Origin of the sequence: Kushneria phyllosphaerae, assembly GCF_900312995.1 — a bacterium.
Classification (GTDB): domain Bacteria; phylum Pseudomonadota; class Gammaproteobacteria; order Pseudomonadales; family Halomonadaceae; genus Kushneria; species Kushneria phyllosphaerae.
On record NZ_ONZI01000003.1, the window covers coordinates 576,717 to 634,387 of the forward strand.

Consider the following 57,671-nt stretch of genomic DNA (forward strand, 5'->3'; position numbering starts at 1 on the left):
TCGGTATAGAGCTCGCCCAGAAAGAACAGCGACCCGGCCTTCGGATTGAGAATCATCGCATTCTTGCCAAACCAGCCGATGCCGGCCTTTTGGGCCAGCGCGCGCTCCATGACCGGCGCCGAGTCCACGAAGGCGCGAAAGCCGAAGTCACCGATCTCCTTTTGCAGCTTTTGCGCCAGCTGGGTCAGGCGCTTGCGGATCAGCTTGTGATAGTCACGCCCCAGCGCGTAACGTGCCACGTAGGCACGCTCGGGCTGAGCCAGCACGCGGGTGGTTTCGACCTCGGGCGGCAGGTAATCCATGCGCACACTGATAATGCGCAGCGTGCCGGGCTCCAGTTCGGCCGGACGGGTCCGTTTGGTCCCGTGACGCGCCATGTAGTCCATGTCGCCGTGATAGCCCGCCTCCAGCCATCGATTAAGCCTGGCTTCGTGGGCATCAAGGTCGGTATCGGTGATGCCCAGCTGCTGAAAGCCCAGTTCGCGTGCCCAGAGCTTCAGCTTCTCTGCCATTTCGGCAGGGTCGAGCGCCCGGCATGCATCAGCCGCTGGCGGCCCGGCATCATCGGGTCGGGCAGTATTGGAAGCCGCTGTGTTTGAAGCCGCGGTATCTGAAGAAACAGTATCTGAAGAAGCAGGGATCATGGCATTCGAGCCTCGAGGCTCGGTGTGACAGGGCATGAGCGGTAGCCCGTTTAATGAAAGCGACAGTATGACAGTGCAGATGCCTGCGGCCAAAGGCGCGACCTGTCGCATGAGCGCATGCTTACGATCGGAACCTGCCCGCGGCAACAGGGTCACAACACTGCCGGTCTGCCCGCGGTAGACGATATATTCAGATGGCCGGCTCGATAAGGCCGCCATCAATGACATGGATGGTCAGGAAGGAGAACGTCATGGCGGTGAACGCAAGACTTTACAGCGCCCAACAGGTACAGGCACTGGATCAACGCACCGTCGCACAGGGGGTGCCGGGCTTTACCCTGATGATGCAGGCCGGTCAGGCGGCCCTTGATGAGCTTCTCAAGCGCTGGCCCGAAACCCGGCGTCTGTGCATTCTTTGCGGCAGCGGCAACAACGCCGGAGACGGGTATGTGATCGCGGCGCTGGCGTATCAAAAGGGTCTGACAGTGAAGGTGTTGGCGCTGCGAACGCCCAACGAGTTGCAGGGGGAGGCGGCTTGCGCGGTGCATCTTGCCCGCGAAAGCGGCGTGACCATCGACGACTGGCACTCTGGCTTCGAGATCCCGTCTGAAACCGACGTGATAATTGATGCGCTGCTGGGCACCGGGACCCGCGGTGAAATACGCCCGCCGTTTGATAGCGCCATCGCTTGTATCAACGCCGCACCACAGCCGGTGGTGGCGCTGGATATCCCCTCCGGGCTGAATGCCGATACGGGGGCGCTGCTGGGCGAGACGGTCGAGGCAGATCTGACGGTGACGTTTATCGCGCGCAAATTCGGTCTTTATACCGGTCAGGCCCCCGATGTCACCGGTGAGATTGTGCTGGCACCGTTGAGTGTCTCCGAGGCAACGCTTTCAGACAGTGACCATACCGGCGAGCTACTGGTGCCCGAACGGCTTCAGGCCACGCTGCCCAGGCGTCGACCCACCACCCACAAGGGCGATTGTGGTCATCTGCTGGTGGTGGGTGGTCAGCCCGGTTTTGGCGGTTCGACCATCATGAGTGCTGAAACCGCCGCACGACTGGGCGCCGGGCTGGTGAGTCTGGCCACGGCGAGCGTGCACATCCCCCCGGCATTGACGCGCTGTCCGGAAATGATGGTCCATGAGGCTCGCAACGGTCTGGATATCGAGGCGCTGATCGACACGGCCACTGCCGTGCTGATCGGCCCGGGTCTGGGGCAGGGCGCCTGGGGGCAGGGATTGATGCAGGCCGTCATGAGCGCTTCTGGTCCTCGACTGGTAGATGCTGACGGCCTTCATCTGCTGGCGGCAGGATACGCCGGCGAGCGACGTGACAATTGGATACTGACGCCCCATCCGGGAGAGGCGGCCATGCTGCTGGGGTGCAGTGTTCCCGAGGTGCAGGCCGATCGCCATCAGGCGGCGCTGGCGCTGCAGCGTCGCTATGGCGGCGTGATTGTGCTCAAGGGGGCCGGCACTCTGGTGGTCGGCGGTGAAACACCTGCTGAATGCTTTATCAGCCCCTTCGGCAATCCGGGCATGGCTTCCGGTGGCATGGGCGACGTGCTGGGGGGCATGATTGCCTCGCTGCTGGTGCAGGGGCTCTCACCGCTGGAATCAGCGGCCAGCGGTGTCCTGATCCATGGGCTGGCCGCCGATGATGCGGTGCGTGACCAGGGAGAGCGTGGCCTGCTGGCAAGCGATCTGGCATGCTACGCGCGCCGTCGCGCTAATCCCGACAGGCGATAGAATGTCATCGACATGACGACCTGCCGATATCGTGGCAGGGCGCTGATCCGTTTAAAGTGGGACAACGTGAGCAAGACAACCATCATCCTTGAACCCGGCGATGAAGCCGCACAGGTGGCCATCGGCCGCTGTCTGGCCGAAGCACTGGCGTATCACGGCATCGTGTATCTCAATGGAGAGCTGGGTGCCGGCAAGACCACCCTGGCCCGCGGCGTGCTCCGCGCGCTGGGCCACGACGGCGCGGTCAAAAGCCCGACCTATACGCTGGTGGAGCCCTATGATCTGGAAACCGGTCGGGTGTATCACTTTGACCTTTATCGTTTGGGCGATCCCGAAGAGCTCGAGTTCTTGGGGGCGCGTGACATGCTGGCCGACAGGGCGCTGACGCTGGTGGAGTGGCCGGTGCGGGGTGAAGGCTGGCTGCCGGCTGCCGATGTTGTCATTACGCTGTCGCTGATGGGCCAGGGACGACGTCTGGTGCTCGAGGCCGGCAGCGATCATGGGGTGCAGGCCCTGCAACGACTGGCGGTATCGACACGGGACATTTCATGATGGCTTTTAGCCTCGTGTCGAAGATGTCCGCCATGAACACCAATACAGTGATAAGGCAGTGATGAAGTTTCCGGCAGCTTTTTTGACCCTTTTTGCCATGATCATGTTGAGTCTCATGGCCACCGCTGCTCAGGCCGCCCAGCTTGAGGGGCTTCGGCAGTGGACCGACAGTGACGGAACGCGCCTGGTCTTTGATCTTTCAAGCGAAGCCAAGGCCGATGTGTTCACTCTGGACAATCCGGCTCGTCTGGTCATCGATCTGACCAATACCACCCTGAACACGAATCTTGGCAGCGCCGTTGACGGACGCGGTCTGGTCAAGGACGTTCGCTCCGGCGTGCGCGATGGTTCAGACCTTCGCGTGGTCGTGGAGCTGGAGCGCCAGGCCACGCCCAATGCCTTCAAGCTCCCCCCCGGGGGTGGGCACGGCCATCGGCTGGTGGTCGATCTGGCGCCAGGCAAGGGCGGCAGCGCCTCGAAGGGGGCAAGCGATGGTGATGACCCCATCACGGCCATGATTCAACAGCAGGAGCAGGCCGCGCGCAGTAAGCTCGCCAGCAGCCGCCCCACGGAAAACCCGAAGGTGGCAGAGCAGGTCAGCAACGAGCCGACGGTCGAGTCACGCCAGAAGGCCAAGCCGCATCCGCGGCGCGATATCATCGTGGTGGTCGACCCCGGTCACGGCGGCAAGGACCCCGGTGCCTCCGGCCCCGGCGGCACTCATGAAAAGAATGTGGTGCTGCAGATCGGCCGGCGGGTCAAGGCCAAGCTTGATGCCATGCCCGGGTTCAAGGCCTACCTGACCCGCAGCGACGATACCTTTATTCCGCTTCGTGGCCGCACGCGTATTGCCCGCAAGCATCACGCCGATTTTTTTGTGTCGGTGCATGCCGATGCCGGCGGTTCCACGTCGCCCCGCGGCACGTCCGTTTATGCCCTTTCCCAGCACGGTGCGACGTCCGAGCGAGCCCGCTGGCTGGCACAGAGTGAAAACCGCTCCGATCTTATCGGGGGCGTGGATGGTGATTTGAACCTTGATGACAAGGATCAGGTGCTGCGTGGCGTGTTGCTGGATCTGAGCATGACCGCCACCGTCAATGATTCGCTGTCTGCCGGTACGGATGTGCTCGGTCGGGTGTCCAACTTCAACAAGCTGTTCCATTCGCGCGTCGAGCAGGCCGGGTTTGTGGTGCTCAAGTCGCCGGATATCCCCTCGCTGCTGGTCGAGACCGGCTTTTTGACCAACCCTTCCGAGGAACGTCTGCTCAAGTCTCCGGCGCATCAGGAAAAGCTGGCCAATGCGATCGCCCAGGGCATTCAACAGCACTTCCTGCGCAGCCCGCCACCCGACAGCCTGCTGGCGTGGCAGCGTGACCAGAACCGCGGTGGCGCGTCCAATGAGTATCGCGTTCGGGCCGGTGATACGCTGTCGGGAATCGCAGCACAGCAGAACGTGTCACTGGCGGCACTTCGGCAGGTCAACGGTCTGGATACCGATGTACTGCGGCTGGGTCAGGTGCTGACCATTCCCTGATGAGTCTCTTCATGGTGGCGTTCACAACATCGGAGATCGGCAATGAGTGACCTCACGGCCACCGGAATTCGTCGCATACAGGCGCTGGCCCCGCGCCTGGCCAACCAGATTGCGGCCGGCGAGGTGGTCGAGCGTCCGTCGTCGGTCGTCAAGGAGCTGGTCGAAAATGCCATCGATGCCGGCAGCTCGCGCATCGAGATCGAGCTTGAGTCCGGTGGCAGTCGTCTGATTCAGGTGCGCGATAACGGCTGCGGGATCGAGCACGATGATCTGGGTCTGGCGCTGTCCCGTCACGCGACCAGCAAGATTACGTCGCTGGATGACCTTGAAGGGGTGGCCAGTCTCGGGTTTCGCGGTGAAGCGCTGGCAGCCACCAGCGCCGTCTCGCGGCTCGAGCTTTATTCCAATACCAGCGATGACCCGGTCAATGGCTGGCGCGTGGTGGCGGAAGGACGCGAGATGGCACCGCGTCTGTCGCCGGCGCCACACCCGCGCGGCACGACCGTGGCGGTGCGCGATCTCTTTTTCAATACGCCGGCTCGACGCAAGTTCCTGCGTACCGAAAAGACCGAGTTCAACCATGTTGAAGAAGCCTTTCGTCGCCTGGCACTGTCGCGTCAGGACGTGGATCTGGTACTTAGGCACAATCAAAAAACCGTGCATCAGCTGATGGGCGGTAACAGCCAGGCCGCGATGGAAAAGCGCATTGCCCAGCTGCTGGGGCGCGGGTTTCTGGACAATGCCATCCATATCGACATGGCTGCGACCGGGCTGGCGCTAAAGGGCTGGGTGGGCCTGCCTTCTCATACCCGAAGTCAGGCCGACCAGCAGTATTTTTTCGTCAATGGCAGGGTCATTCGGGATCGACTCGTCGCGCACGCTGTACGCCAGGCCTATCGCGATGTGCTTTTTCACGGCCGTCATCCGGTGTTTGTGCTCTACTTGGATCTTGATGCCCACGGGGTGGATGTCAATGTGCATCCCACCAAGCACGAGGTGCGCTTTCGAGACGGGCGGCTGGTGCATGACTTTCTGTTCTCGAGCCTGCACAGGGCGCTGGCGGAGGTCCGGCCGAACGGGCATGGCGCCGCAGCGCCCGAGACGCCTTCAGCGCCGACAGCCCCGGCTCCGCGCTTTGACCAGCAGCGCATGGCGCTTAATGAGGCCCCCGGTGGGGCGACGGTCAGCGGTACCGGCGGTGGAGAGTCACAGAGCGGGCAATATCGCAGCAGTCGGCCGGGCGAGCAGCAGGTTCGCGAGTTCATGGAGGGCTACCGTGCGCTGCATCCGGACCATGAGGCTCGGCTGCTGACGTCCCGGGCGCCTGCAGAAGACGACCGGACAACGTCACCGGCGCCTGCAGGTGCCTCATTTCCTCGTGAGAACAGGGTTCAGCAGCAAACAGCTCCCGAGGGTGTGGTCGATGCGACCCGCGCACCGCCGCTGGGCTACGCCGTGGCGCAGCTTCATGGGGTTTATATTCTGTCGCAGACCGAGCGCGGCATGGTCGTCGTGGACATGCACGCTGCTCATGAGCGCATCACCTATGAGCGCATGAAAGCGCAGTATCTGGGAGACGGCATCGATACCCAGCCGCTTCTGGTGCCGGTGTCCATGTCGGTCAGTGAGGTGCAGGTTGAGCTTGCCGAGCGCGAGCAGACAACGATTGAGGCCATGGGCGTGACGCTTGAAGCCGCAGGGCCCGAGACGCTGCTGATTCGGGAAGTGCCGGCGCTTTTGAAAAACGGCAGCGTGGAGGCGCTGGTGCGCGAAATGCTTGAAGAACTCGAGCGTTATGGGCGCAGCCAGGTCGTCAAGGATCACCTGTTCGATCTGCTCTCTACCATGGCCTGTCATGGCAGCGTGCGCGCCAACCGGCGCCTGGAGATCGAAGAGATGAATGCCCTGCTGCGGGACATGGAGCGCACCGAGCGCAGCGGGCAGTGCAATCACGGCCGCCCCACCTGGACAGAGATGTCGATGCGCGACCTTGACCGTCTATTTCTGCGTGGCCAGTAGGATGAGTACTTCATGAACAGCACTGCATCGCCACCGCCGGTCATCATGTTGATGGGGCCCACGGCGGTCGGCAAGACCGATCTTGCCATCGAGCTGCATGAGCAGCTGGGCGTTGAGCTTGTCAGCGTCGATTCGGCCCTGGTCTACAAGGGGATGGATATCGGGACGGCCAAGCCTTCGGCGCAGGAGCTTTCCCGGGCCCCCCATCGACTGATCGATATTCGTGACCCCTCCGAGCCCTACTCGGGGGTGGCCTTTCGTGACGATGCGCTTAAGTGTATTGAAGACATCACTGCTCGTGGCCGTGTGCCACTGCTGGTCGGCGGGACCATGCTCTATTTCCGTCTGCTGACGGAAGGGGCCGCCGACATGCCTCAGGCAGATCCTGCCATTCGTCAGGCGCTGGGGGAGCTGCTCGAAAAGGGTGGCCCCCGGGCTCTGCATGATGAGCTGTCCCGAGTGGATCCTGACGCTGCTGCGCGACTTCATCACAATGATCCTCAGCGCCTGATGCGTGCCCTTGAGGTTTATCGGGCCAGTGGAGAGACACTGACCGCACACTGGGCGCGACAGTCTCCTGTAACACTGCCGTTTACGCCGCATCCGATTGCGCTGTTGCCGGGGGATCGCAAGCAGCTGCATGAGCGGATCGGTCAGCGTCTTGACAAAATGTTTGCTGATGGCTTCGTTGAAGAGGTAGAGCGGCTTCGCGCCCGCGGCGATTTAAGCCCGGATTTACCTTCGATGAAAAGTGTGGGCTATCGTCAGGTGTGGGAAGGACTTGATCGCGGTGACGATTGCCCCCAAATGGCGTTCAAGGCGCTGACGGCGACCCGCCAACTGGCCAAGCGCCAGATGACCTGGTTGCGTCGCTGGCCGGGCGCTCTGCAGCTTGACCCGCAGGATGCCGGGATTGTGCAACGGCTACTGAAAATCGTGCGCGACATCGGCACTTAGCGTAATATGATCGGTTACCAGTGAGCCTCACTTGAGCCTCCGGGACGTGGATCTTTCTTGCGCTTACAGCAAGTTAAAAACCGATAAACATACAGCAATTAATATTTTGGGAGAGCCACATGTCCAAAGGACAATCCCTTCAGGATCCGTATCTGAATATCCTGCGTAAGGAGCGTATCCCCGTCTCCATCTTTCTGGTCAACGGCATCAAGCTTCAGGGCCAGATCGAGTCCTTCGATCAATTTGTCATTTTGCTGCGCAATACCGTCAGTCAGATGGTGTACAAGCATGCCATCTCTACTGTCGTTCCGGCGCGTAACGTCCGTTTACCGGCGCAGGATGCTCCTGCTCCCGGTCAGGAAAGTGAATAGAGAGGCGCTGATTGTTTTTTGAACGCCCCGATTCGGGAGAAACCGCTGTCCTGGTGCATATCGATTTCCAGGACAGCACCGAGCGAGAAGACACTTCAGAGTTCATGGAGCTTGTCCGCAGCGCCGGTGCCGTACCGGCAGCGCTGCTGACAGGCAGTCGACGCTCTCCCAGTCCCAAGCTCATGATTGGTGACGGCAAGCTCGAAGAGCTGCGTGACATGATGACCACGCATCACGCCGAGCTTGTCATTTTCAACCATTCTCTCTCGCCCTCTCAGGAACGCAATCTTGAGCGGGCATTGCAGTGTCGCGTACTTGATCGTACCGGCCTGATTCTTGATATCTTCGCCCAGCGTGCGCGAACGCATGAAGGCAAGCTGCAGGTAGAACTTGCCCAGCTTGAATACATGTCGACCCGACTGGTTCGAGGCTGGACGCACCTTGAGCGCCAAAAGGGCGGGATCGGTCTGCGCGGGCCGGGTGAAACCCAGCTCGAAACTGACCGACGACTGCTGCGCGGTCGCATCAAGGCCATCCACAAGCGACTTGATCGGGTTCGCAGTCAGCGCGATCAGAACCGCCGCTCGCGTACCCGTGCAGAAATTCCCTCGGTGTCGCTGGTGGGCTATACCAATGCGGGCAAGTCAACGCTGTTCAATGCGCTGACCAACGCCGAGGTGTACGCGGCCGATCAGCTCTTTGCCACGCTGGACCCCACGCTCAGGCGTCTTGAAGTCAGTGACGTTGGCCCGATTGTGATGGCCGACACGGTAGGGTTCATTCGTCACCTGCCGCACAAGCTGGTCGAGGCCTTTCGCGCCACGCTTCAGGAAGCTGCCGAGGCCACTCTGCTGGTCCATGTCATTGATGCTGCCGACCCGCAGCGCGAGGCCCACATCGAGCAGGTTAATGCCGTTCTTGACGAGATCGGCGCCGGCGAAGTGCCAAGACTTCTTGTCATGAACAAGATCGATATGCTGGGTATGTCACCGCGACTGGAGCGAAACGGCGATGACGGTGTGTCCATCGTCTGGCTCTCGGCGCGCGACGGCACCGGCTTTGATCTGCTGGAGCAGGCCCTTTCCGAGCGTCTTGCCACGGATCTTGTCGAAACCACGGTCATGCTGGAGCCCTCACAGGGCTGGCTGCGTGCTCAGCTCTTTTCCCACGACGCCGTTCAGGAAGAGAGTTTTGATGACGAGGGCAGAACGCATTTGAAGATTCGGCTGCCGCGTCGTGATCTGCTTCGCCTCCTTTCTCATGCCGATGAAAATCCGGATGACTATCTCTCCCGGGCAGAGCAGGGCCGGGAACAGTGGCAGGAATAAAGGCCACGTTGTCATCCCAGGAAGAATTTCAGGTCTTTGGCATGACGACATGTTACAAATAGGGACGCTTCCGGCATTATCAGGATGATCGGATATTCAAGGCGCTACCGTAAGAATGGCGCGCAATGACGTTATGAGACTGGCGTTTCGCAACTCTTGCCCAGTGGAGAAGATGTATGGCCTGGAATGAGCCTGGTGGTGGCGGCAATAATAACCAGCAGGACCCCTGGAGTGGTGGTGATCGCCGCGGTGGTAATGGCGGCGGCAATAAGAACCAGGGTGGTGGACCTCCTGATATCGATGAAGTTATCAGGAAACTGCGCAACAAGCTCAATGGACTGCTGGGCCGTCGACAGCTTCGCTCGGTCAACAACGGCGATGACGACAAGGGCAGCAACCAGGGCGGTGGCCGCAGCGCGCTGTTGTTGCCCATCATTGTGCTGATCGTGGGCGTTGTGGTCTGGGCAGGATCAGGGTTCCATCTGATCGACCAGTCCGAGCGCGGCGTCGTGTTCCGCTTTGGCAAGTATACCAATACCATCGGCCCGGGCCTGCACTGGAACCCGCCGCTGATCGATCGGGTAGAAAGCGTCAACGTGACTCGAATCCGTTCTGCCAGCCAGACGGACTCAATGCTGACACGTGATGAAAACATCGTGCGTGTCAGTATTTCGTCGCAGTACGTGGTGTCGGATCCGCATGCGTTTCTGGTCAATGTTCGCGGCCCCGAAATGACGCTGCAAAATGCCATGGACAGCGCGCTTCGTCAGGAAGTGGGCAACATGGATCTGCAGCAGATTCTGACCACGGGTCGTGAAGAGCTGGCCGGCGATATCTACGATCGTCTGGCGTCCTATCTGGAAGCCTACGGCACTGGTATTCGACTGCAGACCGTCAATATGGAGTCCACCGCACCGCCGGATCAGGTGCAGGACGCTTTTGATGACGTCATCCGCGCCCGTGAAGAGCAGCAGCGCACCATCAACCGCGCCAACGCCTATCGCGATGCCATCCTGCCGGAAGCCGAAGGCCAGCGTCAGCGCATGATCGAGGAAGCCCAGGGGTACAAGGCGGCGGTCGTTGCTGATGCACAGGGTGATGCCAACCGCTTCATCTCACTGCTGGGTGAATACGAGAAGGCGCCGGGTGTCACGCGTCAGCGTCTGTATCTGGACACCATGACCGAGATTTTCTCGAAAACGCCCAAGGCGCTGGTCGATCTGGGTGAAGGCAACAATGCCGTCACGGTGCTGCCGCTCAATCAGATGGGACGCAGTGACAACAGCGGCAACCGCAACAGCGACAGCAGCCAGAGCAATGATGCAGAAGCGCGTCAGCTTGAGCAGCTCTCTCAGCAGGTCGTCGAGCACATGAAAAGCAATCAGAAGCAAAACAACGGTCGCAGCAGCCTGCGGGAGGGACGCTAATGTTCAATAATCGCGCCCTTGTCATCGTCATCGTCCTGGGCATTCTTGCCTGGGTGGGCAGTGCCAGCCTCTATACGGTTAACGAAACCGAGCGAGGCATCAAGCTGCGTTTCGGTGAAATCGTGGAGAACGATATTCAGCCGGGCCTTCATTTCAAGTGGCCCGTGCTCAATACGGTACGGCTGTTTGATACTCGGGTTCTGTCCGTTGATGCCAGTGCCACACGCTATCTCACCAGCGATTCCAAGGCGGTTATCGTGGATTCGTTCGTGAAGTGGCAGATCATCAATCCGGCGCAGTACTACGAAGCCACACGCGGCAGCGAACAGGCCGCCGAGCGGCTGATCGCCCCGCGTACCGATGAGGCCCTGCGTAACAAGTTCGGTCAGACGACGCTGACGCAGATTGTGCGCGAGCGTCCCGCGACGCAAAGCGACAATCAGGAAGTCGTCAAAAAGGTGCAGGAAGAAGGCAGCGATGTGGCCACCGAACGGGATGAGCTGATGGTGGATCCCATCTCTCAGCTTGATCAGGCCATGCGTCGTGAGCTTGGTGTGCGCATTCTCGATATTCGCGTCAAGCGTATCGAGCTTCCGAGTGAAGTGACTCAGGCGGTCTATGAGCGCATGAACTCACAGCGTGAGCAGGCGGCTCGCGGCTATCGTGCTGAAGGCACGCGTCAGGCTGAAGAGATTCGGGCCGATGCTGATCGCCAGCGTGAGGAGACGCTCGCCAGCGGTCGTCAGATCGCCGAGACCACCCGCGGTGAAGGCGATGCTTCAGCGGCAGCCATCTATTCGGCGGCCTATCAGCAAAATGCCGGCTTCTTTGATTTCTACCGCACGCTGCAGGCCTATCGTGAAAGCTTCAAGGGTCAAAATGATCTGATGGTGCTGAGCCCGTCGAGCAACCAGTTCCTGCAGCTTTTCAAGCAGGGCAATGGTGACGCTTCTTCTTTGGCGACGCCCTGACATCGGGGAAGATACCCGAGCGGGATTTCTCCGCTGACAAGTTGTGATAGTATTCTTCAACCGGGGGCTACCCCCGGTTTTTTTGTGGCTGTCGTTTGTCGATGGTCGTGATGTGGTGCCTGTTCCCATGCTGTTCGGGCCACCTTTTTTTACTTCTGCCAGGGCATGTTCGATGACCATTGCGGATCGCTGGCTGCTGCCGGACGGTATGGATGAAGTGCTGCCACCCCAGGCACTGCGCATGGAGTCGCTGCGTCGCGGCCTGATGGATCTCTACTATCGCTGGGGGTATGACCTGGTCATGCCGCCACCCGTAGAGTTTCTGGACTCGCTTTTGACCGGTGCCGGCACTGACCTTGATTTACAGACGTTCAAGCTGACCGATCAGCTGACCGGGCGTTTGATGGGCGCCAGTGCGGATGTGACGCCTCAGGTGGCCCGAATGGATGCTCACTCCCTGCGGCGTCAGGGACCGGTGCGGCTTTGCTACTGCGCGCACGTACTGCGCGCCAGAGCCGATGAACATCAGGGCGGGCGCAGCCCCGTTCAGGCGGGCCTTGAGCTTTTCGGCCATGCCGGCATCGAGGCCGACATCGAGATCGTGAAGCTGGCCCTTGCCAGTCTGTCGTTTGCCGGGGCGAGCGATGTTCATCTGGCCATCGGCCATATCGGTATCTATCGCGCCCTGGCCGAACAGGCGCAGCTGGAAAACGACGTGGAGTCACTGATTTTCGAGGCGCTGGAGCGCAAGGCGGTCTCGGAAGTCGATGCGCTGATCGAACAGCACATTGGGGATGCCGAGCTTGCCGCCATGTTCAAGCAGCTGCCGCGTCTACATGGCAGCGCTGATGTGCTCGAGCGTGCCCGGGGCATCTTTGCCAATGGTTCGCAGGCCATTATCGATGCCCTGGATCAGCTGACCTCGCTGCATGAGGTTCTGCGCGAGGCGCATGAGGACGTCACGCTCTATTTTGATCTGGCAGAACTGCGTGGCTATCAGTATCACACGGGGCTGGTGTTTGCCGCCTACGTCCCGGGCTACGGTCAGGCGCTGGTCAAGGGCGGTCGCTATGACGATACCGGCCGTGCGTTCGGGCGACCCCGTCCGGCGACCGGTTGCTCCATGGATCTCAAGCAGCTGGCAACGCTTTGCCAGCGCGCGCCGTCCCATGACGGTATCTGGGCGCCAGAGGAACAGGATGAGGCCCTGAGCCGACGCATCCATGAGCTGCGTGATGCCGGTGAGCGGGTCGTTCAGCAGTTGCCGGGGCAGTCTACTGATGCACTGGCCCACTTCTGTGACCGTCAGCTCATCCGTCGTGATGACGGCTGGCAGGTCGAGCCGCTCGCCAACTGAATTTGACACCCGGTGTCTGCCCCTTCCGGGCAGGCCTTTGAATCAGAGATGAAACAATGGGCAAGAATGTCGTAGTACTGGGCACGCAGTGGGGTGATGAAGGCAAGGGCAAGGTCGTCGATCTGCTCACGGAATCCGCCTCCGCCGTGGTTCGCTTTCAGGGTGGCCACAACGCCGGTCATACGCTGGTCATCGATGGCAAGAAGACCATCCTGCGCCTGATTCCATCAGGTATCCTGCGTCCGGAAGTCACCTGTGTCATCGGTAATGGCGTCGTGCTGTCGCCGGAAGCGCTGCTCAGCGAGATGGCCGAGCTTGAAGACAGCGGCGTGCCCGTGCGCGAAAGGCTGAGGCTGTCGCCTGCCTGCCCGCTGATCCTGCCCTATCACGTGGCCCTTGATGTGGCGCGTGAAAAGGCGCGTGGCGTGGCCAAGATCGGGACGACCGGTCGCGGTATCGGGCCGGCCTACGAAGACAAGGTTGCCCGTCGCGGGCTGCGACTCGGGGATATCCTCCATCGCGAGCGTTTTGCCAGCAAGCTGGGAGAAGTGCTCGACTATCACAACTTCGTGCTGACCCGCTATCACGGTGAGCCCGCCGTCGACTTCCAGGAAGTGCTGGATCATGCCATGGCCATGGCCGAAGAGCTGCGTCCGATGATCTGTGACACGGTCTCCTTTGTGCACAACCTGCGAAAGCAGGACAAGAACATCATGTTCGAGGGTGCTCAGGGGTCGCTTCTGGATATCGACCACGGTACCTATCCGTACGTGACCAGCTCCAACACCACGGCCGGCGGTACAGCGACCGGTTCCGGCGTAGGCCCGCTCTATCTTGATTACGTGCTGGGCATCACCAAGGCCTACACCACGCGTGTCGGCTCCGGGCCGTTCCCCACCGAACTTTTCGACGAGTTTGGTCGCCACCTGGCCGAGCATGGCCATGAATTTGGCTCCAACACCGGCCGTGCCCGCCGCTGTGGCTGGTTTGACGCCGTGGCGCTGCGCCATGCTGTGCAGATCAATTCGATCTCCGGAATCTGTCTGACCAAGCTTGACGTGCTGGACGGTCTTGAAAACATTCGTGTCTGCGTCGGTTATCGCACCAAGGATGGTGAGCTGATCGACAACCTGGTAGACAGTGAAGGCTATGAAGCGATCAGCCCGGAATATCACGATCTGCCGGGCTGGCGTGAATCCACGGTCGGGGCGCGCTCGCTGGATGCGCTGCCAGCCAACGCCCGGGCCTATATCAGTTTTCTTGAAGAACAGATCGGTACGCCCATCGATATTATTTCGACCGGGCCGGACCGCGTTGAAACCATCGTGTTGCGCAACCCCTTCGATAGCTGAGTTGTGACGGGCACTGCCTTCAAATCCCTGATGATTCATCAGGGATTTTTAGTGTTCCGGCATGGTGTCGGGGCTTTAGAGCCTGAAGCTATCATGCTGATTGGCAAGGAAGTGGGTTCACACCGTCTGTAATGAGGACTAAAATAGTACGCAATAAGTCAGGCAAGAGGCCGACATGCTGAAGCTGTCCAAAATGAGCGATTACGGAGCGGTAGTGATGGCGCAGATTTCGCGTCATCCGGACTGCTCGCATGCTGCTGCTGATATTGCCGATCGCGTCGGACTGCCCAGGCCCACCGTCAGCAAGACACTCAAGCTTTTATTGCGTGCCGGGCTTTTGACATCGCAGCGAGGTGTCAACGGCGGTTATCGACTGGCCCGCTCGGCCAGTGCCATCACGGTGCGCGATATCATCACCGCCATTGATGGTCCGGTGGCCATGACCGAATGCAGTCACGGCCATGGTGATTGTGACCTGATGTCCAGCTGTGGGGTGGCCAGCAACTGGCAGCGCGTGTCGCTGGCCGTACGCCAGCTGCTGGACAGTGTCACGCTGGCTGACCTGGCGCACGATGCGCCAATCAAATTGCCCGTACAGCTGCCCATACAGAGTGTGGCACTCGGTGAGGCGCGCAGGCTCTGACGGACCGCAGACGATATAACACGACGGTTCCGACCAACGACCGATGAGACGAACAGTACCCGTTTGAGGGGAGAGGATCATGGCTACCGAAGCAATGGAGCAGCTTGCTCGTCGCGAGTACAAGCAGGGGTTTGTGACCGATATCGAAAGCGATACGGTTCCCCCTGGACTCGACGAAAGCGTTATCGCCTTTATCTCGCAGAAGAAGGGCGAGCCGCAGTGGATGCTGGACTGGCGCCTTGAGGCCTATCATCAGTGGCTCAAGATGACGTCACCGTCCTGGGCGCATCTGGATTATCCGCCGATCGACTATCAGGCCATCTCGTATTTCAGCGCGCCCAAAAAGCCGGAGGATCGACCCCAGAGTCTGGACGAAGTCGATCCCAAGCTTCTGGAAACCTATGAGAAGCTCGGCATTCCCCTGCATGAGCGTGCAGCGCTGGCCGGTGTGGCTGTGGACGCCGTCTTTGACTCGGTTTCCGTGACTACCACCTTCCGAGAGAAGCTTGCCGAAGTCGGCGTCATTTTCTGCTCGATCTCCGAAGCCATCCGTGAGTATCCCGAGCTGGTACGCCAGCATCTGGGAACGGTCGTTCCTCAGGGCGACAACTACTTTGCGGCGCTCAATTCGGCGGTCTTCACCGATGGGTCGTTTGTCTACATCCCCGAGGGCGTCACCTGCCCAATGGAGCTGTCGACCTATTTCCGCATCAATGCCGCCAATACCGGACAGTTCGAGCGTACGCTGATCGTCTGTGACAAGCGCGCGCAGGTGTCTTATCTGGAAGGGTGCACCGCGCCGCAGCGTGACGAGAATCAGCTGCACGCAGCCGTTGTCGAACTGGTGGCGCTGGAAGATGCCTATATCAAGTATTCTACCGTCCAGAACTGGTACCCGGGCGATGAAGACGGCAAGGGCGGTATCTACAACTTCGTGACCAAGCGGGGCGACTGCCGCGGTGACCGGTCACGCATCAGCTGGACACAGGTCGAGACCGGTTCTGCCATCACCTGGAAGTATCCGTCCTGCCTGCTTCGCGGCAACGAGAGCAAGGGCGAGTTCTATTCGGTAGCGGTCACCAACGGTCGTCAGCAGGCCGATACCGGCACCAAGATGATCCATATCGGCAAGAATACGTCCTCGACGATCGTCTCGAAGGGGATTGCGGCCGGCAAAAGCAACCAGTCCTATCGGGGTCTGGTCAAGGTGTCGCCGCGTGCCACCGGCAGCCGTAACTTTACCCAGTGCGACTCGCTGTTGATTGGCGACAAGTGCGGCGCCCATACCTTTCCCTATCAGGAAATCGGTAACAGCCGCTCTACCATCGAGCACGAGGCGACCACCTCGAAAATCGGTGACGACCAGCTCTTTTACTGCAAAAGCCGCGGTATTTCGGAAGAAGACGCGGTCAGCATGATCGTCAACGGCTTTTGCAAGGACGTCTTCCAGGAGCTGCCGATGGAGTTTGCGGTAGAAGCCGAGGCGCTGCTGAGCGTCACGCTTGAAGGTTCGGTCGGCTAATAACAGTTGATGCGGGCAGCCCTGATGGCTGCCCGCGCTGGCAATTTTCGTGTAGCCGCCCGGCGGCGCATCATTACAGAATCAGGGTTACAACATGCTCGAGATCAAGGATCTTCACGCGACGGTAGAAGGCAACGAAATCCTCAAGGGAATCACGTTGTCCATCAAGCCCGGTGAAGTACACGCCATCATGGGCCCCAATGGTGCCGGCAAGTCGACACTGTCGGCCGTACTGGCCGGTCGTGATGGCTATGAGGTCACTCAGGGCACCATCACGTTTGATGGCAAGGATCTCATGGAAATGGAAGTGGAAGAGCGTGCGCAGGCAGGCCTTCTGATGGGCTTTCAGTATCCGGTCGAGATCCCGGGGGTCAAGAACATCTATCTGCTCAAGTCAGCGCTCAACGCGCAGCGTGCCGCGCACGGGCTTGACGAGATGCCGGCACCCGAATTCATGAAGCTGATCAAGGAAAAGATTGCTTTCATGAAGATGGATTCAAGCTTTCTGCATCGCGCCGTTAACGAAGGGTTTTCGGGCGGTGAGAAAAAGCGTAATGAAATCCTGCAGATGCTGGTGTTGCAGCCGAAGCTGGCCCTGCTTGACGAGATCGACTCCGGTCTTGATATCGACGCCATGAAGGTCGTGGCCGAAGGTGTCAATTCCCTGCGTGACGAAAACCGCGCCATTTTGATGGTGACGCACTATCAGCGCCTGCTTGATCACATCACACCGGATCAGGTCCACGTGCTGATTGACGGCCGTATCGCCAAGTCCGGTGATCGTCATCTGGCCGAAGAACTTGAAGCGCGCGGTTATGAATGGGTTATCGAGGAGCCGGCCGCATGAGTCTGCCTGAAACACTTGTGAAGCGCCTGCATGAAGCGCCTGTCGGTGAGCCCGAGTGGCTCGCCGAGAAGCGCCGTGCCGGAGCGTCGCACCTTGAAACGGTCGGCTTTCCCACACGTCGTGATGAGGCGTGGAAGTACACCGACATGTCCCGCTTCTCCAGTCTCGAGTTTGGTCAGGCCGACAGTGCAGAGCTCGATCAGGCCCGCCTTGATGCGCTCAAGCTGGATATCGATGCATGCCGACTGGTGTTTGTTGACGGTCTTTTCAATGCCGAGTTGTCCGATGCGGCAGCGAGCGTGGGGGTGACCGTGACTCCCTTGTCTCAGGCGCTGACAGGGGATCAGCATGGCCTCAGCGAACAGCTGGGACAGCTCACCGGTATCGATTTCTCGGCCTTCACGGCGCTGAACACGGCGCTGACCAAAGAAGGTGTGGTCGTGAACATCGGCAAGGGACAGGCCATCGAGACGCCGATTTATCTGCTGTTCATCTCGCGCAACAACGCAAGCCCGGTCATGAGCCATCCGCGTATTCTTGTGCACTGCGAGGCCGAAAGCGAAGCCACACTGATCGAGCATTATGTGGGCGAGCAGGGCGCTGCCAACCTGACCAATGTCGTCACCGAAATCCAGATGTCACCGGCGTCCAGGCTTTCGCACTACAAGCTTCAGGAAGCGAGCCAGAGTGAGTATCACGTGGCCAGCATCCAGGTGGATCAGCGTCGTGATACGAACTTCACCTCTCACAACCTGAATCTGGGTGGTGCGGTGGTGCGTAACGATATCGTTACCGATCTCAACGATGAAAACGCCACGGTGGACCTGCTGGGGCTGTTCTTCGGTCAGGATCGACAGCACATCGATAACCATACCAAGGTCAATCACAACGCGCCGCGCACGTATTCCAACGAGAACTACAAGGGTATTCTTGATGGCCGTGCCCGGGGTGTCTTCAATGGTCGGGTGTATATCAAGCGCGATGCTCAGCAGGTGCTGGGGTATCAAAGCAACGCCAACCTGCTGCTCTCCGATCGGGCCGAGATCGATACCAAGCCCGAACTCGAGATCTACGCAGACGACGTGCAGTGCTCTCACGGCACGACCACCGGTCAGCTCGATGAGAACGCCATCTTTGCCCTGCGCGCCCGAGGCATTGATGAGCAGATGGCCCGTGGACTTCTGACGCTGGCCTTTGCCAACGAAGTCATGCAGCGTATTCGTCATGGCGCGCTGACCGATCGTGTCGAACGTGCGGTAGCGGGCAAGCTGCCTGACCGCTTCAACCTCGAAAGCCTGGTAGAAGATACTTCGCTATGAGCATGACCGACGAACTCACGCTGGATGTTCAGGCCCTGCGCGCGGAATTCCCCGTTCTGGGCCGCAAGGTTCATGGGGGTAAGGCGCTGGTCTATTTTGACAATGCCGCCACGACCCAGACTCCGAAAGCCGTGCTGGATACCTGGGTGGATTATTTTGAGCGCTACAACGCCAATATCCACCGTGGGTTGCATCGTCTGGCCGATGAAGCCACACAGGCCTATGAGCACAGCCGCGACACCGTGCGCGAGTTCGTCAATGCTGAAGATGTTCGCGAGATCATCTTTACGCGCGGTACCACCGAGGCCATCAATCTGGTGGCCCAGAGCTGGGGTCGCAGTCAGCTTGTGGAAGGCGACGAGATTCTGATTTCACGGCTGGAGCACCACTCCAATATCGTGCCGTGGCAGATGCTGGCACAGGAGAAGGGCCTCACCATCCGGATCATTCCGGTGGATGAGCGTGGTGAGCTGGACATGGCGGCCTATCGGGCACTGTTCACGCCGAGAACCCGTCTGGTCTGTGTCGCGCATGTCTCCAACGCACTCGGAACGGTCAATCCTGTCTCCGAGATGGCGCGCATCGCACATGAGCACGATGCCCGTATTCTGGTCGATGGTGCTCAGGCGGTCGCGCATACGCGGGTCGATGTGCAGGCACTGGACGCTGACTTCTACGCCTTTTCAGGGCATAAGCTCTACGGGCCGACCGGGGTTGGCGTGCTGTATGGCCGTTTTTCCCTGCTCGAAGCGATGCCGCCCTGGCAGGGTGGTGGCGAGATGATCAAGACCGTCAGCCTTGAAGAAGGCACCCGTTTTGCCGAACCGCCTCACCGGTTTGAGGCGGGGACGCCGGCGATCGCCGAAGTGATCGCGCTGGAGCGGGCCATTCGCTGGGTCACCAATCTTCATTTTGAGCTTCTGGAAGACTGGGAGCAGCGCCTTTTGAAGCATGCTACCGAGCGCATGAAAGGCATTGACGGCATGCGCATCATTGGCGAGGCGCCGCACAAGGCTGCCGTGATCTCCTTTGTGGTCGATGGGGCGCATTCCCAGGATATTGGCCTGCTGGTCGATCAGTTCGGAGTGGCCATACGCACCGGTCATCACTGCGCGCAGCCCTTGATGCATCACTACGGGCTCGATGCCACCTGTCGGGCGTCGTTTGCTGCCTACAATACGCTTGAGGAAGTGGACTATTTTGTCGATGCCCTGCAGCGTGTCGTGACCATGGTTCGCGATTGAGCATGATCAGAGAGGGTTATTGATGAGCGCGATCACGTCCCTGCAAAAGGGGCACCAGCTACCGCTTCAGCGCAGTGTCGAGGCCATCTCGATTCCCTTTGGCAAGCCGGTCTGGCTTGATGAGGACGAGACGGTTCAGGTCATGCAGGCGCTTGGGACATCGGTGTCGGTGCTCTTTAAAGGCAACATGTATCTGATCGAAGGCTTTAATTTGGATGCCTTTGGCATGGAGCCGATGGAAAGGCCTCATCTCCCCGATGGCGCTACCGACCAGGAGCTTGAAGCCTTTGTCTGGCAACAGCTTCGCACCTGTTTTGACCCCGAGATACCGGTCGACATCGTTGAGCTGGGTCTGGTCTATGGCTGTAAAATCACCACGCTGATCGACGGGCAAAAGATGGCCCAGGTCAGGATGACACTGACGGCACCCGGTTGTGGCATGGGTGAAGTCATTGCCGAAGATGCCAGGCACAAGATTCTGGGTGCCGAGCAGATCAACCGGGTCAACGTCGAGCTGGTCTTTGATCCGCCCTGGTCACGGGAAATGATGAGCGATGAGGCAAGACTGGCGCTCAACATGTTTTGAAGGCTTGAAAGCTTCCTGTTCAACGCCCCGAAAGCTCAGGCTTCGGGGCGTTTTCGTATGGGTATTGCTCGTTTGGAGGTGGTCGCTTAAGCTGGCTGACGGTCTGTTTCGGTGATGTTCTGGCGAATGAAGAAATACATGGCAGGATTGCTCAAGGGCATGGCAATCGTGGGTGCCATGGCATTGGTGCTGATCGTGATTGTGACGGTGAGTGCCAATTACTGGGTATGGCGAAAAACCCATGCCAGCATCACACTTGATAGCCGTCAGTGTGTGCATGAGCCGGTGGGGCTGGTTTTTGGCACATCTTACGGGTTACGCGGCGGGGGAGAAAACCCGTGGTATCGGGCGAGACTGGATCTTGCCGCAAGTCTCTGGAAGTCAGGGCAGGTCGATCATCTACTGATTTCAGGGGATAACCACACGCGCTATTACAACGAGCCCGTGCGCATGTGGCGCGACCTTCGCCGAGAGCAGATACCGGATGCGGCCATGACGCTGGATTACGCAGGCTTTAGTACCTTTGATACCCTGGCGCGCAGCCGGGATGTTTTTGGCGTATCACGCGTTACGCTCATTTCACAGCGCTGGCATTTGCCACGGGCACTTTTCATTGCTCAATATCTGGGGCTCGAGGCCAAAGGGTGTGCTACCCGTGGCCGATCAGTGTTCGATGATCGCTGGATGTGGGCAAGAGAAGTACTGGCGCGCGTACAGGTCATTGCAGACCTTTATCTTTTTAATCGTCACCCCTATTTCCTGGGGCCGAGCATTGTATTGCCCACTGCCGCAGAAGCGCCCGGTAACATCATTCCTGTTTACCGGCGCGTACCCATGCCGATGCCTGTGGAACAGGCCTTGAGTGATCTGCGTACCCACCTTGATGTCCCGCAGCGTCAGGACCTGAAAAGCGTGCCCTGGCGCGTGCTTTAGACGGCCACTGTTCCTGGCAGGTTGGTATTTCGGGAATGGAGCAGTGCTCCGGGGCGATCAGCGTTTTTTCTGGTGCTGATACTGATGCAGGACACGGATGGTGGCGCGGCAGTTCTTCCAGAGCCGCTCCATGACGGGCTCGATCTCTTCCGGCAAGGCGTGGGTCATCATGGTGGATAGCGCCTGCATGATGATGCGTTCCTGCTCCAGCAGTTCATTGATCAACACATGTTCGTTGTTGACCACAAAGCTCTTGAGCCGGCTCCAGAGCCAGAGATAATCATCGCGCTCGACATCGGCGTCACGGGGCAGCAGATCAAGATGACGCCGTGCCTGTTGCTGTAACAAGCGCATATCATGACGGCGTTCTTCAAAGCAGGGATTTAGTGCCTCACGCATGTCATTACGCAGGCGGGCGACATTATCCTGATAGTAGTCAAGGCTATCGGCCAGAGCCTCGAGCAGGCCATCCATCGCCGCCTGGCGATTGTCGAGAAACATGAGGGACTATCTCCACTGATGCGAGAAGAATTGGGGGGAAGGTGGTGAAATTCTAACGCGCCCGAGGAATTTGTAACATCCATCAGCAGGGATTTATTAAAGAAAATGCCTGCTGATGGGAGAGTGCTCTTGTGGCGTAAGTCAGAGAGCCTGCGCGACCATCAGCCCTTCGGTCGGGGGGGAGCCTTTTTCACCGGAGCGGCATTGCGGGCAATATGGTCAATAATCATGCCGGCGACATCCTTTCCGGTGCTGGTCTCGATGCCCTGAAGCCCGGGAGAGGAGTTGACCTCCATGATCACCGGTCCGTGGTTGGAGCGCAAAAGATCGACGCCTGCTACCTGAAGCCCCATGGCCTTGGCAGCGCGAATGGCAGTGGAGCGCTCCTCGGGGGTGATCCGAATGCTGCTGGCGCTGCCGCCGCGGTGCAGATTGGAGCGAAATTCTCCTTCAGCGGCCTGACGCTTCATGGCCGCAACCACCTTGTCACCCACCACGAAACAGCGAAGATCCGCCCCGCGTGCTTCCTTGATGTATTCCTGCACCATGATATTGGCATTCAGGCCCATGAAGGCCTGGATGACGCTCTCTGCAGCCTGCTGGGTTTCTGCCAGTACCACGCCGATGCCCTGAGTCCCTTCCAGCAGCTTGATGACCAACGGTGCGCCCTTGACCATCTTGATCAGATCAGGAATGTCGTCAGGTGAATGGGCGAAACCGGTAATCGGCAGTCCCAGTCCCTTGCGAGACAGAAGCTGCAGCGAGCGCAGCTTGTCCCGAGAGCGAGTGATGCCCACCGAGTCGTTGAGCACATAGGTGCCCATCATTTCGAACTGGCGCAATACCGCCGTGCCATAGAACGTGACCGAAGCCCCGATACGCGGAATGACAGCGTCAAAGGGCTCAAGCTGTTCGCCCCGATAATGAATCGTGGGGTGATGAGAGGCGATGTTCATGTAGCAACGCAGGGTGTCGATAACGCGCACCGTGTGTCCACGTTGCTCGGCGGCCTCGATCAGTCGTTTGGTGGAATAAAGGTTACGATTGCGGGACAGCAGGGCGATATGCATGAAGATGTCCTTGTGAGCCGGGCTCAGGGTGTGCCGTGCAGGAAGGCAGTGCCGGGCGCGACCAGCACCCTTTTCATGGCACGACGTCCCAGCAGCATGGGGTGTTTCATGGCCGCGCGATCGACCAGGGTCAGGTCCAGCTCCTGGGTCAGTTCTCCCAGTTGCATGGTAGTGCGAATCACATATCGCCAGCTGGCATGGCCATTGGAGCTTCTGATCTTGCGCCGGTCACTGAGTGGCAGGGTGAATCGGCTGTCATTCTGAGTATCGTCACCGCCCCAGGTGTCAAAGCTGATCCACCACTGACCGTGCTGCTCAAAGGCATGAATGTTACGGGCGTGCAGAGCCGATGTTCGGGCGCCGGTATCTATCTTGCAGGCCAGACGCAGATCAAGCTCGGGCAGGGCCACCATCTCTCGACGGCCCACGATGGCTCTTGGTTTATAGGGTAGCTCATCCATGCTGTTCTCTCTGTATCGCGTCGATCTGTTGCCACAGGGCAGAACCGGGGCTTGCCTGCTTCATGGCCATGATCATGGGCAGACGAAGGCGCGGAATACGGGTCAGATCCTGCACCAGTACCCTGAAGTCATGCGCCTCAAGCTGCGAGATACTGACAAGATAGTCGATGCTGCGCTGTTCATGTTCAAGATGGTGCCAGCCACGTGCGGCAATGGTGGCCAGTGCCGTTGTCTCCAGCGAATGCTGTAACAGGTTATCCAGCCAGCTGCCGGCCTGCTCGAGCGGGCTGGCCAGTATGGCGCCCATGACCGGCTGATAACGCGGATGAGGTGTTGGCACGGCCTCATGTTGCGCCATCATGGCATCGAGCAGGGCTTCCTGCTGTATGGGCGCATGAACAAGACAATCACACAGGGCCACCAAGGCCTGATCGGGCAGCTGTGCCAATCGCCGGGCCAGACGTCTTTCGTCGTCATCCGTTTTGCGTACGACCAGATCGGCGATGCCCTGAAGCCCCAGTGCCTGCCAGGCCTGTGAGCTGTCATCATTTAAATAATAGGCGCGGGCATCGTCGTAATAGTGACTGGGTGGCAGCTCAAGGTCATGAGCAATGCGCGCATGCAGCAGCGCCCTGGTAAGGTCGTTGGGCTGCAGGGCAATGGCCACATCCTTGAGGGTTTCTGCGGCACTGTCGAGCGCCAGGCTGCCATCAGGCTGGCGTTGAAAGGTGCTCATCAGTTGTTCAAGAAAGCCGTCGCGCAGCGCCGGGACCAGCATGGACTGCTCATCCAGAGGCAGCGCCAAACACCAGATAATGGGCTCGCCTGTGGCGGCGGGTGTAAAGACCAGCGCTACCTGTGCCTGTGATTGCCAGGGCTGGGGCCATGCCATCTGCTGTGTTTCAAAGGCCCTGAAGTGCTCGATGGCACACGGCACTACCCGACGCCCGAGAGAATAGATTCGGGGCGTGATGTCGGCATGAGTAAAAAGATCGACAAGTGTGGGCGTTAACATCAGGGCGTTTCCAGAAGGGTTCATATCGGCGCGGCCGCGCAATGTATCGTGTTGATGGTCAGGGCGCCAGCCCCGCGCTGTGCAAAAAACAAACAATCTTGTGCAGCCTGCGAATCAACAGGGTCAGGCAAAACTATCCCGATCTTATCCACACGTTCGTTCAGTCTATCTGTGCAAAACACGATGGCCGGCCGATGGCAGGGTAGCATCAGGCTTTCATCATTTTATTCACTGCTCAGGGCACGCATAATGACCACAACATATCTTTTGATCAGGAACCACCATGACGCAATATGAATCGCTGAATGTTGCACTGACACGCCTTGAAGCCGCCATGCGTGCAGGTGATCTCTGGCAGAGTCAGGCTCTGCCAGAGCCTGCTGCCTTTGACAGCGAGCAGCCCTTTAATGCCGATACGATGTCTCTGGGCCAATGGCTGCGCTATGTCTTGATTCCGCGGCTTCGAAGCCTGATGGACGGCGAACATCCGCTGCCGTCCGATGCCAGCATTGCCCCGGCCGCTGAAGTCTATCTGCAGGAAAACAAAACCAGCGTCCGATTGCCCATTCTGGAAGCGCTGCGAGATGTGGATAACGTGCTCGTCAACGGGGAGCTGCGTTCACAGGAGGAGCAATGAGCGATCGTGGTACCTGCGAAAGTGACGTTGAGGTGCATTACTACTTTGCCTATGGCAGCAACATGAACGCGGCCAGAATGCAGGCGCGTATCGGGGATACCCGGCTTATGCAGTCTGCATGTCTTGTCGGCTGGCGGCTGTGCTTTGACAAGGCTTCTCGTGTGGATGGCGTCGCCCATGCCAATGTCAGAAAAGAAGAGGGGGAGCAGGTTGAGGGCGTGCTTTATGAGTTGACGCATCCTGCACAGATCCGGGATATGGACCCCTTTGAAAATCATCCTGATGAATACCGTCGTCAGGTCGAATGGGTCGATACCGCTGACGGACCTCTTGCGGCCTGGGTGTATGTGGCCCTGCCTGAAAAAACAGGATCCGGGCGACTGCCGGCACGTGAATACCTGGGGCACCTTCTGGCGGGCAGGGCATTTCTTAGCTCTGCCTATTTCGAGCGATTGAGTACCCAATGCTGTATAGACAGTCTTGGAGATGAGGCCCTGCGATCTCTGGGCATCTCGCGTACCACGCCGGGATAGGCGCTACATGGGCTCAGTGCGACAGACATGAAAAAGGCCACCCTTGAGGGTGGCCTTTTGTCTTCTGCAGTCATTTATGCAGAACCTGTCATGTCCGGCTTTTAGAAGCGGAAGGAAACGCCGCCGCCAACAGTCAGCGGATCCAGGTCACGATCACCGCTACCGGTGTAATCAGCCTTCAGGTCGGTGTACTGGACAAAACCGTTGAGCGCCCAGTTATCAGTGATCAGAAGATCAGTACCTACCTGTGCAGTCGGTGCCCACTGACGCTTTTCAAATCGATCAGCACCGCCATTGAGGCTTGAATCGTTGAAGGTAACGTAGCTGGCGCCCAGGCCGGCATAGGGCTGAACACGTGAATCGGTGCCGCCCAGCGGATAGTACTGAGCCATGATGTTGTACTGCTTCATCTTGAAGCTGTCACCATTGCTGCCGTTGTAGTCATTGCTGTTGCTGCCGCTGAGTTCAACGCCCAGCTTGTCAAACGGCATGACACCGATAGCGCCGTTCCAAGTGTTTTCGTCGTCGAACTTGCCGCTGGCAGTCATGTCTGATTTGACGACATCGGCGCGGGCATAGACATCACCCTGGCCATAAGCCATGGCAGACTGAGCAGCGAAAACGCTGGAGCCTACCAGAACAGAAGCTGCGAAGAGTTTGTTCAGAGTCATGATCTTCTCCTTGCTCGAAATGAAAGTGTTCATATCGATGGGGTTGTAGTTGGAAAACGCTGTTTCCTAATGCTTGGTACCAACTATAGAGAACACTGTTTTGTTTGTCACGTTATTTTTTTACAGTGTTTCTTATCGTTTTAATAATTGATGCCTATGGATCAATGGCGCGCTGACTCAAGCGTTTATGGCTGTCTGCCGACAAGGGATCACAGCCAGCTCGACAGCGTCACCACGCCAAAATAGTCAGCGCCATCCTGACGTTCGAACTCACGACTGCGCTTCATGGTTGTCAGACTTAAATTGTAGCGATCCCATGAAATTGCGCCACCAAATTCCAGGTCTCCAACCCATTGACGCTTGTCGACGCTGTGACTGTCTTCAAAGGTATTGCCATCCAGCAGCAGATTACGGGCCATGAAACGCCCCTGCGCGTTGGCAAAGACATACCAGTTAAAGTGCCGGTCACGGGAAAACATCATGTTCGAGGACGAGTAGGGGGCCATTCCGGGAGTGGTGTACTGATTGTTCAGTCGCCGGCCAAGACGGATCCCCACTCCTGCGGAGGCGTAGTCATAGAGATTGCCCAGGGCAAAACCGGCACTGGGGCCGTATTCCATGTCCAGACTGCCAAGGTGATCGCGATACCACCAGCTGCGCTGCATGGCCAGTGTGACAGTAGGCTCGTTGTGCAGCTGATGGTGCCAGCCTTTGGGGTCATCACTGTCGACCAGGTGATGAAAGTTCTTTTGCACTGTCTTGGCACCGGAACCCGGGCCAACAAGGCCAATATCCAGCGAGACGGCATCATTGACGCGCCATTGTGGCGTCAGATCGTGACGATACAGCGACACCCCGCCGTAGAGGTAGCCTGCATAAGGGCGGTCATCGGCAATCAGGTCGCGGCGTTTGGTGTCTTCGGGCGTATACATCTGCTGGCCGAAGCGATAGGAAGCGGCATCAACATCCTCTGCGGCCCAGCCCGGAATCCAGTCAGCCATCGAGCGGGTCCAGTGATCGCCTTGCGGCTCAAAGGTCCAGTTGGCTTCTAACCCGTTGGTATAATGGCCGTCATCGCTTTGAGCGGCAAAGAAGTCGTTGGAAAGCTTGAGGTTTAAAACGCCATCTGCCATGGCAGAAGCGGAAAGGAGCAGGCCGCTGCCTACCAGTATCGCGCGCCGGATCATGAAGAAGGTTCCCATTTTGATAATGCTATTTTAATGAACAGGCTTACTTTAGACGATGATAACGGATAGTGCTTTCTTCATGCCGAGTACATTAAAAAACCGCCACGAGGGCGGTTTTTCACAAGCGCTGCGAGGACCTGGCGCTGAAGGGTTTATTCAGGTGCGATGCTCATGCTATTGCCGGAGCCAATCAGCCTGACGCGCTGACCGGGCTGATAGGGCGTATCGGCTTTTTGCACCACCACGATGTCCTGCCCGCTGTCAGTGCGGACCTGAATTTCATAGGCGCTGACCTGATTGGCACGGTCTTCGACCTTATTGCCGGCGATGGCACCACCGATACCGCCTACCGCGGTGGTCAGAACACGGCCGGAACCACCACCGAGCTGATTGCCCAGCAGGCCACCCAGCACGGCACCGCCGATGCCGCCAAGCCCTGAGTTGTTCTCGTTGCCGGCCTGGATGGTGACAGGACGTACGCCAGTGACCGTGCCATAGGTCACGTTGCGAGCGGTCTTGGCCTGATTGCCGGTATAGGTATTACCGGAGTAGATATCGCTATTGGCGCACCCGCCAAGGGTCAGGACGCCAAGGGCTGCAACAGCAAGATAACGCTTCATGGGTAACTCCTGCGTCGGCCTGTGACACCGACAGACTGTTTGTTCTGGAACACCGTTTGACAATCAAGGGCGGCACAGGTTTCTACCGCCTCGGCACTATGATCAGGATCACCATCAGGCTGACGGCCGTAAGGCATGCCTGCAACACTGTAGCCTGCAGGCATAACGACTGCCAGCGGTGCCTGTTTCGTTCAGGCAAGCCCCAGCGTCATGTCACGATGCGGGATGCCCGCATCCATGTAAATGTCGCCATGAGCCTCAAATCCCAGACGTTCATAAAATCCGGTGGCCTGCGTCTGCGCGCTGAGAACGCAGTGCGTAAATTGCTGTGTTCGAGCATGGGCAATGACGTAATGCATCAATCTTGCGCCCAGCCCGAGGCCGCGATGGGACTCAACAATGGCGACGCGGCCGATATGACCATCAGGAAGCAGTCTTGCGGTACCACAGGGGATTTGACCCTCGCGCATCAGAAAGTGCTTGCACTCCGGGTCAAGGGCGTCAAGCTCCTCGCTTTCATCCACGCCCTGTTCCTGAATAAAGACGACACGTCGAATATGGCTACAGGCGTCACCCAACGTGGCCCAGTCGCCGGCTTCGATCGTGATGTCATCGTCATGCATGTTCAATCCTCTGTGACATCGTCGTCATCAGTATCATCGTCTTCTTCTTCTTCCACCCAGCGCAGACTGCCGCGATTGATCAGCGTGGCGAGCAGAGTGCCGGCACCTTCCAGCGCCAGAATTTCCTGGTCCAGGATGCGCGCACTGGAGAGTCGCTTTGCCAGTGCGGCACTACACGGATAGCCGTCACCATCTACAAAGAGCGTGGCCTGCTCGTCCTCTGGATGCCAGGCCAGACGTGACCCTGGCGCCGGTTCCAGTAGATCGCCTTCTTCAAGTGCGCTGCGCAGCGTTTCTTCGCGGGCTGGTGTTATGGGGGGCATGAGCTGGTCGGGATATTTGACCTGCGTCATGGTGCGCCCGAACCACTGTGCCATCTGTTCGGGATTGTCCAGAGCAGTGAGCATCTGCTGGCGGACGCGGGCAAGCGTGGTGTCATTGATCAGAGCGCTGTCCTGAGCCGCTTCAAGGTCCGGGTCGTGATAGCGTGATGATTCATCAAGCTGCTCACCGAGATAATCGGCCCAGGAGGTCACCATCTCATCCATGGACGGCGCGCGAAAGCCGACCGAAAAGGTCATGCAGTCTTCGCTCTGGCTGATGCCGTGATGCGCCACGCGTGGCGGCAGATACAGCATGTCGCCGGGTTCGAGCAGCCAGTCCTGATCGTTGGAGACCTGAAAGTCGGCAAGAATGCGCAGATCAATGCCATCAATGATGGGCGCATCCTCGGGCATCACATCACCCAGCTGCCAGCGCCGCTGGCCACTGGCCTGCAGAAGGAATACGTCGTAGTTATCGACATGCGCACCGACATTGCCGCCTGGTGGGGCGAAGCTGACCATGATGTCATCGAGGCGCCAGCGCGGGATGAAGGTGAAGTGTTCCAGCAGCTCGGCCACATCCGGCACATAGTGGTCGACGGCCTGAACCAGCAGCGACCAGTCCTTGCGTCCAAGGCGGGCAAAAGTCTCTTCATCGAAGGGGCCGTGAGAGACCTGCCAGGCCTTGTCCGGACCTTCCAGCTCGACCAGGCGTGCTTCGACATTTTCTTCACAGGCCAGCCCTGCCAGCTCGTCCGGCTCCAGCGGTGACTCGAAATCGGGAAAGGCACCCCGTATCAGCAGCGGTTTTTTCTGCCAGTAGTCACGCAGGAAGGTGTCGGCCGACATGCCTCCCAGCGGAAGGCGCGTATGTTCTGTCATGATGGATTCCTGCCCTTGGGCGCGCTTCAGGTGCGTGTAATGTCGTGTGCCTGCTCGGCCGCATTGCCGGTATAACTTGCCGGTGTCATGGCCTTGAGCCTTTCCTTGACGTCTTCCGGCAATGCCAGGGTGTCGATAAACTCGGCAAAGCCTTTCTGGTCGATCTGGCGTCCGCGTGTCAGGGCCTTGAGCTTTTCATAGGGCTTTTCGATGCCATAGCGGCGCATGACGGTCTGTACCGGTTCTGCCAGCACTTCCCAGCTCTGATCAAGATCGCCATCAAGCCGCGCCGGATTGCTCTCCAGCTTGCTGATGCCCTTGAGTGTGGCCTGGTAGGCGATCAGGCCATGGGCCAGACCCACGCCCAGGTTGCGCAGCACGGTCGAATCGGTCAGATCGCGCTGCCAGCGGGAAATCGGCAGCTTCTGGGCCAGGTGGCCCAGGATGGCGTTGGCCAGCCCCAGATTGCCCTCGGAGTTTTCAAAGTCGATCGGATTGACCTTGTGCGGCATGGTCGAAGAGCCGATTTCACCTTCGACGGTGCGCTGCTTGAAATACCCCAGCGAGATGTAGCCCCAGACATCACGGTCAAAATCGATCAGGATCGTATTGAAACGACAGACGCTGTCAAAGAACTCGGCAATATAGTCATGCGGTTCGATCTGAGTGGTATAGGGGTTGAAGCTCAAGCCCAGGCGCTCGATGAACGCGCGCGCGTTCTCTGCCCAGTCAATCTCGGGATAGGCGGCCAGGTGCGCGTTATAGTTGCCGACCGCACCGTTGATCTTGCCCAGCATCTCTATGGACTCGATCTGCTTGAGCTGGCGGCGCAGGCGATACACCACGTTGGCCATCTCCTTGCCCAGCGTGGTGGGGCTGGCGGTCTGGCCATGGGTGCGCGACAGCATGGGCTGCTCGGCATGGGCCTGGGACAGCGCCGTGACGGCCTCGACGATCTCGCGCATGGCGGGCAGCAGCACGTTGTCCAGCCCGGCACGTAGCATCAGGGCGTGAGACAGATTGTTGATGTCTTCACTGGTGCAGGCAAAGTGCACAAACTCGCTGATGGCTTCCAGTTCGCCGTGGCCTTCGAACGCTTCCTTGAGGAAGTATTCGATGGCCTTGACATCATGATTGGTGGTGCGCTCGATGGTCTTGACCCGCTCGGCCTGCTCAACGGAAAAATCGTTGATCAGCTGATCCAGAAACTGTCGTGCCTCACTCGACAGCGGCGGGACTTCCTCGATCTGCTCGTGTTCGGCCAGACGTTCCAGCCAGCGCACCTCGACAATGACACGGGCGCGAATCAGGCCGTATTCACTGAAGTGTTCACGCAGCGCCATTGTCTTGCTGCCATAGCGGCCGTCGACAGGAGAAAGAGCGGTCAGTGCAGAAAGTTCCATCGTGATTCCCGGGTCTGTACCCAATCGTTGTGAAAGTAAAGGACAGCCCGGCAAGGCACTGCCCGAAAAGCCGTTACTCGTCGAGTGACTTCAGCGCGCGTCGGATGCCGCTGCGACCGGCCACCAGTTTCCAGCGCCGCCCACCCTGTTGATGCCAGAGCAGGGCAAAGCGCACACCGGACAGCAATATCGCTCGAACCCTTTCGGGCATCTGTCGGCTCTGCAGCAGGGAAGGGTCACCCTGTACCACGATGCGGTAGCGAAAGGTGGACAGGGTGTCCTGATAGATTTCGCCAAGGCTTGCAATGACGTTCTCATGCAGCTCGCCGAAATGTTCGGCCTGTGCCTGAACCCTGCCCAGACGCTGGCCGAGCGTGTTCATCATCTCGGTGTTCTTGCGCAGACGATGCATGAGCAGAATCAGTGAAAAGCCGTAACGCATGACATTGGGGGAAACCTGCTGACGGGTCAGCACGCCATCCAGCGTCTCGATTCCCGGGCGCAGGTTGTTGATCTGGCCGCCGTAGATGTCCTCGAACGAGGCGGGATCGGTATCCAGCGTGGCCTTGATCAGCGTCGACCATGCCCGCTCGTGGGTATGTCCCGTGCGCGCAAGCTCATCGACCACACTCGCGGCCTGAAAAACGCCGGCCAGCGCCAGTGCCTGACGCGCCTCACTGTTCATGCTGCACTCTCCAGCGCCTGGCGAAACGTCGTGGCAATCACCGCGCCGCCCAGACAGACATTGCCTTCATAAATGACCGCGGACTGGCCCGGGGTGACGGCGCGCTGCGGCTCGTCAAAGATCAGGGTGACGCCTCGATCTTCATTGACAATGACCCGGCAGGGCTGGTCGCTCTGGCGATAGCGGATCTTGGCACTGGCACGAAAGTCGCGTCTGGCCGGAGGCTCACCGATCCAGTGCATGGCTTCGGTGGTCAGCGACTGTCGATAGAGCAGGTCGTGATGCTTGCCCTGTACTGCAATCAGCACATTGCGCTCCAGGTCCTTGTCCGCCACATACCAGGGCGCTTCGGGATAGCCGTTGATGCCGCCGATCCCCAGACCCTGGCGCTGACCCAGGGTGTAATACATCAACCCCATGTGTTCGCCGATATCTTCACCTTCGGGCGTTTCAATACGACCGGACTGTGCCGGCAGATACTGGCGCAAAAAATCGGCGAAGCGGCGCTCGCCGATAAAGCAGATGCCGGTGGAGTCCTTCTTGCGTGCCGTGGCCAGACCATGCTGCTCGGCCAGCGCCCGAACCTCGGACTTTTCCATTTCACCGATCGGGAACAGGGTGCGGCTCAGGGCCTGCTCACTGACGGCATGAAGGAAATAGCTCTGATCCTTGTTGCCATCGATGCCCTTGCACAGCAGGGTGCGTTCGCCGTGATCCTCGCGGCGGACGTAGTGGCCGGTAGCGATCAGCTCGGCGCCCAGCATTTCTGCGTAGTCGAGAAAGACCTTGAACTTGATTTCGCGATTGCAAAGGATGTCCGGATTGGGCGTTCGACCGGCGCGATACTCTTCAAGGAAATGCTCGAAGACGTTGTCCCAGTATTCAGCGGCAAAGTTGGCCGTGTGCAGACGAATGCCCAGCCGGTCACAAACGGCCTGGGCATCCGCCAGATCGGCCCTGGCCGTGCAGTATTCGGTTCCGTCATCTTCATCCCAGTTCTTCATGAAAAGACCCTCCACGTGGTAGCCCTGCTCGAGCAGCAAAAGCGCAGTCACGGAAGAGTCCACACCACCGGACATGCCGACGATGACCCTTGAAGGAGCAGAAGAAGAGGCTGTGTTGTTGACAGGGAAAGTCATGGCGTACCCGTCGTCAGAAATCATTTGGCCGGCATTATACGCCAGCCGCCCCCTGCCTTGACAGGCGAGAACCAATGATCCGGACACTGCAGCAATGTCGGAGACTCATGACATTGTTTCAGAGTGATCAGGAAGGGTGGTCAAGATCGCGGATCAGGGTCAGCGGATAGGGGCGTGCTGTCAGGGCGTCGTGAATACGCCTGGCCACCAGTGGGCTTCTGAGTCGCCCGTCGCGCTCAAGGGCCTCGATCTGCGTCAGACCATACCAGTCAGCCTGAATAATTCCTTCGTCAAGTGACTGGCTGATACGTTGCCCTGGGCGTGCCACGAAGGTGTGGCTGTGATAGACCACACCGTTGGGCGCCGTATTGATATAAAGGCCCAGATAACCTTCCAGCGTAATTTTCCAGCCGCTCTCTTCAAGTGTCTCGCGGTGTACAGCGTCGATCAGGGATTCATTGGCCTCCAGGTGACCGGCCGGCTGGTTGAACACCGTTGGTGCAGCGCCGATGGCCAGCCGGTCGCGCTCCTCGACCAGCAAAAAACGGTCACGGTCGACCACAACGGCGGCGACCGTCACGTGAGGTAGAAATCGGGTCATCGTGGTTTCCTGCGCGGCCTTTCGCGTGGCGGGCGAGTATTTTTCGATTGGGGGGCACGCGGCATATGAATGGTTTCCTGTCGCCATTCGCCGGGCAACAGCGCGCCCAGCGTCCATTGACCGATGGCGGTTCGAATCAGTCTCAGGGTGGGGTGGCCTACATGAGCGGTCATCCGGCGCACCTGGCGATTGCGTCCTTCGGTAATCGATATCTCAAGCCATGTGTCAACAATGTTGACACGCTGGCGTACCGGAGGCATTCGGTCAGGAACCTGCGGTGAGGCCACTCGCCGGACCCTGGCCGGTCGTGTCAGCCCGTCCTTTAGGGTCACTCCCTTTGACAGCGCCGTCAGGGCATTGTCATCAGGCTGACCTTCTACCAGCACAAGATAGGTCTTGGGCTGCTTGTGATCGGGATGCGTAATCCGGTGGGCCAGCATACCGTCATCGGTCAGCAGCAGCAGTCCTTCACTATCATAATCCAGCCGGCCGGCCGGGTAGATATTCGGGATATCGAGCCATTGGGCCAGCGTGTCACGACCCTGCGAGTCCGTGAACTGTGTAAGCACCTGAAAGGGCTTGTGAAAGAGATAAAGTAAACTCATAAGCACGACTTGATTGTCGACAACCTCTACGCAGTGACAGGTCCTTGATGCTACATTAGACCCCTCATTTCAGGACAGAATCTTTCGTCCTCATTACGTCGGAGTATCTCCATGTCCAGCGGCAATATCAGCATTCCCGACAGTGGCCAAATGATTACGATCAACGACGATGTCACGTTGTCGGTGCCGGACCATCCGATTATTCCGTTTATTGAAGGTGACGGTATCGGTGCCGATATTACACCTGCCATGCAGAAAGTGGTCGATGCCGCCGTCGCCCGTGCCTATGGCGGTCGTCGCGAAATTCAGTGGATGGAAGTGTATGCCGGTGAAAAGGCAACGCGTGTCTACGGTGAGGATGCCTGGCTGCCGCAGGAGACCCTCGAGGCCGTCAGGGATTACGTGGTCTCCATCAAGGGGCCGCTGACCACGCCGGTAGGGGGCGGCATGCGTTCACTGAATGTGACGCTTCGCCAGACGCTGGACCTTTATGTCTGTGAGCGCCCGGTGCGATGGTTCAAGGGCGTGCCCAGCCCGGTGCGTCAGCCCCAGAATGTCGACATGGTCATCTTCAGGGAAAACGCAGAAGATATTTATGCCGGCATTGAATGGCAGGCAGGGACACCGGAAAACCAGAAGCTGATCCGGTTTTTGCGCGAAGAGATGCAGGTTAACAATATTCGGTTTACCGAGCAGTGCGGTATCGGCATCAAGCCGGTCTCGGAGGAGGGCAGCAAGCGGCTGGTGCGCAAGGCGCTTCATTACGCCATTGATAACGGTCGAGAGTCGGTGACCCTGGTACACAAGGGGAACATCATGAAGTTCACCGAAGGGGCCTTCAAGCAGTGGGGCTATGAGGTGGCCCGTGATGAGTTCGGTGCGCAGCCGCTGGAGGGTGGGCCCTGGCTTTCCATGGAAAACCCGCATGACGGCAGTACCATCATCATCAAGGATGTTATTGCCGATGCCATGCTACAGGAAGTTCTGATTCACCCCGAGCAGTTCGATGTCATCGCCACGCTCAATCTCAACGGCGACTTTTTGTCCGATGCGCTGGCGGCACAGGTGGGTGGCATCGGCATTGCGCCCGGCGCCAATCGAGGTGACGCCGTGGCTATGTTTGAGGCCACTCATGGTACCGCGCCGAAACTGGCCGGCCATGACAGTGCCAACCCGGGCTCTTTAATACTCTCGGCGGAAATGATGCTGCGCTATCTCGGCTGGGATGAGGCTGCTGCACTGATCGTCAGCGCCATGGAAGCCACGATCCAGCGCGGTGAGGTGACCGGTGATTTCCATCAGGTCATGTCAGAGGCCACACTGTTGAGTACCTCGGCCTTTGCTGACGCTGTCGTGCGCAGCATGTCGGTCTGAGAGGTCCTGCGACAGCACGTCCAGTAGCATGCATGGTTGTGATCAAGCGCGATGACTGCCATGCATGACATGATGGGTAACCCTCGACGCTCGTGTCACCGTCATGGCATGAGATACTGTTTTTATTGCCGCACGCTTGCATCGTCGGCAGGGCAGCACCATCTTAAAGGGAACACTGAGGCTTGTTAGCGCTCAAACTGTTAGCTCGATGAGTGCATTCAATCATCTTTCCGCTTGTTTTCATCGATCCGGGCACATATGTTCAAGATAGATAGTGAAACACTTCACTACGATTTTCGTAATACGGTTACTCATGCCGGCATGACACCTCCCGATTCCAATCCTGATCATCAGGAGCAGGGCGATGTGGCCGAGCAGACGAGCGACCCAAAGCTTGAAGAGCCGCCAATGTACAAGGTGGTGCTTCACAATGACGACTACACGCCCATGGAGTTTGTCGTCGAAGTACTTCAAACCTTTTTTGCCATGGATCACGAGAAGTCGGTACAGATCATGCTGGCCGTACATACTCAGGGTAAGGCGACCTGTGGCATCTATACCCGTGATATTGCGGAAACAAGGAGCCAGCAGGTCAATCAATACGCTCGAGAATGCCAGCATCCACTGCTGTGCGATATCGACCGGGCAGACTGAGCTGTCTGCAGCGGCCAAGAGGGGACTGCCATGTTGAGCAAAGAACTTGAATTGACCCTGAACACCGCATTTACCGTGGCGCGTTCAAAGCGCCATGAGTTCATGACTGTGGAGCATCTTCTGCTGGCATTGCTGGATAATGCCTCGGCGGCGGACGTGTTGCGCGCCTGCGGGGCAAATCTCGACAAGCTTCGTACCGATCTGCAGGACTTCATCAATACGACTACCCCGCTGATTCCCGAGGATCAGGATGATCGCGAAACCCAGCCAACGCTGGGCTTTCAGCGTGTGTTGCAACGCGCGGTCTTCCATGTTCAGTCTTCCGGCAAGTCGGAAGTGACCGGCGCTAATGTGCTGGTGGCCATCTTCTCCGAGCAGGAAAGCCAGGCGGTCTATTTTCTCAAGCAGCAGAACGTAGCGCGTGTTGATGCGGTCAACTACATCGCCCACGGCATTGCGAAGGTGGCCGGGCATAATCAGCAGCAGGGCCAGCATAATAGCGGCGCTGAGTCCGAAGATGGCGAAGAGGCCTCCGGTGATTCAAGCTCGCATCCGCTGACCGGCTATGCCACCAACCTGAACGAGCAGGCGCGTATCGGTCGCATCGACCCGCTGGTCGGTCGTGACCATGAGCTTGAACGTGTGGTTCAGATTCTGGCACGTCGTCGCAAGAACAACCCCTTGCTGGTGGGCGAGGCCGGTGTCGGCAAGACCGCTATCGCAGAAGGGCTTGCCAAGCGCATCGTGGAAGAAGACGTCCCGGACGTTATCAAGGATGCCGTGGTGTATTCACTTGATATGGGCGCTCTGCTGGCAGGGACCAAATATCGGGGCGATTTCGAAAAGCGCCTGAAGGGTCTTCTCTCCGAGCTCAAGAAAGAGCCCAACTCGATTCTGTTCATCGACGAGATCCATACCATCATCGGTGCCGGTGCGGCATCCGGTGGCGTCATGGATGCCTCCAACCTGCTCAAGCCCATGCTGTCTTCGGGTGAGCTGCGCTGTATCGGGTCGACGACTTTCCAGGAATTCCGCGGCATTTTTGAGAAGGACCGTGCGCTGGCACGCCGCTTCCAGAAAGTGGATGTACTGGAACCGACCGTCGAGGATGCCATTCGTATTCTGAAAGGGCTGCGTGGTCGCTTTGAGGAGCATCACCAGCTCAAGTATACCGATGCCGCCATGGAAGCTGCCGTGCGCCTGGCCTCACGCTACATCAATGACCGTTATCTGCCCGACAAGGCAATCGATGTCATTGATGAGGCCGGTGCGCATCAGCGTCTGTTGCCGGTCGAGGCTCGTCTTTCGCAGATTGATGTCGAGCAGATCGAGTCGATCGTGGCTTCCATCGCCCGCATTCCGCCCAAGAGTGTCTCCAGTTCGGATCGCAAGCTGCTGGCCGATCTGGATCGCAATCTCAAGATGCTGGTCTTCGGGCAGGACGAGGCCATCGACAGCCTGTCCTCGGCCATCAAGCTGTCGCGTGCAGGACTTGGCTCACCCGACAAGCCGGTGGGCAACTTCTTGTTTGCCGGCCCGACCGGGGTGGGCAAAACCGAGGTGGCCCGACAGCTGGCCCAGATCATGGGTATCGAGCTGGTCCGCTTTGACATGTCCGAATACATGGAGCGTCACACTGTATCGCGACTGATCGGTGCACCTCCGGGCTATGTCGGCTATGACCAGGGCGGTCTTCTGACCGAAGCAGTCACCAAGAACCCACACTGTGTGCTGCTGCTCGATGAGATTGAAAAGGCGCATCCGGATGTCTTCAACCTGCTGCTGCAGGTGATGGATCACGGCAAGCTGACCGATAACAACGGTCGCGAAGCGGATTTTCGTAACGTGATTCTGGTCATGACGTCCAATGCCGGGGCAGAACTGGCCTCGCGTCGCTCCATCGGCTTCCAGACTCAGGACCATACCACTGACGCCATGGAAACCATCCGTCGTACGTTTACGCCAGAGTTTCGTAATCGACTGGACAGCATCATTCAGTTCCGTCATCTGGATCTGGAGATCGTGCGCAGTGTCGTCGACAAGTTCCTGGTGGAACTGCAGGCGCAGCTGGACGAAAAACGTGTGCAGCTTGACGTTGACGAGGATGCTCGTGGCTGGCTCGCAGAGCATGGCTATGATCCGCAGATGGGCGCACGTCCCATGGCACGTCTGATTCAGGAGAAACTCAAGAAGCCTCTGGCCGAGATGATTCTGTTTGGCGATCTGGCCGACCATGGTGGCACGGTGCATGTCACGCTGGAGGATGGAGAGATCCAGCTGTCAGTGGCTGCCGAACAGGTCGCCTGATCGGCACGCCATGCCAGTCGTTACTGACGCCCTGTCTTCGGACGGGGCGTTTTTTTACGCGCGAAACGGATGGCGGGTCAGACGCTATCCACTGGATAACAAACTGTCAGTCGGCCTGAAACAGTCAGGGCGTCATGAGGTGCTAAGACACATCAGGAGGGGGCGTGCAAAATAAGGACGCATGGCGTCCTTAGCGGGAGCGATAAACGATGCGGCCCTTGGACAGGTCGTAAGGCGTCAGCTCTACCTTGACCTTGTCGCCGGTCAGGATGCGGATGTAGTTCTTGCGCATTTTGCCGGAAATATGCGCGGTCACGACGTGGCCGTTTTCAAGCTCGACGCGAAACATGGTATTGGGAAGCGTATCGACAATCACGCCTTCCATTTCAATATGATCTTCTCTTGCCATATGATGTAGTCCCCGATAATCGTAATATGAGCACGCCATCAGGGCAGTCTTGCTGACCCAATGATCAGACAAGGTGAATGATGGCGGACTGAACGTGCGATATTTTGCCTGATACCTGCCTGAAGCGCAAAGCCGCTCGACGTTCCCGACACGTTAATGCTGCATCTGGGTCACCGGAATGCCTCGGCGCCAGCGATGTCCCTGCAGATACTCCAGCGGTTTGAAGCGCTGCTTGTAATCCATTTTCTGACTCTTGTGGATCCAGTAGCCGAGATAAACGTGATTGAGCCCCAGTGCCTGTGCTCGACGGATCTGCCAGATCACGGCCCAGCTTCCCAGTGATCTCGATCGAAAGGCATCATCGGGTTCAAAAAAGGTATAGATGGCGGAGAGCCCGTGGGTCAGAAAATCCACTGCGGCCACGGCCAGAAGACGCCCCTCGAGACGAAACTCGACCAGTCGTGAAAAATCATGCGCGGTGCTTAAAAAGGCACGGTACTGCTCGATGGCGGGAGGATACATCTCGCCATCGCTGTGTCGTGTCCGGATATAGCGCTCATAAAGCGCATAGTGCTCTTCATCAAACACGGCTGGCCGTTCGATGACAATCAGGTCCTGATTGTTGCGCTCGGTGCGCTTGAGAGAACGGTCAGGGGCAAAATCACTGACCGGCACGCGTACGGAGACACAGGCATTGCACTCTTGGCAGTGCGGCCGATAGAGATGTGTACCACTGCGTCTGAAGCCCATCAGGGTCAGAGCGCTGTACATTTCATGGTCCACGGGTGTATGCGGGTCCATGAACAGGGTAGTGGCCTCATGAGCCCCCAGATAACTGCAGTCATGTGGCTTTGTCAGGAAAAACCGTAAATCCTGAAGAGGTGAATGCATGCTTGAATTGTTCAACGGGCGCAACATCCAAAAGGGTGGTTCGGGGCTTGCGACATGAATGATCTGATAAGGATTATCGGCGCGGTATCGAGGCTTCTTGAAAGTCAGCCGGTATATGGCGCCCGAGCAGGGTTTTGAACTGATCGCGCGAGATATCCCGGGCGCCCAGGCTTGCCAGATGTGACGTGTGCATCTGACAGTCTATCAACGCCAGATCGTGATGCTCGGACAGCCACTCGACCAGTCGAACCAGCGCAATCTTGGAGCTGTCAGGGCGAATGGAGAACATGGATTCACCAAAAAATACGCGTCCCAGCAGGATGCCGTAAAGCCCCCCCACCAGCATGTCACCTTCCCATACTTCAACGCTATGCCCATGCCCCAGCTCATGCATGGCCACGTAAGCCTCAATGATGTCGGATGAAATCCACGTCCCTTCCTGTGCCTGTCGCTGCACGGCGCACTGCGTCATCACAGCCTCGAAGGCCTGATCAAACGTTACCGTCATGCCCGAGTTGCGAAGCCTTTTGGCCAGACTGCGACGCACGCGAAGCGCCTCGGGAAACAGCACCATTCTGGGGTCGGGTGACCACCAGAGGATGGGGTCATCCTCATTGAACCATGGAAAAACCCCGCGACTATAAGCCGCCAGAAGCCATTCCGGTGTGAGATCTCCTCCGGCGGCCAGCAGGCCGTTGGGCGTTTCCAGCGCGCACTCCAGAGGCGGGAAGCCAACAGGCCATGGGGCGAGCCAGTCAATCATGATGGGTTCCCGACCTCGGACAGCATGACACTTCGTTTTTGAAGGCCCGATAGAGCATTAAAGACCTCTTAAGTTTTGTCTGTGGTGGCCGACATTGAGTATCGGAAAGGTTTGCCAGGTCCTGGCCGCCGAAAAGACATGACACATTACTGGATATCTCCCATGGGAAACTTTTTTCGGCGCATGAGTATCGGGTCGCGCCTGGCGCTGATCATCGGTCTGGTGGCCATTGCAGCGTTTGTCGCCCTGAGCTGGGGGCTGTCGTCCTCGAGTGCCCGGGCGCTTCGCGAGCAGGCAACGAACAGCATGCAACAGCAGACGCAGCAGTTCACCGATTCGGTCACGCTTTTTGATCAAAGTCTACAGCAGCAGAGTGCGCGTTTTTTAAAGCTGTTTCAGACTGACGAGCTGGCGCCGCCGTTTGTGCTGAATATCGACCGTACCATGGAGATCAATGCTCGTCAGACACCGCTTTTAATGGACCAGCGCGGTGTGCTCAACATGGATACTCAGCGGGTGGATGACTTTACCCGCCGCACTGGAACGCCGGTCACCATTTTTGCCCGTACTGGCGATGACTTTGTGCGCGTGAATACATCACTGAAAAATGACCAGGGCGCACGAGCCGTGGGCACTCTGCTGGATCGCAGTGGGGCAAGCTATCGCGCTCTGATGGAAGATCGCGTCTACTCGGGGCTGGCCACACTTTTCGGCACGCCCTATATCACCCGCTACGAGCCCATCCATGACGCCCAGGGGCGCGTGATCGGTGCAAGCTTTATCGGGGTCGATATTACGGCAGATCTGAAAAATTTCGAGTCACGCGTTCGCTCACTCACCATCGGTGAAAACGGCTATTTCATGATCGTGGATGCCGACAACGGCAACGTGCTGGCCGGGGGAGAGAATGAGGGAGCATCGCTGCGCGACGTCTCGGATGTCGAAGGTACGCCTGCCTTTGCGCCGATCTTTCAGGGCCAGAAAGGGCTTTTTGAATATCAGCTGGCCAATACCGAGCATGCCCGTCGTACCACCTATTTCATGCAGTATCCCGACTGGCACTGGGTCGTGACCGCCACGGCCATTAATGCCGACATCGATGACCGGATTGCTGCGGCACGTAACCGGTTTTTGCTGATTGCACTCGGTTTGGCTCTGGCCGCGGCGCTGGGCGTTTATTTCATGATGCGTCGCAGCCTGAGCAGCCCTCTGGCTCGCGTGCAGGGAATGGCCGGGCATCTGGCCAATGGTGATCTCAGGCAGCGCCTGGACAGCCAGCGCAAGGATGAAATCGGCTCACTGGTAGGGGCCATGAATGGCATTGGTGATGGCCTGCGAGATATTGTCAGTCGCGTGCGCCAGTCCGTGGAAAGCATCGGTCACGCCTCAAGTGAAATTGCCAGTGGCAACATGGACCTGTCTCGTCGTACCGAAAGCCAGGCCGCAAGCCTTGAGCAAACCGCGGCCAGTATTGAAGAGCTCACCGCCACCGTGCGTCAAAATACCGAGCGTGCTCGTCAGGGCGACACCATGGCAGGAGAAGTGGTGGCCTCTGCACGAGAAGGGCAGCAGCGTCTGGGGCGGGCCATGACCACGCTGAAAGACCTTGATGCCACCGCCTCGAAGATGTCCGATATCATCGCCACCATCGACGGCATCGCCTTTCAGACCAACCTGCTGGCGCTCAACGCCTCGGTCGAGGCTGCGCGTGCCGGTGCACATGGCCGTGGGTTCACCGTAGTGGCCGACGAGGTGCGCCGACTGGCGATTCGATGCAGCGAAGCCTCTGCCGATATTGGTCACCTGATTCGACATACCATCGAGGAAGTCACTACCGGCAATGCCCACATGCAGCAAAGTGGTGCGCAGATCGAGGAAATCACTACGCGAATGGAAAGCCTGAGCGTCATCGTGACCGAGATCAGTCGCGCCAGCGAAGAGCAGCTCGAAGGTATCGAGCAGGTCAGTAGCGCACTGGCATCGCTGGATGAGACAACGCAGCATAATGCGGCGCTGGTCGAACAGTCGGCCGCGGCTTCAGGGCATCTGGACGAGCAGGCACGCAAGCTCAGCGAGGTTGTGCAGGTCTTTCATATGCCGGCCTGATATTTCCACAATTTCCCGGCTGCAATTGCCGGGTCTGTGCCGTACCATCATCTCCAGGTATGATACCTGCCTCTGGCAGGGTGTGACCCGATGTCATTACCCTGCCAATATGCCTTTATCAGGCCTTCGAATGCTTCATCAGAGTACAGCCATAACACTCGCATGAGTGCAGGGGGGATGGCCGTTGAGCGCCAGCAAGACCAGACAATCGCAGTCGCAGTCACAGGCCCGTCGCAGTAAAAGCGGCGCCAGCCCGCGTACAACGCGTAAAAGCGCTACCATGCAGCGCTCTCGACAGCGTGTGACCAAAGCCCGGGATAACGCCCGCCATTTCAGTGCCAGGCTTCAGGGTGCCGCCAAGGAAGGGGTCGCCATCGTCATGCTGGCGCTTTGTGCCTTCCTGCTGTTGGCCCTTTTCAGCTATATGCCGGCAGATCCCAGCTGGTCGCACAGCGGCCCGGATCAGGAGGTCACCAACTGGATGGGACCTGTTGGGGCGTGGCTTTCCGATGTTCTCTATTCCCTGTTCGGCGCCAGCGCGCTATGGGCCCCCGGTATGCTGGGGCTGGGTGCCTGGCGATTGATGCGTGCCAAAGAGGCCCATGTGGTCTGGGACCCCATGGCACTGGCCGTGCGCGGCGGCGGTCTGCTGCTGGTCATGGTGGCCACCTGTAATGTCGGGGCGCTGCATTTTCACGATGCCAGCAATGATCTGCCCTATGGTTCGGGCGGCATCGTGGGAGAGGGTGTTTCAGCGGCCCTTGCCTCGCTGGTGGGCAAGCACGGTACTACGCTGCTGTCGCTGGCGGCCTTTCTCTGCGGTATGCCACTGCTCACCGGCATGTCCTGGTTTTCCATCATTGACGAGGTGGGCAACGGTATCTGGCGCGGTGTGCGCTGGTGTGCCCGTCGTGTGGGCATGGCAGGCGCAAGCATTGGCAGCGCCGGCTCAAGGCTTCAGGAGCGTCGCCGTGAAATGGCCCAGGAGCGCCGCGAGGCCTATCTTGCCGCTCAGTCGGAAGATGAGTTTGACTTTGGCCATGACGACGATGATGACGCCGATGGCGGCCTGCGTGCGGAGGCCGAGGACGCCCGTCCCCGTCGCGAGCGCAGCAGCCTGCTGGCGCGCCTCATTCCGGGACGCCGCCGGGAAGTTCATGACGACGAAGCGTTTCTTGAGGACGAGGAGCCGGTAGACTCAACGCGCCATCGGCACGAAAGTGATGGCGTAGAGGCGCGTGAGCCCGTGTCCGGCATGCGTACAGGTGATGACGATATTCCCTGGGAGCAACCCTACGAGGCCCCGTCTCCGGCACATGATGCGCGTCATAACGATCATGCCCCCACTGAGCCGGTGCTTTCCACGACCGAGACAGAGCGTACTCGTGGAATTCGCGATACCGATAGACCAACGGTCTCCGCGCGACAGGCGGCAGGTCTCGAGCGTCGTGAATCCCATGGCGGTGCAGAGGGGGGTGCAGCATCTGCAGCAGTGTCTGCCGAGACAGTGTCCAGGCAAACGCGCTCTGATGATGACGTGGCTTCTTCCCGAGCGCCTTCCGCGGATGAGTCTTCGCTGCACGCCCCAGCGGACAGTGGCCCCGCTTCCGGCACTCCGGAAGGGGATGAGGGCCTTGATACGCGTCTGGACGAGCGTCCGGCACCGGTGCAGCCGCCTCAACAGCCGATGGAAACCTCCCGGACTAACGAGACTGCTGCAAGCGATGTGACCCGTCGTCGGATTCCTGAAGTCATTCCCGAGCCACGACTGGCTGAAGATGACGAGGACAACTTCGATGCGTCGCCCGTGCCGGCATTTGAGCGTTCCGAGCCGACACAACATCAACGTCAGACGCCGCCAACCGATACCCCTTCTGAGCATCGGGTACCTGCATCGGCACCGACGGCCTTCGTTGAGCCCGACTCAAGTGATGTGACGCTGGAGGCGATGGCGCCCTCCCATGAGCGTGACATGCCTCTGGTCGATGACATGTCTTTGGTCGATAACGTGCCTTTGGTCAATGACGTGCAGGACGATGATCGACCAGTGCTGAGCTGGGAAGACGATGAGCCCGAGTTCTCGACGCCGTTGAGCGCACGTGATGAAGCTGAGCCGCTGGTAAGCGCGCCGCCGGCTTCAGCGCTGACCTTCGAGGAAGAAGATGATACTCGGGACACTGTCGTACCAAGGCCGCCCATGCCGGAACGTCCTGCACAAACGGCTTCACCACAACCCGCGCAAGAGACCCCGGTGCCGGCATCGCCGTCGCATCCAGACGAGGCGAAGGCCGTTACACCGCCGCCGGCGCATTCTGATCATGCCCCGGCCGCCACTGAAACACCCGCGCCGCGCCCTGAACCCGAGGTCGACCCGGGAGACAACAGCAGCCCCACCCTCTGGACCGTACAGCAGATGCAGACCCAGCGGCCTGCGCACGAGTCCGACGGTGAGCCGCTGGGTAAACTGCCGTCGCTGTCGCTTCTGACGCCACCGTCGTCTCATGAGCCAACCTATACGCCCGAACAGCTTCAGGACATGGCAGAGCTTCTGGAGGTGCGCCTGCGTGAGTATGGCGTCAAGGCCGAGGTGGTCGACACCTGGCCGGGGCCTGTTATCACGCGTTTCGAGATCAAGCCGGCGCCCGGTGTAAAAGTCTCCAAGATCAGCAACCTGGCCAAGGATCTGGCGCGCTCGCTGATGGTCAAAAGCGTCCGTGTGGTCGAGATCATCCCGGGTCGTCCGACGGTCGGCATCGAGATTCCCAACCCCAATCGGGCCATGATCCGGCTGAGAGAGGTCTTTGACTCCGACGTCTATCAGGACGCCCGCTCGCCGGTGACGGTCGCGCTGGGTCAGGATATCGGTGGCAATCCGGTGGTGGCCAATCTCAACAAGATGCCGCACCTGCTGGTGGCCGGTACCACCGGCTCGGGCAAATCGGTCGGCGTCAACGCCATGCTGATCTCGATGCTTTTGAAGGCCACGCCGGATGAAGTGCGCATGATCATGGTGGATCCCAAGATGCTGGAGCTGTCGGTTTATGACGGCATTCCGCATCTGCTGGCGCCGGTGGTCACCGACATGAAAGAGGCCGCCAACGCCCTGCGCTGGTGCGTGGCCGAAATGGAACGTCGTTACAAGCTGATGGCGGCCATGGGGGTACGTAACCTGGCCGGCTTCAATGCGCGTGTTGATGAGGCCTCGCAGGCCGGCGCCCAGATTGCCGATCCGATGTGGGAACCGCAGCCCTGGGAGATGCACGAACAGCCGCCGGTGCTCGAAAAGCTGCCCTATATCGTGGTGGTGATCGACGAGTTCGCCGATATGTTCATGATCGTGGGCAAAAAGGTTGAAGAGCTGATTGCCCGTATTGCGCAGAAAGCGCGTGCGGCCGGCATTCACCTGATTCTGGCCACGCAGCGTCCGTCCGTGGATGTGGTGACCGGTCTGATCAAGGCCAATATTCCCACGCGTATGGCCTTCCAGGTGTCGTCGCGGATCGACTCGCGCACGATTCTGGATCAGGGCGGCGCCGAGCATCTTCTCGGACACGGCGACATGCTGTATCTCCCGGCCGGCGCCGGCATCCCCATGCGTGTGCATGGCGCTTTTGTCGACGATGACGAGGTGCATCGCGTGGTCGATGACTGGAAGCGTCGCGGTGAGCCCGAGTACATCGATGAGATTCTCTCCGGTGGGGTGTCTGCCGATGCGCTGGCAGGGCTTGAAGCCGAAGGCGAAGGCAGCGATGACCCGGAGCAGGACGCGCTTTATGACGAGGCCGTGGCCTATGTGACCGAGTCACGTCGGGCATCGATCTCCTCGGTCCAGCGTCGCTTCAAGATTGGCTACAATCGCGCCGCACGACTGGTCGAGGCGATGGAAATGGCCGGCGTGGTCTCCTCCATGGGCAGTAATGGTGCAAGAGAGGTGCTGGCGTCGCCGCCGGCACACTGACCCGAGGTGCAGGGCAACGTCTTGATATACCTCGACAAGTCTTAAGTTTCAGCAGGGATAAGCAGAGAACCTGTCACACGGTGGCAGGTCAAAGGAACACCACGGCACGCTCTCTGCCTAAAAGGACAGGATGTTTTGATGACACTGATGACTCATGGCCGCAAGGGCCTTGCTCGTACACTGGGGCTGGCAGGCGCTACTTTCATGGCGGCCTGCATGGCTCTGCCGGCGCAGGCAGCGTCCGAGGATGCCGAGCGACTGACGTCGCTGCTTGAGCCGCTTAAAACCTACTCTGCCGATTTCAACCAGCAGGTCGCCAGTGGCGGTGGCAGTCTGCAAAATGCCAGCGGCCACATGTGGCTGTCGCGCCCCGGTCGCTTTAACTGGGAAGTTTCCGATCCCTATCGCCAGACCGTGGTGTCCGACGGGCAGAAGATCTACCTCTATGATCCCGATCTGGAGCAGGTCAGCATTCGCCCGCTCGATCAGCGTGTGACCCATACGCCGGCGCTGTTGCTCTCCGGTCAGGCCAGTGAGCTGACCGAGAACTACAACGTGTCGCGCCGCCAGCAGGGGGCCACCGAGTTTTTCGCGCTGTCGCCGCGCTCCAACGATTCCCTGTTTCAGTCCCTGGAGCTGGTGTTCAACAACGAGCGCCTTTCCGGGATCGATCTGACCGACGGCACTGGCCAGAGCACGGAAATCTCGTTTCGCAATATCGAAGTCAATCCTGACATCAGTGCCTCGCACTTTCAGTTCAAGATCCCCGACGGGGCGGATGTGATGCGCGAAGGTAACTGATGGAGGCCGCGTAATCTGCCATGATGGAGGCATACTCCGCACAAGGGTGCCTTCCTCATGAGTGACCTGTTTGATCGTGACGCGCCGCCCGGGCAACCGCTGGCGGCGCGTCTGCGTCCTGCCCGGCTTGAAGACTATATCGGGCAGTCACACCTGTTGGGCCCGGATCGCCCACTGACGCGGGCGCTGGCGCGTGATCAACTCTACTCCATGATCCTCTGGGGCCCGCCCGGTGTCGGCAAGACCACGCTGGCACGTTTGATCGCCGGCTATACCCGCTCGCATTTTGCAACGCTTTCGGCAGTCTCCGCAGGCGTGAAGGAAATCCGTGCAGCGGCCTTTGAAGCGCAGCAGCGTGGCCAGAGCGGCCAGCGCACGCTCTTGTTTGTCGATGAGGTGCACCGATTCAACAAGGCGCAGCAGGATGCCTTTCTGCCCTGGGTCGAAGAGGGGGTGTTCACCTTTGTCGGCGCCACCACCGAAAATCCTTCCTTTGAACTCAACAATGCCCTGCTGTCGCGGGCGCGCGTGCACGTGCTCAAACCCTTGAGCGTGGAAGAGCTGCGTCAGGTGATCGACCGGGCGCTGATCGAACCGGCAGGGCTTGGCGAGGCTGGCATCGAGGCATCAGACAGCGTACGTGATCTTTTGGCACAGGCAGCTGACGGTGACGCACGGCGGGCGCTCAATCTGCTTGAAATTGCCGCTGACATGGCAGAGGCCGGTGGTGACGGGGCAGCGCCCGCGCTATCCCAGGCCGTGATTGAAGAGGTGCTGGGCGAAAGCACGCGGCGACTTGATCGCGGTGGCGATCTCTTTTATGACCAGATTTCGGCGCTGCACAAATCGGTTCGCGGCAGCGCCCCGGATGCCGCGCTCTACTGGTACTGTCGCATGCTCGATGGCGGGGCTGACCCGCTCTACATCGCTCGTCGCGTGGTGCGCATGGCCAGTGAAGAGGTTGGCAACGCAGACCCTCGTGCCCTGCGCCTTGCACTTGATGGCTGGGAGGTTCAGGAGCGCCTGGGTAGCCCTGAAGGTGAGCTGGCGGTGGCCCAGGCCATTCTCTATCTTGCCAGCGCGCCGAAGAGCAATGCCGCCTACGTGGCCTATAATCAGGCGCGCGCGCATGTGGCCTCGACCCCCGGGCATGATGTGCCGGTGCATCTGCGCAATGCACCAACATCTCTGATGAAGTCGCTGGGCCACGGGCATGACTATCGCTATGCCCACGATGAACCCAATGCCTACGCCGCCGGTGAAACCTATTTTCCCGATTCGCTGGTAGGCACCCGTTACTATCAGCCGGTCGATCGTGGCCTCGAAAAACGCATCGCTGAAAAGCTTGAGTGGCTGGAAGGGCTGGACCGGGCTGCGACGCATCGACGCAGTTCCGAACCATCATGAGAAAGGATGAGCAGGGCAGACACGTTGTCTCATGCCCGTCATGGCGGGAACATGGCCGCAACGCCCCTTGATGCGCCTGCTCAGGCTGTGGCGGGTATTAAATTTAATGAACCCTGCATGCGACCAAAGTAAGTGGCAGGTGAGGTCAAAAGACACAAGACTGGTAGCTCGTCAAATTTGCCGGAGACGCCGCCATGCTCAAGTTGACTCAGCTTCGCCAGGATCATGCGCACATGGCTCGACTGCTTCATGTGCTTTCGCTGCAGCATCGTTATCTTGTGACCGGAGAGCGCCCCAGCTTTCGTCTCATGCGTGAAGCCTGTGATTACATCATGGACTATATGAACGATTACATCGTGCCGCTGGAAACGCTTTGCGGCAATCGTCTGACCGAGCGCGGTGCACATTCCGGCCAGGAAGTCTGCGAGCTGGCCGGTGAGTATCGTGAGCTCAGGCAGCGTCTGAGACATCTGGAAGACGATCTCGACAACATCCTCATGGACGCCATCATGCCCATGACGCTTTTCGGTGAGCGTCTAAAGGCGTATCTGGATGCGCATCGCCATGTGCTGCGCATCGAGCGCGAACATCTGTTTCCGCTGCTCGATGCCGGTATGGACGAAAAAGAGTACGTCGAGCTGCGTGATACCCTGCCGCTTCAGGCCCGTACGCAGCTGGTGCGCCTGCAGCAGGAATATCCTGACCTCTATGCCGAGTTTCGTGACATTCGACCGGCGGTGGCCTGAGTGCCCGTTGCCCGGGCGTATCACTCCCGGCATTTCGAGCAGATGCCAGTACAGACATGAACGGGGCGGCATAAAGATGCCGCCCCGCTTTTTTGTTATAGGTACGCGCAAGCGTTACAAACGCTCGTAGGCGTACCCCTTGTTGCCGTAGATCGCCAGTGTGCTGAGTGCCGAGGGCGTAATGCCAATTTCCTGGTTGACGTCGGGGTTGGCTATTTTCCAGTGGCTGAGCACCTGGCCACAGACTTCAACTCGAACCCCTGCTTTTGTCAGGGCATGTACCAGTGGCTCATTAGGATTGTCGACGCCGAACCACTTGTCATACAGGCTGGAGGTCACAACGCTGCGGGTGGCATCCCCGTGAATGATGGCCACAAAGTCCAGATGCTCCAGCGGAACGCCTGCCTCGGCAAAGACATTGACGGCACGTGCTACGCGCATCAGGCCGGGATTGATGGCTCTCGGGTCATCGCTGCCACCGACCACATCAAAGATGACCTTGTAATGCTTGTTGGGGTCAGGCACATCCACGGTGTCATGGCGCTCGGCAATGCCGCCAAATTTCTCTATTGCCGGATAACGGGCATGGTCAATGCCGGCCGACGGTTTACGGGGAATGACCGCGGCAAAAAGCACCATGAGAACGGCTGCCAATATCAGCGCTGCCAGCATCCAGTGCCGCTTGAAAAGATTCAGCATATCGAGTCCCTGAAAGCCAAAGAAGTTGTGTTGGTCACCGGTCGGGGGCGTGACAGGACGTCCCTCGACGGGTAACGACCGTGGTATAGCCAATGAGGTGACGGGAGTCTACAGATTTTGCGTCAATGTCACAGTGCCATAGCGACGTTCCATGGCTGCGAGAGCGGCATCAATACTTGAGCTGCTATGGGCACGCGCTACACTGGCGGCCTCTTTCATCATGACCGTTATCACAACGGCCGGACCAGGTATTTTACATTGAGCGTACCCGTCGTTGCCCCCGACCAGTACTCCGCACAGCTTGACGCCAAGCGTCAGCGCATCGTTGACCAGTTTGCCCGCTTTGAAGCGCCGCCCCTTGAAGTCTTTGCCTCTCCGGCGAGTCATTACCGTATGCGATGCGAGTTTCGCCTCTGGCATGAGGGAGATGATCTTTTTCACGCCATGTTTGAAACGGATGCCGACGGTGTTAAACAGATTGTGCGAATGGATCAGTATCCGGTGGCGAGCCGCCGCATCAATGCGCTGATGACACAGCTGATGGACGCCATTCGTGATCGTCCCGAGCTGCGTCATCGGCTGTTTCAGGTGGAGTACCTCACGACCCGACAGGGCGAGGCGTTGATCACGCTGGTCTATCACCGACAGCTTGATGCGACGTGGGAGCAGGCCGCCCGCGAGCTCGAAACAACGCTGGAGGCGGCCATCATCGGTCGCGCGCGCAAGCAGCGCCGGGTACTGACCCGAGAGTCGGTCACCGAGCATCTTGAGGTGGCCGGGCGCGTATTCAGCTATCAGCAGGTCGAAAACAGCTTTACCCAGCCCAATGCTGACATTGCAGAAAGCATGCTCAACTGGGCCCGGGAAGTCACCCGAGGGGAAGATGGCCTGCGCCGTCCCACTGATCTGGTCGAGCTTTACTGCGGCAATGGCAACTTCACGATCGCGCTGGCGGACAATTTCCGACGAGTCGTGGCCACCGAAATTTCGCGCACCTCCGTGGCCTCGGCCCAACACAATCTGGCATTGAATGGGATCGACAACGTGCATGTGGCACGCATGTCGAGCGAGGAGTTTGCCCAGGCGCTATCAGGTGAAAAAGCGGGACGGCGTGTCAGCGAGATGCAGCTTGAAACGCATGACTTTTCGACCGTACTGGTAGACCCGCCGCGAGCAGGGCTTGACGCCGACAGCTGTGAGCAGATCGCCCGATTTGACAACATTGTCTATATCTCCTGTAACCCCGATACGCTTGAAGCCAACCTGGAACAGCTCGGCCGTACCCATGAAATGCATCGCTTCGCCCTTTTTGACCAGTTTCCTTATACCAATCACTGTGAGTGTGGCGTTTTGCTCAAACGCCGGTGCTAACCGACCGGTATGAGGCCTGTCCGACCCCGCCATGGCGGGGCCGATGCGTTTTGGGCGCAGCCATGCCGATTGCGGCATGGCTAGGGACGGCCCCATGCCGGTTGGTCATGGGGCATGATAAAAATGCGCATACAGTAGGGATAAAGCGTTTGCTGAACTAGGATGTCACGGTGGTCATCCCATCAGGATGCGTAGGCATTTGCGGTACGCGAGGAGAATCGATGCAGAGTACAGTGCCGGACAACAAGGAAGACTTTTTCAAAGCGCTTGAGACGCTGCTTGAAGAGCGCCTGGCGCCCGAGCAGGCACGCAACATCAGTGCCTTTGCTCGCCACTATTACGCCGGTGCCAGCCATGAGGACCTGCGAGAGCGCCATTTCGAAGACCTCTATGGTGCCACGCTCTCGACCTGGTTTTTCCTGCAACAGCGTGAGCCGGACAACCGGCCCAGGGTCCGTGTTTTCAATCCCGAATATGAAGAGCATGGCTGGCAGTCGACCCACACGGTGGTGGAAGTCGTCAGCCCGGACATGTCCTTTCTGGTTGATTCGGTGCGCATCGAACTCAATCGCTGCGGCTTCACCGTCCACTCCATCCTGAACACGGTCATCGCCAGCGAACGCGACGAGCAGCAGCGGCTGGTCCGCTTTACGCCGCCGCGCGCTGAAAATGCACCCTCAGCGCGTGAGTCGATCATCTATATCGAGGTGGACCGTCACTCGGATGCGGCCATGCTTGAGGAGCTCAGGGTCAACATCCTGGATGTGCTGACCGATGTCCGCTCGGCCGTCTCCGACTTTGACGCCATGCGTGCTCAGGCCCATGCCGCGCTTGAGGAGATGAATACGCATCCGCCGCGAGTCGTTGAAAAGCGTGATGTCGAAGAGGCACGTGATTTTCTGGCATGGCTGCTGGACGATCACTTCACGTTTCTGGGCTTTGAAGAGTATGAGTTTCAAACCCGGGACGGACAGCCGCAGCTGGTACGAACCGGTGGCAGCGAGCTTGGGGTACTGACCCTGAACAGCCCGCGCTATAGCGAGGAACCGCAGCGCTTTAGTGGCAGCGGCGAAGAGCAGGGCGAGTATGTTCTGATCCCCGAGCTCATTTCCTTTGCCAAGAGCGCCTGGCCTTCGCGTATTCACCGCCCGAGCTATCCGGACTACATCATTGTCGAGCGCCATAACGAACAGGGTGACGTCATTGGTGAGCGCCACTTTCTGGGACTTTATACGCTGTCCGTCTACAACGAGCGCCCGGTCAATATTCCCGTGCTGCGTCGCAAGATCGACACTGTGCTCAGTGCCTCAAACATCGACCCGACCGGGCACAACGGCAAGCAGCTCCAGCAGATTCTGGAGGTTTATCCCCGCGATGAACTGTTCCAGATGGGCACTGAAGATCTCTGCCGCACGGCCATGGGGATTCTGAGCATTCGAGAGCGTCGCCGCGTGCGGCTCTTTATTCGCGAGGATCGCTCCGGACGCTTTTACTCCTGTCTGGTGTATGTGCCGCGTGACGTTTTCTCGACCGACCTGAGGATGCGCATTCAGAACATGCTCTGTGAAGAGCTCGATGCCAGCTTTGGCGATTTCAATACCTATCTCTCCGAGTCGGTACTGGCCCGTATTCAGCTGATCCTGCGCTTTAATCACGACAAGCCGGTCGACTACGATGATCGCGCGCTGGAGAAAAAGGTCATCGCCATCGCGCGTGGCTGGCGTGATGACATGCACGAGGCGCTGATGGAAGGCTACGGCGAGGAGTCGGCCAACCGTCTGATGGAGCGCTACCGTGATGCTTTCCCGAGCAGCTATCGGGAAGATTTTACGCCGCGCACCGCCATCTATGACATTGGCCACATGGAGGGGCTTGATAACGAAAGCTCTATCGATCTGAGCCTTTATCGTCAGCTCGAGCATGAAAATGATGTCAATCTCAAGCTCTTTCATCGCGATCAGCCGGTACCGCTTTCCGATGCGCTGCCCATGCTCGAGCACATGGGGCTGCGCGTCATCAGTGAGCGCCCCTATGAGATCGAACGTGCCGACAGCGTGGTCTGGATCCACGATTTCAATCTGGAGACCTCGAGTCGCGAGCATGTCGATCTGCACGGCATGCGGCATAACTTCATTGATGCCTTTACGCGCATCTGGTCAGGCGCCGCCGAGAGTGACAGTTTCAATCGACTGATCATTTCAGCGAAGCTCGACTGGCGTGAAGTGGCAATGCTGCGAGCCTATGCGCGCTATCTCAAACAGATTCGCTTCGGGCTGTCCCAGGACTATATCGCCACCGCCCTGACCCAGCATGCCGACATCTCGCGGGAACTGGTGGCTCTGTTCAAATTACGATTTGACCCGCAGGGCACGCATGATGAAGACGCGCTTCAAAAGGTTCGTGAGCGCATCGAGGCCTATCTGGAAGAGGTCACCAGCCTCAACGATGACCGGCTGATTCGCCTCTATATGGATCTGATCGGTGCCACGCTGCGCACCAACTATTTCCAGCCGGGTGAAGACGGCGAGCCCAAATCCTATATCTCCTTCAAGCTCGCTCCGCGTCAGATCAATGATGTGCCGCGCCCGCGTCCGCTGTATGAGATCTTTGTCTACTCGCCGCGCATGGAAGGCGTGCATCTTCGTACCAGCAATATCGCTCGCGGTGGCATGCGCTGGTCGGATCGCTTCGAGGATTTTCGTACCGAAATCCTCGGGCTGGTCAAGGCACAGCACGTCAAGAACTCGGTTATCGTGCCCAGCGGTGCCAAGGGCGGGTTTATCTGCAAGCAGGCGCCAGTAGGCGGCAGTCGCGATGAGATCCAGAAAGAGGGCATCGCCTGCTATCAGACTCTGGTACGCGGCATGCTGGATATTACCGATAACCTGATCGACAAGCAGGTCGTGCCGCCCGAGCAGGTTGTGCGCCATGACGGGGATGACCCCTATCTGGTTGTGGCCGCCGACAAGGGCACGGCGACCTTCTCCGACATTGCCAACGCGCTGGCACGGGAATACAACTTCTGGATGGGCGATGCCTTCGCCTCCGGCGGCAAGAACGGCTACGACCACAAGGCCATGGCGATCACCGCCCGCGGTGCCTGGGAAGCGGTCAAGCGCCACTTCCGCGAGCTGGGTCTCAATACGCAGGAAGACGCCTTTACCGTTATCGGTGTCGGTGACATGGCCGGCGACGTGTTCGGCAACGGCATGCTGTTGTCTGAAAAGATTCAGCTGGTCGCGGCCTTCAACCATCGCCATATCTTTATCGATCCCGACCCTGACTGTGCGGCCTCCTTCAAGGAGCGCCAGCGCCTGTTTGGACTGGCGACCTCAAGCTGGGAGGATTACGACACTGCCTTGATCAGCGAGGGCGGCGGGGTATTCTCGCGCGATGCCAAGTCAATTGAGATCACAGAGGGCATGAAGTCACGCTTTGGCATCACGGCCTCGCGTCTATCTCCTGCCGAGCTGATCAATGCCCTCTTGAAATCGAAGGTCGATCTGCTCTGGAACGGCGGTATCGGCACCTACGTCAAGTCGAGCGAAGAAAGTCATGCCGATGTGGGTGACAAGGCCAACGACACGCTGCGCGTCAACGGCAATGAACTGGGCTGTCGCGTGGTCGGTGAAGGCGGCAATCTGGGGGTCACCCAGCTGGGTCGTCGTGAGGCCGCCCAGCATGGCGTGCGCATGAATACCGACTTTATCGATAATGCCGGTGGCGTGAACTGCTCGGACCATGAGGTCAATATCAAGATCCTGCTGGATGAGGTGGTCGCGCGTGGCGACATGACCGGCAAGCAGCGCAACGATCTGCTGGCACAGATGACCGAGGAAGTGGCCGATCTGGTCGTGGATGACAACTACCGCCAGACTCAGGCGCTTTCCCTGTCACGGTTGCTGTCAGCGGAAAACCTGGGGCCCTATCGGCGCTTCATTTTCGATCTGGAAGCGACCGGTCAGCTTGACCGGGAGCTGGAAGCCCTGCCGGATGATGCCACGCTGGCGGCCCGCGCCGAGCGCGGTGAAGGCCTGACCCATCCGGAGCTTTCCTCGCTGATCTCGCATGCCAAGATTGACCTCAAGGGCATGCTGGTGGAATCCGATGTGCCCAATGAACCGGGGATCGTCAATCACGCCGAACGTGCATTCCCCGCCACGCTGGTGGAGCGCTATGGCGAGGAGATTGCCAACCATCGGCTGCGTCACCAGATCGTGGCGACCAAGATTGCCGGCGATGTGGTCGATCATATGGGCATCCCGTTCGTGAGGCGGCTGATGGACATTACCGGCACCAGTGCCGGTGAGGTGGTCAAAGCCTACGTCATGGCCCGCGACAGCTTCGGACTGGCATCTGTGTGGCATGAGATCGAGGCGCTGGACGCCCGGGTCGATACTGCCATTCAGTACGACATGATGCTCTCGCTGGTGCGTCTCCTGCGCCGTGCAACGCGCTATTTCCTGCGCTATCACATGCAAAGTGACGCTGAATCGGTGGTCGGACAATACGCTCCTGATCTTGAGCGCCTGAGCAGCAACATCGGTGAACGGCTTCGAGGCGAGGCGCAGCGTCAGTGTCTGTCACTGCGAGACCGCTATATCGAGGCAGGCGCGCCCGAGGCGCTTGCCGAGCGTGTGGCGGCGACCGAAAGCCTGTATGCCGGGCTTGGCATCATCGATACAGCGGAACTCACCGGCGTATCGCTGGAGCGTGTGGCCGATACCTACTATCTCATCGGGGAGCAGCTGTCGCTGCCGTGGATGCTGGAGCAGGTCAATCGACTCGAGGTGAACGACAGCTGGCAGACGATCGCCCGTGAAACCCTTCGCGATGATATGGATCGCCAGCAGCTGATGCTGACCGCCAGCGTACTGCGGGGTGAAGAGTGCCAGGACGTCGATCAGTGCGTTGAGCATTGGATGACGCAGCACAAGGCGCCCGTTGAGCGCTGGTGTGCCCTGCTTGAAGAGGTGCACTCTACCGACGAGTTGGGCTATGCGCTCTTCACGGTAGCCGTGCGGGCCCTTGGAGAGCTTTCCGAGCGTCCCCCGTCCGGGAAATGATCAGGACGGTCCCTGCGCTATTGCGTATGACAGCAGGATCAAACGCCGCCCCATGGGGCGGCGTTTTTTTATGTTACATTGACCATCATCCGCTTCACCTACTGGATGACGTCTCATGGCCGCCTGCATCAGCTCACTGCATGTTTATCCCGTCAAGTCGCTGGCCGGCATCGATGTGCAACAGTCAGTACTGACCAGCGAGGGGTTGCATTACGACCGGCGCTGGGTCATTACCGATGACCAGGGTGATTTCATTACTCAGCGAAGCTGCGCGCGCATGGCCACCCTGGTGCCTGCCCTCGATGAACATCATCTGATCCTTCAGTCTCCCGACCGGCGTCATCTGTTTATATCGCTCACGCTGCCCGAGGTAGCACCTTCGCGCGTGCGTATTTTCGGTAGTGAATGTCAGGGCCTTGATGAAGGCGATGAAGCGGCCCGATGGCTGAGCGCCTTTCTTGAACGCCCCGTCAGGCTCAAGCGGGTACCCCGCGACAACCAGCGCCGCGTCAGCCCGGAGCGAATTGGCACGCATGTGGCCCATACCGGATTTGCCGATGGCTACCCGCTACTGATAGCTGCCACCTCGTCACTGACCGCACTCAATGACCGCCTGGTGGCGCGTGCCCTGCCGGCGCTGCCCATGTCCAGGTTTCGTCCCAACATTGTCATCGAGGGCACCTTCCCCTTTGCCGAGCATGACAGTACGACGCTTGAAGGGGAAAACCTGTCGCTGTGGCTGTGCAAGCCCTGTGAGCGCTGTCGTATTACCACCATCAATCAGTGCAGTGGCGACATTGCCG

50 protein-coding genes (2 of these 50 cut by a window edge) are annotated in these 57,671 nt (G+C 58.9%); 31 read left to right on the top strand and 19 right to left on the bottom strand.

Annotated elements, in window-relative coordinates:
- On the bottom strand, nt 1-512 hold the 5' end (the start) of the coding sequence (queG, locus tag KSP9073_RS12515; RefSeq protein WP_207771469.1) for a tRNA epoxyqueuosine(34) reductase QueG. 601 nt of this gene lie to the left of the window's left edge; 512 of the gene's 1,113 nt are visible here — the first part of the coding sequence; its start codon is at nt 510-512; the stop codon falls past the left edge of the window.
- Nucleotides 513-895: 383 nt separating this feature from the next.
- On the opposite strand from queG, the gene KSP9073_RS12520 reads away from it, so the two are divergent.
- The 18 genes from KSP9073_RS12520 (at nt 896) to KSP9073_RS12605 (ending at nt 21,360) form a co-directional block, all read left to right on the top strand.
- Entirely contained in the window at nt 896-2,398 is a 1,503-nt protein-coding gene (locus KSP9073_RS12520) for an NAD(P)H-hydrate dehydratase (protein ID WP_108843275.1), read from the top strand.
- Nucleotides 2,399-2,464: 66 nt separating this feature from the next.
- Complete coding sequence (gene tsaE / locus KSP9073_RS12525) at nt 2,465-2,950, top strand: tRNA (adenosine(37)-N6)-threonylcarbamoyltransferase complex ATPase subunit type 1 TsaE (RefSeq protein ID WP_243409233.1); 486 nt, start codon at nt 2,465-2,467, stop codon at nt 2,948-2,950.
- A gap of 61 nt (nt 2,951-3,011) precedes the next feature.
- The gene (locus KSP9073_RS12530; RefSeq protein ID WP_108843277.1) at nt 3,012-4,484 is read left to right on the top strand and encodes an N-acetylmuramoyl-L-alanine amidase; all 1,473 of its coding nucleotides are present in this window, start codon (nt 3,012-3,014) and stop codon (nt 4,482-4,484) included.
- A 42-nt stretch (nt 4,485-4,526) separates the two neighbouring features.
- A complete protein-coding gene (gene mutL / locus KSP9073_RS12535) occupies nt 4,527-6,503 on the top strand; it encodes a DNA mismatch repair endonuclease MutL (protein WP_108843278.1) in 1,977 nt (658 codons plus the stop codon).
- A 12-nt stretch (nt 6,504-6,515) separates the two neighbouring features.
- Nucleotides 6,516-7,460 (top strand): tRNA (adenosine(37)-N6)-dimethylallyltransferase MiaA, encoded by a 945-nt coding sequence (miaA, locus tag KSP9073_RS12540; protein WP_108843279.1) that lies wholly within the window; start codon nt 6,516-6,518, stop codon nt 7,458-7,460.
- A 119-nt stretch (nt 7,461-7,579) separates the two neighbouring features.
- Nucleotides 7,580-7,831, top strand: coding sequence for an RNA chaperone Hfq (hfq, locus tag KSP9073_RS12545; protein ID WP_108843280.1), 252 nt, complete (start codon nt 7,580-7,582; stop codon nt 7,829-7,831).
- A gap of 11 nt (nt 7,832-7,842) precedes the next feature.
- Complete coding sequence (gene hflX, locus KSP9073_RS12550; protein ID WP_108843281.1) at nt 7,843-9,159, top strand: ribosome rescue GTPase HflX; 1,317 nt, start codon at nt 7,843-7,845, stop codon at nt 9,157-9,159.
- A 176-nt stretch (nt 9,160-9,335) separates the two neighbouring features.
- Nucleotides 9,336-10,586 carry an FtsH protease activity modulator HflK gene (gene hflK / locus KSP9073_RS12555; protein ID WP_108843282.1) on the top strand — a complete coding sequence of 417 codons (1,251 nt, stop codon included), beginning with the start codon at nt 9,336-9,338 and terminating at the stop codon, nt 10,584-10,586.
- Nucleotides 10,586-11,557: a protease modulator HflC gene (hflC, locus tag KSP9073_RS12560; protein ID WP_108843283.1), complete on the top strand. Its 972-nt coding sequence runs from the start codon at nt 10,586-10,588 to the stop codon at nt 11,555-11,557. The genes hflK and hflC overlap by 1 nt, the downstream gene beginning before the upstream one ends.
- Before the next feature lie 172 nt (nt 11,558-11,729).
- A complete protein-coding gene (locus KSP9073_RS12565) occupies nt 11,730-12,914 on the top strand; it encodes an ATP phosphoribosyltransferase regulatory subunit (RefSeq protein WP_108843284.1) in 1,185 nt (394 codons plus the stop codon).
- 56 nt (nt 12,915-12,970) lie between these two features.
- Nucleotides 12,971-14,266: an adenylosuccinate synthase gene (locus tag KSP9073_RS12570; protein ID WP_108843285.1), complete on the top strand. Its 1,296-nt coding sequence runs from the start codon at nt 12,971-12,973 to the stop codon at nt 14,264-14,266.
- 175 nt (nt 14,267-14,441) lie between these two features.
- Nucleotides 14,442-14,909, top strand: coding sequence for an SUF system Fe-S cluster assembly regulator (locus KSP9073_RS12575; RefSeq protein ID WP_108843286.1), 468 nt, complete (start codon nt 14,442-14,444; stop codon nt 14,907-14,909).
- A 79-nt stretch (nt 14,910-14,988) separates the two neighbouring features.
- The gene (gene sufB / locus KSP9073_RS12580; protein ID WP_108843287.1) at nt 14,989-16,431 is read left to right on the top strand and encodes a Fe-S cluster assembly protein SufB; all 1,443 of its coding nucleotides are present in this window, start codon (nt 14,989-14,991) and stop codon (nt 16,429-16,431) included.
- Between the two features lie 94 nt (nt 16,432-16,525).
- Nucleotides 16,526-17,278: a Fe-S cluster assembly ATPase SufC gene (gene sufC / locus KSP9073_RS12585; RefSeq protein WP_108843288.1), complete on the top strand. Its 753-nt coding sequence runs from the start codon at nt 16,526-16,528 to the stop codon at nt 17,276-17,278.
- Nucleotides 17,275-18,597, top strand: coding sequence for a Fe-S cluster assembly protein SufD (gene sufD / locus KSP9073_RS12590; protein WP_108843289.1), 1,323 nt, complete (start codon nt 17,275-17,277; stop codon nt 18,595-18,597). Before sufC ends, sufD begins: the two co-directional genes overlap by 4 nt.
- Entirely contained in the window at nt 18,594-19,841 is a 1,248-nt protein-coding gene (locus tag KSP9073_RS12595; protein WP_108843290.1) for an aminotransferase class V-fold PLP-dependent enzyme, read from the top strand. Before sufD ends, KSP9073_RS12595 begins: the two co-directional genes overlap by 4 nt.
- A gap of 22 nt (nt 19,842-19,863) precedes the next feature.
- Nucleotides 19,864-20,427 carry a putative Fe-S cluster assembly protein SufT gene (gene sufT / locus KSP9073_RS12600; protein WP_108843291.1) on the top strand — a complete coding sequence of 188 codons (564 nt, stop codon included), beginning with the start codon at nt 19,864-19,866 and terminating at the stop codon, nt 20,425-20,427.
- Between the two features lie 138 nt (nt 20,428-20,565).
- Nucleotides 20,566-21,360, top strand: coding sequence for a SanA/YdcF family protein (locus KSP9073_RS12605; protein ID WP_243409234.1), 795 nt, complete (start codon nt 20,566-20,568; stop codon nt 21,358-21,360).
- A 57-nt stretch (nt 21,361-21,417) separates the two neighbouring features.
- On the opposite strand, the gene KSP9073_RS12610 is transcribed toward KSP9073_RS12605, so the two are convergent.
- The 4 genes from KSP9073_RS12610 to KSP9073_RS12625 all read right to left on the bottom strand — a co-directional run bounded on the left by KSP9073_RS12610 (nt 21,418) and on the right by KSP9073_RS12625 (nt 24,407).
- Entirely contained in the window at nt 21,418-21,861 is a 444-nt protein-coding gene (locus tag KSP9073_RS12610; RefSeq protein ID WP_086901217.1) for a hypothetical protein, read from the bottom strand.
- Nucleotides 21,862-22,022: 161 nt separating this feature from the next.
- Nucleotides 22,023-22,931 (bottom strand): 30S ribosomal protein S6--L-glutamate ligase, encoded by a 909-nt coding sequence (gene rimK, locus KSP9073_RS12615; protein WP_108843292.1) that lies wholly within the window; start codon nt 22,929-22,931, stop codon nt 22,023-22,025.
- Nucleotides 22,932-22,954: 23 nt separating this feature from the next.
- Entirely contained in the window at nt 22,955-23,392 is a 438-nt protein-coding gene (locus KSP9073_RS12620) for an ATP-dependent zinc protease family protein (RefSeq protein WP_108843293.1), read from the bottom strand.
- Nucleotides 23,385-24,407 carry a DUF3549 family protein gene (locus tag KSP9073_RS12625; RefSeq protein ID WP_165814248.1) on the bottom strand — a complete coding sequence of 341 codons (1,023 nt, stop codon included), beginning with the start codon at nt 24,405-24,407 and terminating at the stop codon, nt 23,385-23,387. Before KSP9073_RS12625 ends, KSP9073_RS12620 begins: the two co-directional genes overlap by 8 nt.
- A gap of 283 nt (nt 24,408-24,690) precedes the next feature.
- Between KSP9073_RS12625 and KSP9073_RS12630 the strand changes: the two genes are divergently transcribed.
- Together KSP9073_RS12630 and KSP9073_RS12635 are read left to right on the top strand one after the other, a co-directional pair.
- The gene (locus tag KSP9073_RS12630; protein WP_108843295.1) at nt 24,691-25,044 is read left to right on the top strand and encodes a YqcC family protein; all 354 of its coding nucleotides are present in this window, start codon (nt 24,691-24,693) and stop codon (nt 25,042-25,044) included.
- Nucleotides 25,041-25,577 carry a gamma-glutamylcyclotransferase family protein gene (locus tag KSP9073_RS12635; protein ID WP_243409235.1) on the top strand — a complete coding sequence of 179 codons (537 nt, stop codon included), beginning with the start codon at nt 25,041-25,043 and terminating at the stop codon, nt 25,575-25,577. The genes KSP9073_RS12630 and KSP9073_RS12635 overlap by 4 nt, the downstream gene beginning before the upstream one ends.
- 101 nt (nt 25,578-25,678) lie before the next feature.
- On the opposite strand, the gene KSP9073_RS12640 is transcribed toward KSP9073_RS12635, so the two are convergent.
- From KSP9073_RS12640 to KSP9073_RS12685, 10 genes are all read right to left on the bottom strand, one after another.
- Entirely contained in the window at nt 25,679-26,248 is a 570-nt protein-coding gene (locus tag KSP9073_RS12640; RefSeq protein ID WP_165814249.1) for an OmpW/AlkL family protein, read from the bottom strand.
- Nucleotides 26,249-26,457: 209 nt separating this feature from the next.
- A complete protein-coding gene (locus KSP9073_RS12645) occupies nt 26,458-27,435 on the bottom strand; it encodes a lipid A deacylase LpxR family protein (RefSeq protein WP_108843297.1) in 978 nt (325 codons plus the stop codon).
- Nucleotides 27,436-27,587: 152 nt separating this feature from the next.
- Nucleotides 27,588-28,055: an outer membrane lipoprotein gene (locus KSP9073_RS12650; RefSeq protein ID WP_108843298.1), complete on the bottom strand. Its 468-nt coding sequence runs from the start codon at nt 28,053-28,055 to the stop codon at nt 27,588-27,590.
- 191 nt (nt 28,056-28,246) lie between these two features.
- Complete coding sequence (locus KSP9073_RS12655) at nt 28,247-28,678, bottom strand: GNAT family N-acetyltransferase (RefSeq protein ID WP_108843299.1); 432 nt, start codon at nt 28,676-28,678, stop codon at nt 28,247-28,249.
- Nucleotides 28,679-28,680: 2 nt separating this feature from the next.
- Nucleotides 28,681-29,883: a cupin domain-containing protein gene (locus tag KSP9073_RS12660; protein WP_108843300.1), complete on the bottom strand. Its 1,203-nt coding sequence runs from the start codon at nt 29,881-29,883 to the stop codon at nt 28,681-28,683.
- A 26-nt stretch (nt 29,884-29,909) separates the two neighbouring features.
- Nucleotides 29,910-31,286 (bottom strand): adenylosuccinate lyase, encoded by a 1,377-nt coding sequence (purB, locus tag KSP9073_RS12665; protein WP_108843301.1) that lies wholly within the window; start codon nt 31,284-31,286, stop codon nt 29,910-29,912.
- 73 nt (nt 31,287-31,359) lie between these two features.
- Entirely contained in the window at nt 31,360-31,971 is a 612-nt protein-coding gene (gene hflD, locus KSP9073_RS12670) for a high frequency lysogenization protein HflD (RefSeq protein ID WP_108843302.1), read from the bottom strand.
- On the bottom strand, nt 31,968-33,110 hold the full coding sequence (gene mnmA / locus KSP9073_RS12675) for a tRNA 2-thiouridine(34) synthase MnmA (RefSeq protein ID WP_108843430.1): 1,143 nt from the start codon (nt 33,108-33,110) through the stop codon (nt 31,968-31,970). Before mnmA ends, hflD begins: the two co-directional genes overlap by 4 nt.
- A gap of 127 nt (nt 33,111-33,237) precedes the next feature.
- Nucleotides 33,238-33,711 carry an NUDIX domain-containing protein gene (locus KSP9073_RS12680; protein ID WP_108843303.1) on the bottom strand — a complete coding sequence of 158 codons (474 nt, stop codon included), beginning with the start codon at nt 33,709-33,711 and terminating at the stop codon, nt 33,238-33,240.
- On the bottom strand, nt 33,708-34,316 hold the full coding sequence (locus KSP9073_RS12685; protein ID WP_108843304.1) for a pseudouridine synthase: 609 nt from the start codon (nt 34,314-34,316) through the stop codon (nt 33,708-33,710). Before KSP9073_RS12685 ends, KSP9073_RS12680 begins: the two co-directional genes overlap by 4 nt.
- Before the next feature lie 111 nt (nt 34,317-34,427).
- Between KSP9073_RS12685 and icd the strand changes: the two genes are divergently transcribed.
- From icd to clpA, 3 genes are all read left to right on the top strand, one after another.
- A complete protein-coding gene (gene icd, locus KSP9073_RS12690; protein WP_108843305.1) occupies nt 34,428-35,690 on the top strand; it encodes an NADP-dependent isocitrate dehydrogenase in 1,263 nt (420 codons plus the stop codon).
- A 258-nt stretch (nt 35,691-35,948) separates the two neighbouring features.
- The gene (gene clpS, locus KSP9073_RS12695) at nt 35,949-36,344 is read left to right on the top strand and encodes an ATP-dependent Clp protease adapter ClpS (protein WP_108843306.1); all 396 of its coding nucleotides are present in this window, start codon (nt 35,949-35,951) and stop codon (nt 36,342-36,344) included.
- A gap of 30 nt (nt 36,345-36,374) precedes the next feature.
- Nucleotides 36,375-38,651 carry an ATP-dependent Clp protease ATP-binding subunit ClpA gene (gene clpA / locus KSP9073_RS12700; RefSeq protein ID WP_108843307.1) on the top strand — a complete coding sequence of 759 codons (2,277 nt, stop codon included), beginning with the start codon at nt 36,375-36,377 and terminating at the stop codon, nt 38,649-38,651.
- A 190-nt stretch (nt 38,652-38,841) separates the two neighbouring features.
- On the opposite strand, the gene infA is transcribed toward clpA, so the two are convergent.
- The 3 genes from infA to aat form a co-directional block, all read right to left on the bottom strand.
- Nucleotides 38,842-39,060 (bottom strand): translation initiation factor IF-1, encoded by a 219-nt coding sequence (gene infA / locus KSP9073_RS12705; protein WP_007111068.1) that lies wholly within the window; start codon nt 39,058-39,060, stop codon nt 38,842-38,844.
- A 153-nt stretch (nt 39,061-39,213) separates the two neighbouring features.
- On the bottom strand, nt 39,214-39,951 hold the full coding sequence (locus tag KSP9073_RS12710) for an arginyltransferase (protein ID WP_108843308.1): 738 nt from the start codon (nt 39,949-39,951) through the stop codon (nt 39,214-39,216).
- A gap of 73 nt (nt 39,952-40,024) precedes the next feature.
- A complete protein-coding gene (gene aat, locus KSP9073_RS12715; RefSeq protein WP_108843309.1) occupies nt 40,025-40,714 on the bottom strand; it encodes a leucyl/phenylalanyl-tRNA--protein transferase in 690 nt (229 codons plus the stop codon).
- A 162-nt stretch (nt 40,715-40,876) separates the two neighbouring features.
- On the opposite strand from aat, the gene KSP9073_RS12720 reads away from it, so the two are divergent.
- The 5 genes from KSP9073_RS12720 to KSP9073_RS12740 all read left to right on the top strand — a co-directional run bounded on the left by KSP9073_RS12720 (nt 40,877) and on the right by KSP9073_RS12740 (nt 49,732).
- Complete coding sequence (locus KSP9073_RS12720) at nt 40,877-42,820, top strand: methyl-accepting chemotaxis protein (protein ID WP_165814250.1); 1,944 nt, start codon at nt 40,877-40,879, stop codon at nt 42,818-42,820.
- 280 nt (nt 42,821-43,100) lie between these two features.
- Nucleotides 43,101-46,778: a DNA translocase FtsK gene (locus KSP9073_RS12725; RefSeq protein ID WP_133241025.1), complete on the top strand. Its 3,678-nt coding sequence runs from the start codon at nt 43,101-43,103 to the stop codon at nt 46,776-46,778.
- A 138-nt stretch (nt 46,779-46,916) separates the two neighbouring features.
- Entirely contained in the window at nt 46,917-47,579 is a 663-nt protein-coding gene (gene lolA / locus KSP9073_RS12730) for an outer membrane lipoprotein periplasmic chaperone LolA (RefSeq protein WP_108843312.1), read from the top strand.
- 57 nt (nt 47,580-47,636) lie between these two features.
- Complete coding sequence (locus KSP9073_RS12735) at nt 47,637-48,986, top strand: replication-associated recombination protein A (RefSeq protein WP_108843313.1); 1,350 nt, start codon at nt 47,637-47,639, stop codon at nt 48,984-48,986.
- Between the two features lie 194 nt (nt 48,987-49,180).
- Nucleotides 49,181-49,732 carry a hemerythrin domain-containing protein gene (locus KSP9073_RS12740; protein ID WP_108843314.1) on the top strand — a complete coding sequence of 184 codons (552 nt, stop codon included), beginning with the start codon at nt 49,181-49,183 and terminating at the stop codon, nt 49,730-49,732.
- A 114-nt stretch (nt 49,733-49,846) separates the two neighbouring features.
- Here KSP9073_RS12740 and KSP9073_RS12745 read toward each other — a convergent pair whose 3' ends face one another.
- Nucleotides 49,847-50,431: a DsrE family protein gene (locus KSP9073_RS12745; protein WP_108843315.1), complete on the bottom strand. Its 585-nt coding sequence runs from the start codon at nt 50,429-50,431 to the stop codon at nt 49,847-49,849.
- Between the two features lie 258 nt (nt 50,432-50,689).
- On the opposite strand from KSP9073_RS12745, the gene trmA reads away from it, so the two are divergent.
- The 3 genes from trmA to KSP9073_RS12760 form a co-directional block, all read left to right on the top strand.
- Nucleotides 50,690-51,802, top strand: a complete 1,113-nt coding sequence (gene trmA / locus KSP9073_RS12750; RefSeq protein WP_108843431.1) for a tRNA (uridine(54)-C5)-methyltransferase TrmA — start codon at nt 50,690-50,692, stop codon at nt 51,800-51,802.
- 221 nt (nt 51,803-52,023) lie between these two features.
- On the top strand, nt 52,024-56,868 hold the full coding sequence (locus tag KSP9073_RS12755) for an NAD-glutamate dehydrogenase (RefSeq protein WP_108843316.1): 4,845 nt from the start codon (nt 52,024-52,026) through the stop codon (nt 56,866-56,868).
- A gap of 115 nt (nt 56,869-56,983) precedes the next feature.
- Nucleotides 56,984-57,671, top strand: partial view of an MOSC domain-containing protein gene (locus KSP9073_RS12760; RefSeq protein ID WP_108843317.1) — the 5' portion only. The gene runs 137 nt beyond the window's last position; only the first 688 of its 825 coding nucleotides appear in the window; the start codon lies at nt 56,984-56,986; its stop codon lies off the right edge, out of view.

What these genes read in the sequence shown, in the direction of transcription:
- KSP9073_RS12520 (WP_108843275.1), top strand. Translation starts at nt 896, where the DNA reads ATGGCGGTGAACGCAAGACTTTACAGCGCCCAACAGGTACAGGCACTG.
- KSP9073_RS12530 (WP_108843277.1), top strand. Translation starts at nt 3,012, where the DNA reads ATGAAGTTTCCGGCAGCTTTTTTGACCCTTTTTGCCATGATCATGTTG.
- mutL (WP_108843278.1), top strand. Translation starts at nt 4,527, where the DNA reads ATGAGTGACCTCACGGCCACCGGAATTCGTCGCATACAGGCGCTGGCC.
- miaA (WP_108843279.1), top strand. Translation starts at nt 6,516, where the DNA reads ATGAACAGCACTGCATCGCCACCGCCGGTCATCATGTTGATGGGGCCC.
- hfq (WP_108843280.1), top strand. Translation starts at nt 7,580, where the DNA reads ATGTCCAAAGGACAATCCCTTCAGGATCCGTATCTGAATATCCTGCGT.
- hflK (WP_108843282.1), top strand. Translation starts at nt 9,336, where the DNA reads ATGGCCTGGAATGAGCCTGGTGGTGGCGGCAATAATAACCAGCAGGAC.
- hflC (WP_108843283.1), top strand. Translation starts at nt 10,586, where the DNA reads ATGTTCAATAATCGCGCCCTTGTCATCGTCATCGTCCTGGGCATTCTT.
- KSP9073_RS12565 (WP_108843284.1), top strand. Translation starts at nt 11,730, where the DNA reads ATGACCATTGCGGATCGCTGGCTGCTGCCGGACGGTATGGATGAAGTG.
- KSP9073_RS12570 (WP_108843285.1), top strand. Translation starts at nt 12,971, where the DNA reads ATGGGCAAGAATGTCGTAGTACTGGGCACGCAGTGGGGTGATGAAGGC.
- KSP9073_RS12575 (WP_108843286.1), top strand. Translation starts at nt 14,442, where the DNA reads ATGCTGAAGCTGTCCAAAATGAGCGATTACGGAGCGGTAGTGATGGCG.
- sufB (WP_108843287.1), top strand. Translation starts at nt 14,989, where the DNA reads ATGGCTACCGAAGCAATGGAGCAGCTTGCTCGTCGCGAGTACAAGCAG.
- sufC (WP_108843288.1), top strand. Translation starts at nt 16,526, where the DNA reads ATGCTCGAGATCAAGGATCTTCACGCGACGGTAGAAGGCAACGAAATC.
- sufD (WP_108843289.1), top strand. Translation starts at nt 17,275, where the DNA reads ATGAGTCTGCCTGAAACACTTGTGAAGCGCCTGCATGAAGCGCCTGTC.
- KSP9073_RS12595 (WP_108843290.1), top strand. Translation starts at nt 18,594, where the DNA reads ATGAGCATGACCGACGAACTCACGCTGGATGTTCAGGCCCTGCGCGCG.
- sufT (WP_108843291.1), top strand. Translation starts at nt 19,864, where the DNA reads ATGAGCGCGATCACGTCCCTGCAAAAGGGGCACCAGCTACCGCTTCAG.
- KSP9073_RS12605 (WP_243409234.1), top strand. Translation starts at nt 20,566, where the DNA reads ATGGCAGGATTGCTCAAGGGCATGGCAATCGTGGGTGCCATGGCATTG.
- KSP9073_RS12610 (WP_086901217.1), bottom strand. Translation starts at nt 21,861, where the DNA reads ATGTTTCTCGACAATCGCCAGGCGGCGATGGATGGCCTGCTCGAGGCT.
- rimK (WP_108843292.1), bottom strand. Translation starts at nt 22,931, where the DNA reads ATGCATATCGCCCTGCTGTCCCGCAATCGTAACCTTTATTCCACCAAA.
- KSP9073_RS12620 (WP_108843293.1), bottom strand. Translation starts at nt 23,392, where the DNA reads ATGGATGAGCTACCCTATAAACCAAGAGCCATCGTGGGCCGTCGAGAG.
- KSP9073_RS12625 (WP_165814248.1), bottom strand. Translation starts at nt 24,407, where the DNA reads ATGTTAACGCCCACACTTGTCGATCTTTTTACTCATGCCGACATCACG.
- KSP9073_RS12630 (WP_108843295.1), top strand. Translation starts at nt 24,691, where the DNA reads ATGACGCAATATGAATCGCTGAATGTTGCACTGACACGCCTTGAAGCC.
- KSP9073_RS12635 (WP_243409235.1), top strand. Translation starts at nt 25,041, where the DNA reads ATGAGCGATCGTGGTACCTGCGAAAGTGACGTTGAGGTGCATTACTAC.
- KSP9073_RS12640 (WP_165814249.1), bottom strand. Translation starts at nt 26,248, where the DNA reads ATGACTCTGAACAAACTCTTCGCAGCTTCTGTTCTGGTAGGCTCCAGC.
- KSP9073_RS12645 (WP_108843297.1), bottom strand. Translation starts at nt 27,435, where the DNA reads ATGATCCGGCGCGCGATACTGGTAGGCAGCGGCCTGCTCCTTTCCGCT.
- KSP9073_RS12650 (WP_108843298.1), bottom strand. Translation starts at nt 28,055, where the DNA reads ATGAAGCGTTATCTTGCTGTTGCAGCCCTTGGCGTCCTGACCCTTGGC.
- KSP9073_RS12655 (WP_108843299.1), bottom strand. Translation starts at nt 28,678, where the DNA reads ATGCATGACGATGACATCACGATCGAAGCCGGCGACTGGGCCACGTTG.
- KSP9073_RS12660 (WP_108843300.1), bottom strand. Translation starts at nt 29,883, where the DNA reads ATGACAGAACATACGCGCCTTCCGCTGGGAGGCATGTCGGCCGACACC.
- purB (WP_108843301.1), bottom strand. Translation starts at nt 31,286, where the DNA reads ATGGAACTTTCTGCACTGACCGCTCTTTCTCCTGTCGACGGCCGCTAT.
- hflD (WP_108843302.1), bottom strand. Translation starts at nt 31,971, where the DNA reads ATGAACAGTGAGGCGCGTCAGGCACTGGCGCTGGCCGGCGTTTTTCAG.
- mnmA (WP_108843430.1), bottom strand. Translation starts at nt 33,110, where the DNA reads ATGACTTTCCCTGTCAACAACACAGCCTCTTCTTCTGCTCCTTCAAGG.
- KSP9073_RS12680 (WP_108843303.1), bottom strand. Translation starts at nt 33,711, where the DNA reads ATGACCCGATTTCTACCTCACGTGACGGTCGCCGCCGTTGTGGTCGAC.
- KSP9073_RS12685 (WP_108843304.1), bottom strand. Translation starts at nt 34,316, where the DNA reads ATGAGTTTACTTTATCTCTTTCACAAGCCCTTTCAGGTGCTTACACAG.
- icd (WP_108843305.1), top strand. Translation starts at nt 34,428, where the DNA reads ATGTCCAGCGGCAATATCAGCATTCCCGACAGTGGCCAAATGATTACG.
- clpS (WP_108843306.1), top strand. Translation starts at nt 35,949, where the DNA reads ATGTTCAAGATAGATAGTGAAACACTTCACTACGATTTTCGTAATACG.
- clpA (WP_108843307.1), top strand. Translation starts at nt 36,375, where the DNA reads ATGTTGAGCAAAGAACTTGAATTGACCCTGAACACCGCATTTACCGTG.
- infA (WP_007111068.1), bottom strand. Translation starts at nt 39,060, where the DNA reads ATGGCAAGAGAAGATCATATTGAAATGGAAGGCGTGATTGTCGATACG.
- KSP9073_RS12710 (WP_108843308.1), bottom strand. Translation starts at nt 39,951, where the DNA reads ATGCATTCACCTCTTCAGGATTTACGGTTTTTCCTGACAAAGCCACAT.
- aat (WP_108843309.1), bottom strand. Translation starts at nt 40,714, where the DNA reads ATGATTGACTGGCTCGCCCCATGGCCTGTTGGCTTCCCGCCTCTGGAG.
- KSP9073_RS12720 (WP_165814250.1), top strand. Translation starts at nt 40,877, where the DNA reads ATGGGAAACTTTTTTCGGCGCATGAGTATCGGGTCGCGCCTGGCGCTG.
- KSP9073_RS12725 (WP_133241025.1), top strand. Translation starts at nt 43,101, where the DNA reads ATGCAGCGCTCTCGACAGCGTGTGACCAAAGCCCGGGATAACGCCCGC.
- lolA (WP_108843312.1), top strand. Translation starts at nt 46,917, where the DNA reads ATGACACTGATGACTCATGGCCGCAAGGGCCTTGCTCGTACACTGGGG.
- KSP9073_RS12735 (WP_108843313.1), top strand. Translation starts at nt 47,637, where the DNA reads ATGAGTGACCTGTTTGATCGTGACGCGCCGCCCGGGCAACCGCTGGCG.
- KSP9073_RS12740 (WP_108843314.1), top strand. Translation starts at nt 49,181, where the DNA reads ATGCTCAAGTTGACTCAGCTTCGCCAGGATCATGCGCACATGGCTCGA.
- KSP9073_RS12745 (WP_108843315.1), bottom strand. Translation starts at nt 50,431, where the DNA reads ATGCTGAATCTTTTCAAGCGGCACTGGATGCTGGCAGCGCTGATATTG.
- KSP9073_RS12755 (WP_108843316.1), top strand. Translation starts at nt 52,024, where the DNA reads ATGCAGAGTACAGTGCCGGACAACAAGGAAGACTTTTTCAAAGCGCTT.